Source organism: Amycolatopsis sp. NPDC000009 (assembly GCF_055563465.1).
Genome location: NZ_JBVHDI010000006.1, coordinates 228,029 through 283,233 on the forward strand (window position 1 = coordinate 228,029; position 55,205 = coordinate 283,233).

The window sequence follows — 55,205 nt, forward strand, 5'->3', positions numbered from 1 at the left end:
TGTTCGAGCACCGCCAGATCCCGCAGTTCTCCCGTGCCCTTGCCCGCGGGCCCCTCGATCTCGAACCGGAACGTCCACGAGCCCTGCGTCTGCAGGGCGCGGATGTCCAGCCCCCACACCTCCAGTTTCCGCGGATGCTTCGCGAGCGGTTGCGGACGGCCCAGCCGCCCGGTCTCCGGATTGACGAACGCGAGCGTCCCCGACTTCCCGGCGATCCCGTCGTCCGGGATGAACGTGAAGTCCAGCGATTGCATGGCGCGCAACGGCCAAGTGCTGAAGCCGACCGTCATCCCGTACGGGCCGGCCTGGACCCGTTCGGTGTGGACGATGTTCACCGGTTCGTAGGCGTTCGCCGCGGGCGTGGTCGCGAACAGCAGACCGATCGCCGCCGCCATGGCCAGCAGTGTCTTACGCATGCGCGTTGTCCCCCTTCGCCGGGGCCAGCAGCCCCAGCATCCCGCCGAAACGCCATCCGGCGAACCCGCCGAGCAGCCCGATCACCGCGCCGGCGGCGCCCGTCGCGAACACGACCGCCCACGGCATCCGGTCGGCGCCGTGGACGATCGCGTTCTGGATCGGCATGCTCGCGCCGACCAGGAGTCCGCCGATCCCGCCTGCCAGCACCGAAACCCGGCCCGCGGACCAGCCGCGCCGTGAAAGCAGGTAGACCGCTTCGAGCACGGCCGCGATGGGCAGCAGCGCCATCGGCATCATCGAAGGCATCGCGGGAACGCCGTCGATGTAATCGCGCATCGGCAGGCCGACGGCGCCCGCGTACGCCTCGGCGGCCCACGGCGAGAACCACCAGGTGATCGCCTGGATGACCGCCAGCGCCGCGGCGACCCGGACCGCTCCGCCCGGCCGCGCCCAGAACCCGGCGCCCGCCGAGACCAGCAGCACCGAAAGCAGCGCGATACCGACGGAGACGACGTCGAGCCCGTCGACGTCGATCTGCTGCAGCCCCAGCACGGTCACCGTGCTGAACGCGATCAGCACACCGAGGCTGCCGACCACGCCGACGGTGCCCCAGCGGTGTTCCCGCGCGGCCGCGAACACCATGACCGTGCCGATGATGCTCAGCGTGATCGACAGCAGCAGCCCGATGTGTGGCGGCGAGTCGATCACCGCGTCGAAGCCGTAGAGACCGTGCCACCATTGGTCCCACAGGCCGTACAGCAGGAACATCGCCGCGCCGGTGCCGGTCACCAGGTAGCCGGCCGGTGCGGCGAAGACCTTGCCGAAGACGTTGATCGCGCGGCCGCCGACGCGCGCGTCGACCGGCCGTCCCGCCCGGCGCGCGGCCGTGGTCATCAGCACGACCACGAGGCTCGCGAGCCCGGAGATCGCGCTGCCCGAATACAGGAACAGGTGCGGCATCGTGAAGAACGTGTCCGGGCCGACGTCGCCGTGCCATTGGATGTCCCAGGTCAGCCCGACCAGCGAGATCACCGATCCGGCCAGCACCGTGCCCGCCGGGACGAGACCGGTGCGTTCACTTCGTGCCACCGAGACGGTCCTCGCCCCTCCCGCGGTGAGATCCATACCCCCGACCTCCCTCTCTTTACTTGACCAGCAAAGGAAAAACGTGCTGCGTGGCGCCGGACGGCCCGCGCAGTGAAACGGTGATCTCCCATTGCCCCGACATCGGCAGCAGGACGTCGCCGGTGCGGAACTTCCCCGGCCCCTCCGCCATCGCGGGCGACGGAGCGAGCGCGTGCCCCATCTGCGGCATCACGGGTTCGAGGGTGACGACGTCCGGTGTGGCGCCGGTGACGGTCAGCGCGAAGACGTTCCCGCCCTGGTGCGGATCTTCGACCGACAGCTGCACCGTGTACGGGCCCTGTGTCGAGCGCTGGACCTGAGCGCCGCGGCTGCTCGGCCACACCAGCCAGGCCACGATCGCCACCGCGAGCACTGCGACCACTGAGATCAGCAGGACGGGCCTGCGTCTGTCCACTGTGGAACTCACTGCGGTGCCCTTTCCGCCGGGACCTCGATCTGCATGGGCACGGTCAGCACCGTGTACTCGCGTTCGGCCTGCAACCAGATCCGGTACTTGCCGGGCGCGGAGAAGGTGTAGGTGAACGGGACGACAGGGCCGTACGCGGCGACGGTCTCGTCCGGTTTCCCCGGCATCCCAGGGGATTGCGGGATCATCGAGTGCACATGGGCCCAGGTCGGCGCGGCAGCGGCATCCGCGCCGACCCGGCTGTCGTCGGTGATCGGGCCGACGACGATGAGGTGGCCGAGCATGCCCAGCCAGGGTTGCAGATCCGCCCGGGAGAATCGCGCGGTGATCGTGGTCGGCGTTCCCGGCTTGACCTCGACGTCGACCGGGTTCCCGTGCACGACTCGTTTTCCCGCTCCGGCGGGAACGGGTTCGGCGGGGGAGTCCGTTCCGGTCGCGACGCTCAGCGTGGTGCGGGCCAGTTGCACGCCGCCGCCTCGACGGGCGAGTTCCGCGGCGACGGCGTAGGTCCCGGCCTCGGGCGGGGTGAACTTCACCCGGTAGTCACCGGGGCCGACCCGCACCGGATGCAGATGCCACAGCCTGCCCGTCGGCGAGATGACGACGAGGTGGATCAAAGCGTTGTCGTGCACCAAAAGGTCGTCGACCGCACGGCCGGTCGCGCCGTCGGTGACGGCGATCCGGGCCTCGGCGAGACCGCCCGATCGCGCGTTGGGCGAATGCACGGCCAGATTCACCGGCGGCCGGGAAAAGTCCACAGTGGACATCTGCGCGTTCGCGTACGGATCCCGGATGTTGTCGATCGTCGGGTCCAGTTCCGCACCGGGGGCAGGCGGTGGCGGAGTGGATGCCGACAGCATCGCGCCGGTGGCCGCGACCGCGAGCGCGGCGACCATCCCGCCGGCGGGGATCAGCGCGAGCTGCGGCCGCCGGACGCGCATCGCGACGACGAGCCCGAGCACCAGGAACACGCCCGCGGCGACGAAACCGCCGAAGGTGGCCTTCTCCCACGGAGGGATGACCCTGGCCGGGACGATGAACGGGATCGACGCGGTGTCCGTCCCGTCGTCGAGGCCGAGTTCCCACGGCCCCGGCTGGTCCACCCGAAGCTGTGCCGCGTGGGCGCCGGGTTTCCCGTCCAGCTGGATCGTGGTTTCGGAAAACGTCGTCCCCGCGGTGGACGCGCGCACTTTCAGCGTGCCCGGCGCGCTTCCGGTGTGCGTGACGACGTCGATGTGCAGCGGCCCGGGCGCGATGTCGATCCGCCGCAGGATGACCGTGAGATCCCGGGTGCCGAGCGTCTGCGCGACTTGGACGTCCGCGCCGCTCGACACGCCGTCCGCCCGGGCAGAGCCGCCCAGCAGCAAGGACGCCAGCGCGCAGAGCACGAGTACGCGGGCGATGACCAACGGCGCCGTGCGCCGCCCCCTCGGTGAATTCCCCATCCCGGCCGAAGTTAACGACGTTGGTCCGGGAAAGCGTCACGGCGCGGGGTGAACCGGGGTCCCCCGTAAAGGGGACCGCGCCCCTTACCGCAGGTGGGGGTTTCAGCTGAGAAGAAACGGTTTCAGGTTTTCCAGCAGGGCGCGAGGACGTTCTTCGGCGAGGAAATGGCCGCATTCTTCGATCGCCGTACCGTCGACGTCGTTCGCGTAGTCCTTCCAGATCTCCAGTGTCGGCAGCGTTCCCAGCAGACCGCTCGCCCCCCAGAGTGCCAGCACGGGGAGTTCGAGCCGGCGACCCGCGTCGAAATCGGCATCGTCCGCTGCCGCGTCGTGCGGGAAGGACGCGCGGTAGTCGTCGAAGCCGGCTCGCAGGGCCCCCGGTGCGGAGAACGCGCGGACGTATTCGTCGACGGCCTCCCGGCTCAGACCCTGCCGCTGATGCGTCCAGCGTTCGAAGAAGTAGCCGAGGTAGGCGGCGATGTCCCGGCCGGCGAGCAGTTCCGGTAGATCCGGCTGGAGGTGGAACAGCCAGTGCCAGTAGGCGCGGCCCATCCCGGTATCGAGGCGTTTCCAGAGTTCCCTGGTGGGGATGATGTCGAGGACGGCGAGCCGGTCGACCTGATCGACCCGGTCGAGCGCCCAGCGGTGGGCGACCCGGCCGCCGCGGTCGTGCCCGACGACGGACACTCGCTCGAAACCCAGGTGCGTGGCGAGGGCGGCGACGTCCGCCGCCATCGTGCGTTTGTCGTAGCCGTCGCGGGGCTTGTCCGATTTGCCGTAGCCGCGCAGGTCGGGGGCGATGACGGTATGCGTTTCGGCCAGTTCGCCGATGATCTCGTGCCAGCAGAAGGACGTCTGCGGCCACCCGTGCAGGAGGAAGAGCGCGGGGCCCTCGCCGGCCCGCAGGTAGTGCAGGCGGATGCCGTTGACCGAAGCGGTCTCGCTTTCTAACCGGTTCATGGGGTTAGACGGTAGACCGAGGTCCTAACCGATGGCAAGGGTTAGAATCGTCGGATGGAGTGGGTCTTCGACGGCGGGCGGCCGTGCCTCGACCTCGTGAACACCGTGCGCGAGCGGCACGAGGACGGCCGGGAGCTGCTCACCGACCCTGCCGCTCTCGCGGAATGGCTGCGGCTCATGGGCTTCGCCGTCACTGGTGCGAGCGCGGGCGAACTGTCGGCCGCGCGGGCACTGCGGGAAGCCGTCGACAAAGTGCTGATGGGTGAGCCGCGGAGTGCGGATGTCCTTCTGGTGAACGAGATGGCGTCCGACGCGCCGTCACCGTGGCTGCGTTACGACGACGGCAAGCCGGTGAAGGAGCTGAGGCCGGTGTCGGTCGTCGCCGCTCTCGGCGCGCTCGCGGCCGACACGATCGACCTCGCGACCGAGGACGTCGCGGTCCGGATCTGTGCCGCCGACGACTGTGGCCTGCGGTTCTGCGACGCCTCGCCGAGGCGGTCGCGCCAGTGGTGCTCGATGGCGCGCTGTGGCAACCGGGCGAAGGCCCGCGCCCACTACGCCCGCACCCGAAAGCGCACTTAGAGGACTAATTGCCGCCGAGTAGGCGATACGCCCGGGGGTGGGCGCGGAACCAGACGTTGAGCCTGCCGATGCGGCGCACGAGCGAAGACCGCAACGTCACCGGCACCAGCCCGCCGAAGAACCGCACCACCCGGCGGAACCGGTCGAACCGGCGCTGGTCCCGATCCGTCCACTGTAGACCGAGGCGATCCCGCAGGGCGGGTGGCAGCGTGGCGCGGATGACGAACATCTGTCCCTGGTGTTGCCATCGCTGAAGCCGTGTCCAGCGTTTGTCGGGCAGCCATCGCCACGGTTTCTTCACCGTGCGGATCGTTTCGAACAACGTCGAGATCGTCTCGTTCGGGCCGAAACCGTCGATCGTCTCCGCGTAGTACCGCTCGAATTCCGGCCACGTCGGCGGCATGTCCTGTTCGCGCAGGCCGAGAAGCCGTCCGACGTCACGCATCTGCGCGTAGTACTCGTCCAATTCGGACGGTGTCATCGGAGTGTCGTAGAACCGTTGCGTGTCAACGGGAACCATGACGAGCGTGGCGTGCACCCAGGCGTAGGCGTGCGGGTTCAGCGCGCTGTACCGGCGGCCGCCGTCGATGCCGGTGAACGACCGGTGCAGTGCGCGCAGCCGGTCCGCCTCGTACCGCGCTCCCTCCGGGCCGCCGTAGATGTAGATGGACAGCGACGCGGCCGTCCGCATCAACCGGGTCCACGGATCTTCGATGTAGTCGGAATGATCCCGCACCCCGGCCGCGACCACCGGATGCGCGACCTGCAGCACCAGCACCTGGCCGGCCAGCAGCCCGGCCCGGAAGTCACCGAAGTACTTCCACGCCGCCGTCCCCTTGACGATCGGCGGACCGTTCACGACGCGCCGCGGACGAGCATCATCAGCGACTGCGCCACCCCGACGCCGTCGTCACCCGTGGCGAGTCTGCGCAACTGGAGTCCGGCGATCAGCGCGACGACGGGACCGGTCAGCCGTTCCGGGGAAGGCACGCCGAGCGTTTTCAGGATCACCAGCGCGAGCTCGTCGTAGGCGGCGAAACACCGGGCGGCCGCGTCCTGTAGCCCGGGGTCGCGCGCGGCTTGCAGGTACAGCTCGTGCGCGCCGAGTTCGTCGGTGCCGAACGGAAGCTGCTCGATGACCTGCTCCACCACCGACGCGGCCTGCTCGACGCTCAAGCCCTGCTCGCGGTACGCGTCGACGAATCCGGTCAGCTTGGTGGTCTCTTCCTCGACGAACAGCAGCATCGCCTCGCGCAGCAGCGCGGTCTGGCTGGGGAAGTGGTAGGTCAGCGTGCCGAGCGACACTCCGGCAGCGGTCGCGATCCGGCGGTTGGTCAGCCCGCCGACGCCCTGTTCCCCGACCACCTTGAGCGCGGCGTGGAGAATGGCTTCGCGGGTGTTCACCAAGCGGTCTCGGGTTTGCGGTCCTGCCACCGTTCGACCTCTTCCAGTTGCGCGGCCAGCGAGATCAGCCGTTCCTCGGCGTGCGAGGGGCCGAGCAGCTGCCCGCCGAGCGGCAGGCCGTCCGGGCTCGGTCCGGCGGGGACGTTGACCCCCGGCCAGCCCAGCACGTTCCACGGCCAAGCGTAGGGGCACGCGGCGATCATGGCCTGATCGGTCTGCCAGCCGGAAAGCGCGTCGAAACTGCCGATCCGCGGTGGTGGCGTGGCCGTGGTCGGCGTGAGGACGACGTCCACCCGGCCGAACACCGACCCGATCTGCCGTTGCAGCAACGGTTCCGCGGCCCTGGCGACGCGCAGCGCCGGTCCGGCCAGCGCAGAACCCTGCCGGGCGTTGGCGCGCGTGCGCGGGTCGAGCCGCGCCAGGTCCGGCACGCGACGGGACCAGTCACGCACGCCGACGAGCGAACGCGGCAGGAAGGTGAGGCCGATCAGCCGGTAGTCGGGTTCGATCTCGACGATCTCGTGGCCGAGTTCGGCGAACCGCTCCGCGAGCCGGACGACGGCCGCGTGTGCCTGCGGATCGAGGCGTGTTTTCGTCGCGGTGAAAGGGATCCTGGTGGACAGCCCGATCCGCATCCGGCCCGGTTCGCGGCGGGCGGCCGCCTGGAACACGGTGCCGGTCCCGGCGGCGACGTCGAGCAGCAGGGCCGCGTCGGCGACGGTGCGCGCGAGCGGGCCGACCACGGTCAGCCCGTGGAAGAGTTCGCGTTCGGTCGGGACACGGCCGCGCTGCGGTTTGATCCCGACCAGATCCGTCCACGCGGCCGGGATCCGGATCGACCCGGCCCCGTCTGAACCCAGCGCGGCGGCGATCACCCCCGACGCGATGGCCGCCGCCGCGCCGCCGGAGGAACCGCCAGGGGTGCGCTCGGTGTCCCACGGATTGCGGGTCGCGCCGAACGCCGGGCCTTCGGTGAACGGCCACTGACCGAGTTCCGGGGTGTTGGTCTTGCCGATGAGTACCGCGCCCGCCCGGCGCAGCGCGGCGACAGGCGGGGAATCCGCCGTCGCGACGGAGAAGTCGCCTTCGCAGCCGAACGCCGTCGGCAGGCCGGTGACGTCGAGGTCGTCCTTGATGGCTGTGGGGACGCCGAGCAGGGGAGCGGTCTCGCCGGCGGCGAGCCTCCGGTCGGCCTCCTCCGCTTCGCGAAGGGCTTCTTCTGCGCGAAGGCACTTGAAGGCGTTGAGAACGGGTTGGCTGGCCTCGGCCTTTTCGAGCGCCAGACGCGTGAGCTCGACCGACGTCGTCGCCCCGGTGGCGAGCAGCGAGGCCTGTTCGGCCAGGCCGGTGAACGCGAGGTCTGCCTTCGAGGTGGTCATGGGATCCCCCTGCACGTCTCGTTCGTTCAAACGAACGATACCACCGGGTAGCGTGACGCGCATGAACCTCGATCGCTTCCCCCGCGTCGACCTCGGCGGCTATCCCACGCCACTGCATCCGGCACCCCGGCTGGGTGAGGCCCTCGGCCTGCCGAATCTGCTGCTCAAACGGGACGACGTGCATCCGCTCGGGGTGGGTGGGAACAAACTGCGCAAACTCGAGTTCCTGCTCGGCGCGGCGATCGCGAACGGCGCCGACACGGTGATCACCTTCGGTGCGCTGCAGACCAACCACGGCCGCCAGACCGCCGCGGCCTGCGCGAAACTCGGACTGCGTTGCGAGCTCGTGCTGACGGCGAAGGTCCCCCGCGAAGGTGACGCGTACGAACGGTCCGGCAACGTGTCCCTCGACCACCTTTTCGGCGCGAACGTGCACGTCTGCCGCGACGGCGAGGAGACCGGCAGGACCTACGAGCGGCTGATCACCGAGGCCGCGGCCGAGGGCCGCGAGGTGGCCACGTTCCCGGTCGGCGGTTCCGACGGCGTCGGGGCGCTCGGGTACGTGGCGGCCGCGCGGGAGCTCGCCGGGCAGCTCGGCGAGCTGGGGATCACCAGGGCACGGCTGGTCGCCCCGCACGCCAGCGGCGGGACGTCCGCCGGGCTCGTCGTCGGGACCGCGGACCTCGACTGGCTGACGCTGGACATCGCCTGCGTCAGCCATCCGGTCGACGAAGCCCTCGACAGCCTGGCCGACCTCACCATCGCGGCGTCCGCGCTGCTCGGCAGCGAGCCGCCGTCACTCGACGGCCTGCGCATCGACGACCGCACGATCGGCCCCGGGTACGGGATCCCGACCGCCGGGACGTGGGACGCGGTACGGCTTTTCGGCCGCACGGAAGGGATCGCGCTCGATCCCGTGTACACCGGCAAAGTGGGCGCCGCGCTGATCGAGTGGGCCGCCGAAGGCCATTTCGCGGCCGACGAGCACGTTGTCTTCCTGCACACGGGCGGTCTGCCCGGCCTTTACGGCTACGCCCCCGAGTTCGCCGACGCGGTGCGCCGCTGACGCGACCTTCAGCATCCCGGCGATCAGGATCACGTGTGCCACCAGCGAAACCCGCTGCATGACGCCGACCGGCGCGATGTCGGTCAGCGTCATGAAGAACGGGATGTCGGACAGGCGCACGAAAACGAAGCTGAGCCCGAAGACGATCAACCCGGCGGCACTGCCCCAGGCCAGGCGGCCGACCAGCTTGGCCGCGGGCGTGCCGCGCAGGTTGTCGCGCAGGGTGAAACCGGCGGCGGGCAGGCTGAGGAACGCGACGAGGCAGGCGTACAGGTGGATCTCGCCGCTGACCGGATCCGGGAATTCGGGGTAGCTCGCCGGGAAGATCGCGGCCGCCGCCAGCCCGAGCGACCACAGCACGAACAGCAGTTTCGTGGTGCGGCTGAGCGGGATCCCGGCCGCGGCCAGCGCGCCGAGCGCGGTGAGCGAGCCGATGGAGAGGGACAGCACGCTGGCGCCGAGCATGCCCGTGCCGCGGTCGACGTAGGCGTAGCTGGACAGCGTGTCGAACACCGGATCGCGTGAGCTGATCAGGTGGAGCACGACCATGGTGAACAGTGCCCAGCCGATGGCCGCGGCCGACGCGATCAGCCAGGGCTTGGTCCGCGATCTCTCCCCAGGGAACGTCATGCGTCCAGCGTGCTCGCGCGGACGCGGATTTCCGATCCGGGAAGCCCCCGGTTTTACCCTGGGGCTACCCCGAAGTCGACCAGTACCAGTAGCTGGTCATCATGCCTTTTCGCGCGGGGCCAGCGCTCGCCGTCCGGGTCCTGTTTCTCCGCCGTGCGCACCGCGTCGAGGACGGCGTCCGGGCCACGCTCCCGGCTGATGGCGAGCACTTCGGGCCAGTCGAACAGGCCGTATTCGTCGACACCGATCGCGACGCCGTCCGTCGCCAGCAAGAGGGCGTCGACCTCCGAACGCGGCCAACTGCGGCGGACGGCTTCGGCGGCCGCCTTCGGTTCCGCCTCGGCGACCCAGAAGCCGCCCGGCGCGTTGCGTTTCGCGCGGACGTCGGCGCCGGTGCGGAGCTGGCCGCTTTCGCGCAGGGAGACCAGCCTGTCGTCAGTGAGCGGATCGGCGCCGGACGGACCGAAGGCGACGATCGGGCTGTCGGCGAGCACCAGTCCGTCGACGGTGTCTTCCGTCCAGCGCGCGATGGCGACCGTGCTCGAGGGCGATCGTCCCGGTTCGAGCCCTTCCCGGCGGGCGACGTCGGCGATCGACTCGGCCAGCAGCACCCCGAGATCCGCTTGGGGTTCCGCGGCCAGCGCCCGCGACAGGCTGTGCACGAGCAGGCTCGCGTACCAGCCGCCGGACGGCAGATCCGGCCGTGGCGCGGTCGCCCCGTCGAGCACCACCACGGCGTTGCCGAGCACGGCGACGTGGTCTTCGGTCGGGCGCGTCGCTCCGTCCGCGCCTACTCCGTCCCTTTCCGCCACTGAGATTTCGGCCATGACCCGACCCTAACTGTCAACCGAGGTTGACGTGGGCGGGATGTCAACGTAGGTTGACGTCATGACCGAAGCGACAGATCTGGCCGCGCGAGCCGGCGACCGCGATCCCCGGGTGGGATTGCGCGCCGTCGCCGCCTTGCGCCGGCTGTTGGAACAACTCGAGGCCGTGCAGGTCCGCAGCGCGCGGGTGCATGGCTGGTCCTGGCAGGAGATCGCGGCCGAGCTGGGGGTCAGCAGGCAAGCGGTGCACAAGAAGTACGGGAGGCATTGATGTTCGAGCGCTTCACCACCGAAGCCCGCGAAGTCGTCGTCGGGGCTCAGCGCGTCGCGTCGGACGAGGTGTCCGGGAACGTCGACCCCCTGCACCTGCTGACGTCCCTCTCCCGGCACACCGGCGTGCTCACCGCGCTGGGCTGCCCGGCGGACGAACTGGCCGACGACCTCCGGCGGGTGCGCCGCCGGGGCGGGATGAGCGACGCCGACGTCGAAGCCCTGAGCGGGTTCGGCATCGACGTCGAGCACATCGTCGAGCGGGTCGAGCAGACCCACGGTCCCGGCGCGCTGACCGGCGGACGGCGCGCCGGACGCGGTCATCGGCCGTTCACGCCCGAGGCGAAGAAGGTGCTCGAGAAGAGCCTTCGCGAAGCCATCGATGTCGGCAGCAAGCGCATCGAAGGCGTGCACCTGTTGCTCGCGCTGACCGCTGTCCCCGGTGTCGCGGCCGACGTGCTCGCGCAGCGGGGCATCGACTACCTCGCCGTCCGGCGGCTGCTGGAGCAGCGGGAGGCCGGCTGAGGGGGGAGGTGTGTCGCGAAAGCCACTTTCGGGACATCAGGCGTCGCGAAAGTGGCTTTCGCGACACCCGCCGACCTCGCCGTCCGGCGATAACGTGTCGCTGGCTGACATCGCGCTTCACGGAACTCGCGTGATCAGAGGCGTAACTCGCGTGCTTGAAAGCCGCACACGCGAGTTACGCCTCTGATCACGGGTGGGCCCGCTCCCGCCAGATGACGTAAGGCAGGAAGGCTTGCGTCAGCGGGCCGATCGCGAGCGCGTAGAGGACCGTGCCGACACCGACGGTGCCGCCGAGCAGCCAGCCGGCGGCCAGGACGGTGATCTCGATGAGCGTCCGGACGAGACGGATCGACTTGCCCGTCCGCGCCGAGAGGCCGGTCATCAGCCCGTCGCGCGGGCCGGGGCCGAGCCGCGCGCCGACGTAGATCGCGGCGCCGAGGCCGTTGAGCACCACGCCGGCGACCAGGTTGACGATCTGCCAGCCGAGCACGTCCTGGTCGGGCAGGAAGATCCGGACGAAGTCGACGGTGAGCGAGATGACCACGATGTTGGCGACGGTGCCGATCCCCGGCCGCTGCCGCAGCGGGATCCACAGCAGGAGCACCAGCACCGACGCGATCGCGGTGACCGTGCCGAACGAGAGGCCGGTGATCTTCATCAGCCCTTCGTGGAGCACGTCCCACGGGTCGAGGCCGAGCCCGGACCTGGTCAGCATGGCCATGCTGGCGCCGTAGAGGACGAGCCCGGCGACGAGCTGGACCGAACGGCGGGTGGTGTCCTGGGAGATGCCGACAGGCCGGAGATCGAGTTTGAGTGCCACGCATCCACCATCAGGGGTAAGTGGCTACCTTGACCATGGCCAATCTGGAACAATTGGTCTTATGGAACCGCTGATCCCGCTGACTGGACGCGTTTCGGGCGCAAAATTGGCCATTTTGCTGGGGAGCTGGCGGCAGAGTGGTTCTCGACACGGTGCCGCGGATCTCGCGGCGGCCGTCGAGCTGCTGGTCCTCGACGGCAGGCTCCCGCTCGGCACGAAGCTCCCGGCCGAACGCGAGCTCGCCGACGCGCTGGAGGTCAGCCGCACACTGATCGGTGCCGCGCTGGACAAGCTGCGGGCCGACGGCCTGGTCGCCAGCCGTCGTGGGGCGGGTTCGTGGATCGCGTCTCCCGGCGGCCGGGGCCGGGAGACGGTCCTGCCGACCGGCGAGGAACTCATCGACCTCGCCAAGGCTTGCCCGCCTGCCGTCGCGGGCCTGATCCCGGCCGTGGACGCCGCTCGTAAGGCGCTGGTCGACCATCTCGGCGAGAACGCCTACCAGGTACGCGGCCTGCGGATCCTGCGTGAGCGGATCGCCCGCCGCTACACCGAACGAGGGCTGCCGACCAACGCCGATCAGGTGATGGTCACCAACGGCGCACATCACGCGTTCGTGCTGGTCCTGCGGATGCTGGCCGGTCCGGGCGACCGGGTGCTGGTCGAGCAGCCGACGTATCCGAACTCGCTGGAGGCCATCGGCGCCGCGCACGCCATCCCGGTGCCCGTGCCGCTCGATCCGGCCACCGGCTGGGACGTCGTCGGGATCGAGGCGGCGCTGCGGCAATCCGCGCCGAAGCTCGCGTATTTCGTCGCGGACTTCCAGAACCCGACCGGCCTGCGCATGGACGCCGACACTCGTCAGCGCCTCGGGGCCGCGCTGAACCGCGCCCGCACCCCGGCGATCGTCGACGAGACACTGGTCGAGCTCGACCACGAAGGCGATCCGGCCGACGGTCCGCCGCCGCTGGGCGCGTACCTGGGTGATCTCGGCATCACGGTCGGCTCGTCGTCCAAATCGCATTGGGCGGGCCTGCGGCTCGGCTGGATCCGCGCCTCCGAAGACGTCATCGGCAGGCTGATCGCGGCCCGGTTCGCCGTCGACCTGGGATCGCCGGTCTTCGAGCAGCTCGTCCTCGCCGAACTGCTCGACGACGGCGGGGCCGCGTTGGCGCACCGCCGTCAGGAGACGCTGGCGCTGCGCGACGCGCTGACCGGGGCGCTGAACTGGTACTGCCCGGAGTGGACGTTCACCGTGCCGCCCGGCGGGCTTTCGGTGTGGTGCCGTCTGCCGGAGCCGATGAGCACGCGGCTGGCCATCGCGGCGGCGGGACACGGCGTGCAGGTGGCGCCGGGCTCGCGGTTCGGTGTCCACGGTGGACTGGAGCGCTGGCTGCGGCTGCCGTACGCGCTTCCGGCCGACCGGCTTTTCGAGGCCGTGCGGCGGCTGGGCGCGGCCGCCGCTTCGTTGGCCGCGACCCCCGCCGCGGCCGCCCCGGCCACCGTCCAGGTCACCTGACTCCCGACCCCCGCATTTCGTCCTCTGAATGCGGTACTTGCACGCGCAACTACCGCATCCAGAGGACGAAATGCGGGGCGGAAAACGGAAATAGCCGGTGCGCCGGCGGGGCGCTCGATGCTCCAGGGAGGGCATCGGCGCCGCGCGACCAGCGCACCGGCTATCCGGCCCGCCCGAGGTCGAGACCTCGGGACGGGCACCGCGGCGGTTACCCGGCACAGCCCCTCGACGTGCCGGGAACCGCCCGCGGTTCAGGCGGGCTTCGAGCTTGATCGGCTCCTGCTCGGCGCGGTGAGCAGAAGCCCCCGAAGTCCACCCGGTGCTGGTCCCGGCGCCGCAGGGGCAGCGCGGCGCCGGGGCCGGGATCCGAACCGGCCGGGCGCGGTCGGCCGTTCGGAAAGACAAGGGGATGCCTGAACGAAGGGGCAGGCGAAAGCGGCTTGTGCCGGAGGGATCAGCAGACGTCGAAACCCGAAGTTGATCTTGGTTTGGACGTGGTTCTCCCCGGCGACCCGGTCAGGTCAGTCGGGGGAGGTGGCGGGAAGCGCGGCTTCCCTGCCGGTGCGTTCGCCTTCGTGGTCGCAGCCGGTTCCGAGGAGTTTCAGCTGCGTGGCGGGCATTCCGGCGTCGAGCACGGCGAGCGGCCCGCGGCCGCCGCCGGTGTTGTCGTGACCCGGCTGGGCGCTCGTCGTGGGCGCGATCGGCGCCACCGGGGTGTTCGGCAGGCCACCGCCGCCGCCCGAGCCGCCGCCGTGCGGGGACGCGTGCGTGCCGGATACGGCGGGCGCGGCCGGAGCGGGCTGGGCGTCGGCCTTGACCCGGACGGGCAGCGTGACGCGGTGGTTCTGGCTCGCCGCCGCCGGAGCGGGGCTCTCGGCGGGGACGACCGGACGCGGTGCGGGCGCCGCGGGCGCGTTCTCCGTGACGGCCTTGGCCGGGACGGCGATGGTGACCGAGCCGCTCGCCGATTCGCCGGAGCCGCCGCCGAAGACGGGGTCGAGCATGTCGCCGGTGCCCGGCAGGAGCACCGGGGCGCCGGTGCCACAGCAAGGACCCGGCGTGATGATCGGCGCGACGACCTGGTCGCCGATTCCGCCGACGGTCTGGACGACGCCGCCGACCGTGCTCGTGACGACATTCAGCACGCCGCCGATGAGGCCGCCCAGCAAGCCATTGGACGCCTGGGGCTTCGCGGACTTCTTCGTGGCCGGCTCCGGAGAAGAACCCGCCTCTTCCTCCACAGTGGCCTCAGGCTCCTCGTGCACAACGGGAGCGGGCTCTTCTTGAGCGGATTCGGTGGGCTCAGCGGGTTTCGCGGTGGAGTCCGAAGTGGACTCCTCGGGGGGAGCCGTTTTCCCGGATCCGGATTCGTCCGCGGGCTGGACGACGGAGGTCTCCGGCGTCGCGGGTGGCTCTTCGTCGGCCGAAGCCGTCGTGCTCAGCACGGCGCCGAGGATCCAGCCGGTGAGCGCGAGTCCGCTCGCGAAAAGGATTCGCTTCGGGACGGTGAGGCCGCCACGGCGCACGACTGCCGTACCACTCACAGCAATCACCACCGTCCGCGCCTGAAACCCACGTTTCCCGCGTGAGTTCGATCTTGCTTGGGGTCTCTTCCGGCCAGGTCGCAGTTCCCCCGGGGCTGCACCAGTTTTAGCACCGGAGGGGAGTGTTTCACTTCAGCCGCCGCCGATCCAGCCCGTTAGGCGGAACGACGCAACCGGCTCCGGTGCCTGGAGTACCGGAGTTGATCACTCTCGGTGTGTGCCCAGCGGCCATCCGGGGAGGAGTGGAACTACTCAAATCGTCGGTGACCTGACCTTTTCGGGATCCCTGCTGCGGTGCGTGCCGTCGAAGTCGCGTTCGGTGATCGGCGCGGCGGACGCGAGCCGCCGGGAGGGAAGGTTCCGGGATGTGGGACGTGAACGCGCTGTCGGCGGCGGTACTCAGGACGCTGAAGGCGTATCGGCTGAGCGAAGCCGACGCCAAGGACGTCTGTCAGGACGCGTGGCTGGAACTGCTTCGCGCGCCCGGCGCACTACGCGACGAAGCGAAGCTCGGCGCTTGGCTGACGACCACCGCGCGGCGCCGCGCGCTCCGGATGATCACCAGGAACAGGCGCGAAACGCCGCGTCCGCTGCCCGATACGGAGCCGACCCCGGAGGCCGAGGTCGTCCGCGCCGAACGCGACCGCGCGCTCTGGGCGGCGGTCGATCGCCTGCCGGACGCGCATCGGCGGATGCTGCGGCTCCTCGCGTACCGGCCGGAGCTGTCCTACGCCCAGCTCGCGGGTGAGCTGGGCATCAGCCCGGCCAGCGTGGGCAGGTTGCGAAGACGGTGTCTGGATCGGCTCAGACGGACGCTCGAAAGGGGCGGCTGGGCGTGAACAGGGCCGTGAACATCGGACGAGTCACCGCAGTTTGCGCAATCGGGTGACCGCTTCGTCGATGACCTCGTTGCGTTTGCAGAACGCGAAACGCAGGAGGTGTTTCCACTCTTCCGGGTGATCGGTGAACACCTTAACGGGCACGGCCGCCACCCCCACCCGTTCGGGGAGCTCCCAGGCCAGTTCCGCGGCGTCGTCGAAGCCGAGCGGGCGGACGTCGACGCAGACGAAGTACGTCCCGGCGGTCGGCCGGACCGCGAACCCGGCCTCCGCGAGACCCGCCGCGAGCCGGTCCCGTTTGCCCTGAAGGCTCGTGCGCAGGTCCTCCACCCACGGCAGCTCGTGGTCCAGCGCGTGGGCGACAGCGGGCTGGAACGGGCCACCCGAGACGAAGGTGATGAACTGCTTCGCCGCCTTCACCGCCGCGACCAGTTCGGGGCTCGCGCAGACCCAGCCGATCTTCCAGCCGGTGCAGTTGAACGTCTTGCCCGCGCTGGAGATCGAGACGGTCCGCTCGCGCATACCGGGGAAGCTCGCCAGCGGCAGATGCTCGGCGTCGTCGAAGACCAGGTGTTCGTACACCTCGTCGGCGATCGCGATCAGGTCGTGCTCCACGCAGAGCGCCGCGAGGGCTTCCAGTTCGGCGCGTGTGAACACCGTGCCCGTCGGGTTGTGCGGCGAGTTGATCAGGATCGCCCTGGTCCGGCCGGTCACCGCGGCCCGCAGGCCCTCGATGTCCAGCGCGAACCGGCCGTCGCGTTCCACCAGGCCGACCACACGCCGCTCCGCGCCGGCCATGGCGACCGCGGCCGCGTACGAGTCGTAGTACGGCTCGACGACGATCACCTCGTCGCCCGCCTGGGTCAGCGCGATCAGGGACGCCGCGATGGCCTCGGTGGCACCGGCGGTGACCAGGATCTCCGTGTCGGGGTCGTACGCGGTGCCGTACCGCAGCCGGTGCCGCGCGATCGCCGCGCGCAGCTCGGGCCGCCCCGGACCCGGCGGATACTGGTTCGCACCCCCGAACAGCGCGTTCTTGGCGGCTTCGAGCATTCCGGCAGGCCCGTCGGTGTCGGGAAAACCCTGGCCGAGGTTGACCGCTTCGTGGCGGACGGCCAGTGCCGTCATCTCCGCGAAGATGGTCGACGTGAAGGGCTGGAGGCGGGGTACGAGGACAGGTTCGCGCACGATCAGCCATCCTCACGGACAATGGCGGTGTGGAGCAACTGACGCCCGCCAAGGTGACCCCAGCCGATCCGCCCGGTGGAACCGCCGCCGAAGAGGAGAAGCGCCGCGGCCTGCGCAAGATGAAGATGGTCGCGCTGTCGTTCCTGCTCGGCGCGACGGTGATCTTCCTGCTGACCAGCTGGGCCGAAGCCGCCGGCTGGCCGGCCTGGGTCGGCTACGTCCGCGCCGCCGCCGAAGCCGGGATGGTCGGCGCGCTCGCCGACTGGTTCGCGGTGACGGCGCTGTTCCGGCATCCGCTGCGGATCAAGATCCCGCACACCGCGATCATCCCGAACAAGAAGGACGCGCTGGGCAGCAGCCTCGGTGACTTCGTCGGCTCGAACTTCCTTTCCGAGAGCGTGATCCGCGAGAAACTGAGCCGGGTCGAGGTCTCGAAGCGGCTCGGCGGCTGGCTCGCGCAGCCCGCCAACGCCGAGCGGGTGACGTCGGAACTGGCCACCGTCGTACGGGCCGCGGTCAAGGTGCTCCGCGACGAAGACGTCCAGGCGATCATGGAACAGGCCGTCGTCAAGCGGATCGTGGACAAGCCGTGGGGTCCGCCGCTCGGCAAGATCCTCGAAGGCGTGTTCGCCGACGGCGCGCACCACAAGCTGGTGGACCTGATGTGCGACCGCGCCTACGAATGGGTGCGGGACAACCACACGACGATGCTGCGCGTGGTCTCGGACCGGGCGCCGAGCTGGTCGCCGAAATTCGTCGACGAGATGCTCGCGGACAAGGTCTACGGCGAGGTGCTGTCGTTCGTCTGGGCGGTGAAGACCGACGTCAATCACCCCATGCGGCTGGCGCTGGACAAGTTCCTCGGCGAGTTCGCCCAGGACCTCCAGACCGACCCCGAGGTGATGGCGCGCGCCGAGCAGGTCAAATCCCAGATGCTGGGGCACGACGAGGTGCAGAAGCTGATCGGCTCGGCGTGGGCGACGGCGAAGGAGATGCTGCTCAACGCCGCCGAGGACCCGTCGAGCGAGTTGCGGCGCCGCGTGCGCACCGGCCTCGAGGCTCTCGGGGAACGCCTGGTCTCCGACGACCACATCCGGTCCAAAGTGGACACCTGGGTGGAGGGCGCGGCGGCCTACGTGGTCACGCACTACTCCAAGGAGATCACCACGATCATCACCGAGACCGTGGAGCGCTGGGACGCCGAGGAGACCTCGCGCAAGATCGAGCTCCAGGTCGGCCGGGATCTCCAGTTCATCCGGATCAACGGCACGGTGGTCGGCGCGCTCGCCGGGCTGGTCATCTACACGGTCGCGCAGCTGCTCTTCTGATGTCTTTCGAGCGGTCGCGCCCTATACCACACTCCGGAGGTCCCGCCGGGAGTTGTCCACAGGAAGTGGAGTCATCCCCAGGGTTATCCACAGCTTTTCACGTTTTTGGCCTAACGGTGTGCACAACCCCTGGGGGTAACTCGGGGGTGGGTGACACCAGAAGTTGTGGTCGTTCGGGTGCCTCGGGTTCTCCGGGTGGGGCGGCGCCGGGGGTTGCGAAAGCCACTTTCGCAACGTTGAAGGTTGCGAAAGTGGCTTTCGCAACGTCGCCGTGGGCTCAGGTCGAGATGTCCGCCGTCCGTGCCCGCCAGGCCCGGGCCTTCTCCCGGTTCCCGCAGGCCCGCATCGAGCACCACGTCCTCGACCGGTTCCGCGATTCGTCGTAGAACGCCCACAGGCAGTCGTCCGCCGGGCAGATCTTGAGCCGGATCCATTCGCCGAGCACGGTCAGCCGCGTCGAAGCCGCCATCACCGCCTCGCAGACCGTTTCCGAGACCAGCAGCGGGCCTTCCGGGCCGAGGACGATCTCCGCCGGCGCGCGCAGGCCGGGCCGCCGCAGCCGAGGGTCGCCGATCGCGGCGCGCAGCGCGTCCCGGGTTTCGCGCGCGGCCGCGGGGGTATCCGCGCGAAGCCGATGATCCCGGGCCCAGTGCTGCCAGGACTCCAGATCGTCCAGGAGGTCGGTGCCGCGTTCGACGTTCACCGTGTTCAGAAACTCGACCACCAGGGACGCGTCGGTGTTCACCTCGCCCAGTGTACGGGCGAGACCGGTTGTCATCGGCTCCGATAACCCCCATACTGCTGTCACTGGTTACTCGATCATTCTGGAGGCTGAACCATGGGTGCGGTACCGACCTTCGGCGCGGTGGCCCTCGACTGCCCGGACCCGGTCGCGCTGGCGGAGTTCTACCGCGAGCTGCTCGACTGGAAGGCGGCCGAAGTCGCCGAAGACGGCCATTGGGTGACCCTGCGGAACCCGGAGGGCGGCGCGCGGTTCTCGTTCCAGCGCGTGCTGGACCACCGGCCGCCCGCGTGGCCGTCCGCCGAGAACCCGCAGCAGGCCCACGTCGACCTCGACGTCACCGACCTGGAGGCCGCCCACGAACGCGCGCTGACCATCGGCGCGAAGCTGCTCGACGACTCGCCGGAGACCTTCCGGGTGTACGCGGATCCGGCCGGGCACCCGTTTTGTCTGTGCGCCTGCTGACCTCGGACGGGAAAAATGCGTAATCTCTGATACGTGATTTGTCCGAAGTGCCAGAACGTCATGAAGACCGTCGACAAGAACGGCATCCACATCGACCAGTGCCAGGGGTGCCGCGGCATCTTCCTGGACCGGGGTGAGCTGGAAGCCATCGCCGGTGCCGAGAACTCGTACTACGGCGGTGGGCATCAGCCGCCCCCGCCGTACCAGGGAGGTGGACACGCGCCGGCTCCGCACTACGGACGACCGGACTCCCCGCGGCCGCATCGCGGCGGCTACGCGGATTCGCCGAAGGGGTACCGCGGCGGTTACGCGGATTCGCCGAAGGGGTACCGCGGCGGGTACGCGGACTCTCCGCGCGGATACGGGCACAAGCGTCGTAAGGGCGGCTTCCTCGAGGGCCTCTTCGACTGACCGTGGTCCTCGATCTCAAGATCTGCCCGGCTTGCGGTGATCGCGCCGAACGGCCACGAGTCGAGAGCGGGCTGCTGGTGTGCGCGGTATGCGCGCACCAGTGGCCGTTCCGGCGGCTCCCGCTGTTCGCGCTGACCGGGCCGAGCGGCGCCGGAAAGTCGACGGTCGGGCCGCGGCTCGCGGAACGCCTCGGCGACCTCGCGCTCGTGGTCGAGCAGGACGTGCTGTGGACCGGGGCGCTGCGTGACGACGTCCCCGGCCATCCCGCGTTCCGCTCGACCTGGCTGCGGATGGCGGCGATGCTGCACCAGAACGGGCGGCCGGTCGTGCTCTGCGGCACCGTCGCGCCGCCCGAGTTCGAGCGGTTGCCCGAGCGCGTCTTCTTCTCCGGCATCCACTACCTCGCGCTCGTCAGTGAGCCCGAAGCGCTGCGCAAGCGTTTGCTCGCGCGGCCCGCCTGGCGCGAGTGGGACGAGGAGCGGGTCGAGGAGATGCTGGAGTTCAACGAGTGGCTGCAAGCGGAAGCGCCCTCGATGGATCCACCGGTCGAGCTGTTCGACACCACCCACATCCCGGTGGACGACGCTGTCGACCACGTCGAGAAGTGGGTGCGGGGCCTGCTTTCAGGGACGCAACGGCCAAGTACGGCCGTCGGGTGAATCCAGCCAGATCACCTGGTCTTCGCCGTCGAGGCTGAGCCCGAACCGGTCCCGCCCCGGCTCGCCGAGGCCGAGCCAATCCTCGTGCGCCGCTTCGACGATCTCCCACAGCCGCCGCGGGCCTCCTTCGGCCACTTCGAACTCGCTGCCCCGCTGCCGATGCCGCATCCATGAGCCGTCCGGATGGATCAGCGTGGTGCTCTGGCCCGCCCGCGCGGCCGTCACGCCCGGAAGGTGGAGCCCGCCGAAGAACTCGAAGCGGCTGCGGACTTCGGTGAGCACCCCCATCGGCAGCCGGGTCGGCCGCCAGGAGACGTCGCCTTCGAGCGCCTTCGACGGCTTGAAGCGGTGTGCGCGCAGCGGCATGAAGCGGCCGTCGCGGGCGAGCACCCGCCCGTGCCCCGTCGCGCCTTCTCCCGCGACGATCCGGACGAGCCCGCCGCCGATGGGCCGGTTCAGCGTGGTGACGATCAGCCCGCCCGGCATCGTCTGCTCCAGCCACGCGGGCGGGATCGACGAAACCGAACAGGTGCACAGGACCCGGTCGTAGAGCACGCCCGCCGGGAAGCCATCGGCGCCGTCGGCCGCCACGCACGAGGGCGCGTACCCGATCGTCGCGAGCCGTTCGCGCGCGGCGTCGACCAGCTCCGGATCGATGTCCACTGTGTACACGAGCCCGGAGCCGAGCCGGTGGCACAGCAGGGCGGTGTTGTAGCCGGTGCCCGTGCCGATTTCGAGTACGCGATGCCCGTCGGCGACCCGGAGCTCTTCGAGCATGATCGCCATGATCGTCGGCTGGCTGGACGAACTCGTGGGCGTTCCCGGCTGGGCGCCGAGATAGCGCGCCCGCTCCCAGAGCCCGGAGTCGTCGTCGAGCTGGACGACCAGCACATCGGGGGAGTACACGCGCCGGAGCCACTCGTCGTCGCCGCTGTCGACCGCGGCCCAGCCGTTCGCCGCCGGGACGAAGAACCGCGGCAGGAAGACGTGTCTCGGCACGGAGCGGAACGCGGTCATCCAGTGCGCGTCGTGCAGCACGCCCTCGGCGAGCAGATGCTCGACGAGGCGCCGCCGCAGCCGCGTCGCGTTCGACATCCCTCCACGGTAGCGGGGTGAGCACCAACACACCCGATGGTTGCAAGCAGAGTGCTTGCAATTGCTAGCACCCGCGCGTAGCGTTGAAGACGTCGCGAGGAGGTGACCGATGTCAGACAACGACCGGGATCAGCCCGCATCGGGTGGGCCGATGGAGAAGGTCGCGGACATCGCTTCCGACATCGGCGAGTACATCCGCCAGCAGCGCAGCAACGCGAAGATCTCCTTGCGGCAGCTGTCGAAACTCGCCGGCGTGTCCAATCCGTACCTGAGCCAGATCGAGCGCGGGGTCCGCAAGCCCAGCGCGGAGATCCTGCAGCAGATCGCCAAGGGCCTGCGTATCTCGGCCGAGGCGCTCTACGTGCAAGCGGGAATCCTCGATCTGCCGACGGGCGGCCCGGTCGGCGACGCGATCCGCGCCGACACCGAGCTGACCGAACGGCAGAAGCAGGTCCTGCTCGACGTCTACGAATCGTTCCGCCGAGAGAACGCCGCCGCGAAGCCAGAGCCGGTGGCGTCAACCCCAGAACAAGCCGCCGAATCCAAGGAGTCAGCATGACCACCGCCACGAAGAACGACCGCAAGCACACCGCTCTCGACCAGGTCCGCACGCCGCTGCTGGCCGCGCTGGGCGCCGGCAACCTGGCGGGCCAGGCCGTCGTCGACGCCGTGGCCAAGGCCAAGGAGAAGGTCGTCGAGGGCAGCGAGAGCGCCCGCAAGAACATCGAGGAGCTCCCGCACGACGTCGAGGGTCTCCGCGAGAAGCTGGACCCGGCCGAGCTGCGCAAGGTCATCGACGAGTACACCGAAGCCGCGCTGAAGCTGTACAACAAGCTGGCCGAGTCCGGTGAGCAGGCGTGGGACAAGATCGCCGCGCAGCCGCAGGTCAAGAAGGCCATCGAGCAGCTCGAGGACGCGATCAGCACCGCGCAGGACCGCGTCGAGGGTGCGACCACCGACGCCCGCGAGCGCATCGACACCGTGCTCGGCAAGGTCACCAAGGGCACCCGCTCCGCCGGCGAGAAGACCGCCCGCAAGGTGACCGAGGTCGCCGGCGAGATCGCCGACGAGGTCGAGGAGATCGGCGACGACCTCGCGCACGAGACCCGCTCGGCTTCGCGCAAGGTCGCCAACAAGACCGCGCCGAAGACCACGGCCACCACCCGCCGCACCACCACCAGCCCGGCCGCCAAGAAGCCGGCCACCGCGCCGAAGACCACCGAGAAGTAAGGTCCGCGTGAACTCCGGGCCCCCGGCACCGCCTTCGGTGCCGGGGGCCCGGGTCATTCGCCCGGTTTGACGTAAGCTGAGCTCGTGTTCGTTGCCACCTGGATCCTCATCGCCATCCATTGGGGCGGCGCGCTGACGGGGCTGTTCGCTTTCGTGCATGCGCTGTTGCAGCGTGCGGACGCGTATTCGGCCGCCGATCGGAAAACCAAGCCCATCTGGATGCTCATCACCGGTGGATCCACCGTGGTGCTGACCTTCTTCCAGTTCTACGGCGGCGGCATGATCCTGTGGCTGCCCGCGCTGGTCGCGGTCCTGGTCTACCTCGTGGACGTCCGCCCCAAGCTCATCGAGGTGCAACGCGGCGGCCGCAACTGGTGACTATCGTGGCGCTGTGACCAACTGGACCATCGCCGGAAGCCTCACCGTCGTCCCCGCCCTCTCCCGCACGGACCTGCTCGCCGAGCCCGTCGCCAAGGCGCTCGCCGCCCTGCCCGATCCGGACGCCGTCGGCGTCGTCGAGATCGACGCCGAGCTGGCCGACACCGCCGCCTTCTGCGAGGCGTACGGCTCCCCTCTTTCCGCGTCCGCGAACTGCGTCGTCGTCGCCGGCAAACGCGCCGGTGAGGTCCGCTTCGCCGCCGCGATGATCCTCGCCACCACCCGAGCCGACGTGAACGGCGTGATCAAACGCCGTCTCGACGTGCGCAAGGCGTCCTTCGCCCCCATGGACGAGGCCGTCTCGCTCACCGGAATGGAGTACGGCGGCATCACGCCGGTCGGCCTGCCCGCGGAGTGGCCGATCCTGATCGACCAGCGCGTCGCCGACGAACCCGAACTGGTCGTCGGCAGCGGTGTCCGCGGCGGCAAGCTGCTGATCTCGGGTCCGATCCTCGCGTCCTTGCCGGGTGCCGAGGTGATCGACGGTCTCGCCCGTCCCGTCGAGTGAGACTGTCCACTAAGGACTTTTCGCCGGCCTCGGCCTTCGAGGCGGGCTTCCTGGAAATCGATCCCGCGCTGCTGGCGAGGCTCGGCGAGAACCGCGCCCGCGTCCTGGCCGCGCTGACCGAGCGCCCCGTCTACGGCGTGAACACCGGGATGGGGCGGCTCGCGGGGGTCGCCGCGCCCGCGTCGAGCGCCCACCAGCGGAACCTGCTGATCGGCCGTGCCGTCGGCGGTCCGCCCTGGCTCTCGGCCGAGGAAGTGCGCTGGCTGCTGCTGGTGCGCCTGCGGGATCTGCTCGCACCCGAGGCGGGCGCCAGTCCGGAGCTGGTGACGTTCCTCGTCGACCGGCTGAACGAAGGGTTCACCCCCGCCGTACCGCGGACGGGGCTGGGCAGCGCCGGCGAGATCATCCCGCTGGCGCACGCCTTCCAGACCTTCCTTGGCGTCGGGACCGTGCTGGTGGACGGCGTCGAAACGCCTGCGGCGGAGGTGCTCGCGGAGCCGTACGAGCCAGGCCTCAAGGAGGCCGCGACCCTCATCCAGGGCTCGCCACTGGCGGAGACGCTCGCCGCGTTCGCGCGGACCGAAGTCCAGCAGGTGGCGGACCTCCAGACGCTGGCCGCCGCGGTCGCGATCGACGTTCTCGGTGCGCCGCAAGCGGTCTATCGTCCCGCGTTGGCGGGAGACGATCAGGTGCTGCGTTCGGTCCTGTACGAGATCGGCGGCCTGCTCGACGGTGCCACGGAGCGCCTGGGAGTCGTCCAGGCGCCGGTTTCGGTGCGTGTCGCGCCGCGGGCGATCGCCCATCTGACGCGGGTGAACGGTGAGCTGGGCGAGGTCCTGCGGCGTTCGTCGCCGACGGACTCGCCCGCCTTCCTCGATGGCGAATTCGTGTCCACGACGGGATTTCACGCCGTCGAACTCGGGCTGCGGATGGACGCGGTGACGGCGGCGCTGGTGCATCTCGGCGAAGTGAGCGTGCAGCGGACGCACCGGTTGCTCGACGAACGGTTCAGCGGCCTGCCCGCGCAGCTCGCGGTGGAGCCGGGGCCGCAGGCGGGGCTGGTGCCGTTGCACAAACGCGCGGTGGGGGAGCTGCACGCGCTGCGGCGGCTGGCCACGCCCGCGACGTTGGGTTCCGTCGACACTTCCGGTGGACAGGAGGACGTGCAGGCGTTCGCCTGGGCGGCGGGGAATCAGCTCCGTGACGCCTGTGCGCGGATGTTCGCCATCACCGCCTGCGAACTGATCACGGGTTCGCAGGCGCGGTGGCTGGCGGCCGGTGACGGCTCGCCCCGGCTTCGTGCCGCTTACGAGTGGCTGCGTGGGCTGGTTCCACCGGTCACCGCGTACCGGCCGCTGGGGCCCGAGGTGACCGCGTTGATCGCCGTGCTGCGGGATTCGTACTTCAACGACCTGACGACCTTGGACTAGGTACGGGCATCCGCGCGGGATTGGATCGCCAGCCCGCGCGGGGTCACCCAACGCGTGACGAGCGCGAAAACGCCTTCACACACCAAAGCCAGTACGACGACCGCGATCCCGCCCGCCAGGATCTCGCCGTGGCCGGGATCGCCGAGGGCGAAACCGTCCACAATGTACCGTCCGAGCCCGCCGCCGTCGTTGACGATCGCGCCGATCGCTACCGTCGCCACCAGTTGCAGGAACGCGACGCGAGCGCCCGCCAGGATGACCGGCGACGCGAGCGGCAACTCCAGACGCAGCATGATCTGCCACTCGCGGTAGCCGGTCCCGCGCGCGGCGTCGACGGTTTCCTGCTCCAGCTGGATGACACCCGCGTAGGTGTTCGTGAACAACGGCGGCAGCGCCAAGGCCACCAGCGCGAGCATCAACGGCCAGAAGGTCGTGTCGGCTTCGAGCCGGGAAGCCAGGAACCAGAACAGGATCACGAGCCCGAAGCTGGGGACTGCGCGGCCGATGTTCACCGCGCTCGTGGCGAGGAACTGCGCGCGGCGATAGTGCGCCAGCCACAACGCGGGCGGAATCGTCAGCACGGCGGAGATCGCCAATGCCAGCAAGGAGAACTGGAGATGCTCGACGGTCCGGTACGGCACGCCCGCCGGATCCGTCCAGCTCCAGCGATTCGGTTCGCCGAACCACTCGATGGTCTGGTCGATGATGCTCATCGCGACGCCGCCTTCCGCGACCACGGCGCCAGCGCGCGCCCACCGAGCCACAGCAGCAGATCCACCACCACGGCCAGCACCACGGAAAGCCCGACGCCGACGATGATCGACGTCGGATTCGGCGTCGCGGTCTGGATCCCGTTGCGGATGAAGTACCCGAGACCGCCCTTGCCGAGCATGGAGGTCACCGTCACGAGCCCGATGGTGGTCACCGCCGCGACTCGCAGGCCCGCGATCACCACCGGCAGCGCGAGCGGGAGTTCGACCTGCCACAGCAACCGCGAACGCGTGAAACCCATGCCTATCGCGGCTTCGCGGACTTCCTTCGGCACTTGTTCGACGCCGGTGACGATGTTGCGGATGAGGATCAGCAACGTGTACGTGGCCAAGGGAATCACCGCGGTGGCGAAGGACGTCAGCCCGGTGAAGGGCACCAGCACGGCGAAGGCGCCGAGGCTCGGGATGACGTACAACGAACCCGCCGTGCCCAGCGCGATGACGTAGAACCACTTGCGACGCAGCGAAACCGCGGAAACACCGATCGACACCACCAGCCCGATGGCGAGTGCCGCCGCGGTCAGCGTGATGTGCTCGCCGAGCCGCTCGAAGATCTCGTCGAGGTGGCGGTCCACCCACCGCCACTCGAAGAGCGGCCGTCCGCCCTGGGCGGGAACGGGGAACACGGAGGATGCTCGCACTGGCCGACCTTACCCCGATCGGGCGGCCGGATTCCGCTGTCTGGGAGCAGAGGGGGCGCAACTCTCAAAATGTGGATTCTGTCGTGACCCGGGGATACGGTGCATTCCTCTGAACGAGTCATAGGAGTGTGCACGTGCGCTGGACACGGAATGTTCGAGTGGGCGCGGTGCTCGCCGCCGCCGTCCTCGGTTTGACCGCCTGTGGGGGCGGCGAAGACACGGCGGCCCCGGCCGCGCAGAGCAAGGGCGGGGCACCGATCGTGGTCGCCTCCTTCAACTTCACCGACAGCGTGATCCTCGCCGAGCTGTACGCGAACGCGTTGGAGGCCAAGGGTTATCCGATCACCCGCAAGCTGAACCTCGCTACCCGCGAGCTGACCTACCCGGCGCTGAAATCCGGTGAACTCCAGTTCATCCCGGAATACCAGGGCGCGGCCATCAGCACCGGGTACGGCAAGGAAGCCGCGAAGGACGCGCAGGCCGAACACGAGCAGCTCAAGAAGTTGTTCGAGCCCGACGGCATCGGTCTGCTGGACTACTCGCCGGCGGAGAACAAGAACACCTACATCGTGAAGGCCGACCTGGCCAAGGAGAAGGGCCTCGCGAAGATCAGCGACCTGTCCAAGGTCGACAACGTCATCGTCGCGGGCGGGCCGGAGTGCGCGGAGCGGCTTCCCTGCTTCAAGGGCTTCACGGAGGTCTACAAGTTGAAGGCCACGTTCCAGACCGTGCAGGAGGCGGGCCCGCGCGTCGAGCAGCTGCGGTCCGGCAAGGTCACCGTCATCCCGGTCGACTCGGTGAGCCCGCTCGTCGGCGACCCGCAGTTCGTGGCGCTGGAGGACGACCTCGGCATCGTGCCGACCGAGAACGTCGTGCCCGCGGTGAACAAGAAGGTCCTCGACGAACGCGGCGCCGACTTCGCGGCCGCCGTCAACGCCGTGAGCAAGGCCCTCGACACCGTGCAGCTGCGTGAGCTGAACAAACGCGTCGACTCGGACGGCGAGAAGCCGTCGGACGTCGCGAAGGACTGGCTGAAGGAGAAGTCCCTCATCTGAGGCTCTTCGCAAATGAGATGAAGGGGCCTTTCATGGCAAATTTTGCGATGAAAGGCCCCTTCCTTGCGTCGGGGGCGACTTCAGCGCAGGGTGGCTCCCGGGTGGCGGCCCCAAGGTTGCGAAAGCCACTTTCGCAACGTTGAAGGTTGCGAAAGTGGCTTTCGCAACACGGTGTCCCGCTCTGGACCGCCTTCGCTGCCGTACTCGCGCGAGGGGCCGCCCGCTCCCCCTGCGAGCACCGGTGGAATCGTGGACGCTGTCTCGCAACACGGGTGAAAGGGAGTGGGATGGGAAAGGTCACGGCCATCGCGGAGCGCACCATCGAGGCGCCGGCGGACAAGGTCAGGTCGCTCGTGGCGGACTACGCCGAAACCCGGCCGAAGCTGCTGACCGAGCACTACCGCGACTACGAGGTCACCGAAGGCGGGGTCGGCGCGGGCACGAAGGCGCGCTGGAAGCTGCAAGCCACGTCGAAGCGGGTGCGTGACGTCGCCGCGACGGTGACCGAGCCGTCCGAAGGCACCCTCGTCGAGACCGACGCGAACTCCAGCATGGTCACCACCTGGACCGTCCGCGAGGTGCCGGAGGGCAGCCTCGTCCGTATCGAGACCACCTGGGACGGCGCGGGCGGTATCGGCGGCTTCTTCGAGAAGACCTTCGCGCCCGGCGGCCTCAAGCGGATCTACGAGGGAGTGCTCGGCAAACTCGCCGAGGTCGTGTAGCGCTCGCCACAACCGGAATGGTCGCCCCGGTTCGCTCGTTGTACCCGACGTGAATACGGGGCGACCGCCCCGCTTGAGCGACAGACTTGGAGTTACCTCGTGAACGCAACCGAGATCCGGCTCGCCTCCCGTCCGCACGGCGTCCCCACGCTCGAGAACTTCGAGATCGCCGACGTCGAGATCCCGGTACCGGGCGAGGGGCAGATCCTGGTCCGCAACCAGGTGCTGAGTGTGGACCCGTACATGCGCGGCCGGATGAGCAGCGCGAAGTCCTACGCCGAACCGTACGAGGTCGGCAAGGTCATGCACGGCGGCGCCGTCGGTGAAGTGCTCGAGTCCACCGTGGACGATTTCAAGCCCGGCGACATCGTGTTGCACGGCCTCGGCTGGCGTTCGCACGCCGTCGTCGCCGCGAAGCACGCGGTGAAGGTCGACCCCGAAGCCGCGCCGGTCACCGCGTACCTCGGTGTCCTCGGGATGACCGGGCTCACCGCGTACGCCGGACTGCTCGACGTCGCGGAGTTCAAGGAGGGTGACACCGTCTTCGTGTCCGGCGCGGCGGGCGCCGTCGGGTCCGTCGTCGGCCAGCTCGCGAAGCTGAAGGGCGCGAAGCGGGTCATCGGCAGCGCGGGCACCGACGAAAAGGTCAAGTGGCTGACCGACGAACTGGGCTTCGACGCGGCGTTCAACTACAAGGACGCCCCGGTCGCCGAGCAGCTGCGCGCGGCGGCGCCCGAGGGTATCGACGTGTACTTCGACAACGTCGGCGGCGAGCACCTCGAAGCCGCGATCGACTTGATCAACCTGCACGGCCGGATGGCGATCTGCGGGATGATCTCGGTCTACAACAACACCGAACCGGCCGCGGCGCCGCGCAACCTCGCGTCGATCATCGCGAAGCGGTTCACCATGCGCGGCATGCTGGTCGGCGACCACTACGCGCTGCAGCCGCAGTTCGTCAAGGAGGTCGCGCCGCTGGTCGCCTCCGGCGAGCTCAAGTACTCGGAGACCATTGTGGACGGTATCCGCAACGCGCCGCAGGCCTTCCTTGACCTGCTGGGCGGGGCGAACACCGGCAAGATGCTGGTCCGCGTCTGACCCGGCGCTGAAGGACGCTTTCCCCGCGTCTCATGCGAGGAAAGCGTCCTTCAGCTCTCAGTACTGCGTCGTGAGCGCGCCTTCCGTCAGCGCGGCGTCCAGCGCCTCCGCCGACATGTCCAGCTTCATCTGGTCACGGAAGATCTGGCCGGCGGTCGGCAGGCTGGAGCGCTCCGGCCAGGTTTCCGGCTTCCACAGCGACGACCGCAGGAAAGCCTTGGCGCAGTGCATGTACAGCTCTTCGACCTCGACCATGATCGCCAGCGCGGGCCGTTTCCCCTTGACCACGAGGTCGTCGAAGAACGGCGCGTCCGCCACCAGTTTCGCGCGGCCGTTGATCCGCAGCGTCTCGTTCATCCCCGGGATCAGGAACAGCAGCCCGGCGTGCGGGTTCTCGAGGATGTTGGTCTGGCTGTCGAGCAGTTTGTTGCCCGGGCGGTCCGCCAGCACCAGCGTCTTGTCGTCGAGCACCTTCACCGAACCGGCCGGGTCGCCCCGCGGGGAGACGTCACAGGTCCCGTCGGACGACGCCGTCGCCAGCAGGTAGAACGGCGAGTGCTCGATCAGCGTGCGCGCGTGCGGATCGAGGAAGGGGATGATCTTCCCCTTGGTGCGCTCGGCCGGGTGGCCGAGGTGCTCACGCAGCGCTTCGCGCGTCTCGATCACTTTGATCTCTGAGGTCCCCATGACCCCAGTGAACCACTAGGCGCTGTCCTGTGGGTCTGTCCGCGGTCTTCGCGCCCAGGTGCTCCCTGACGGCACGGGCGGGCTCGGCCGAGTACGACCCGGTACGAGGCCGACCCGCCCGCACCGCCAGGAACCACCTGGATCACGAAGCCCATCGAACAGACCCACAGGACAGCGCCTAGAACACGACAGTCCGGTTCCCGTGCACCAGCACGCGGCCTTCGAGGTGCCACCGCAGCCCGCGCGCCAGCGTCACCTTCTCGATGTCGCGGCCCTTGCGGACCATGTCCTCGACGGAGTCGCCGTGGTCGACCCGGATGACGTCCTGGTCGACGATCGGCCCCGCGTCGAGGTCCGCGGTGACGTAGTGGCAGGTCGCGCCGATGAGCTTCACCCCGCGCGCGTGGGCCTGGTGGTACGGCCGCGCGCCGACGAACGACGGCAGGAAGCTGTGGTGGATGTTGAGCGCCCGCCCGGCCCACGCCTCGCAGAGTTCCGGCGGCAGGACCTGCATGAACCGGGCGAGGACGACGGCGTGCGGGTCGTGCTCGTCGACGAGTTTCCGCACTTCGGCGAACGCCGACGCCTTGGCGCCCGCGTCACCCGCGGGGAACGGGACGTGGTGGAACGGGATGCCGTGGGCGCGGGTGATGTCGCCCAGCGAAGCGTGGTTGCCGATGACGGCGGCGACGTCGACGTCCAGTTCGCCGGAGGCGACGCGGCCGAGGAGGTCGTAGAGGCAGTGCCCGGCCTTGGAGACGAGGATCACGGCGCGACGGCGCTCACCGGTGTCGCTGACCTGCCAGCTCGATTCGGCCGAAAGCGACTTCGCGACTTCGGCGAAGCGGGTGCGCAGTTCGGCGGCGTCGAACGGGAGCGAGTCGGCGCGCACGACCTGGCGGGTGAAGAACCAGCCGGTGTCGGGGTCCGTGTGGTACGCCGCTTCGACGATCCAACCGCCGTGTTCGGCGAGGAAGCCCGAGATGCGGGCGATGATGCCGGTGCGGTCAGGGCAGCCGAAGGAGATCACATAGCGACGTTCAGGGTTCGACACGGACTCCATTGTCGCTGGTCCCGGCCGCCGCGCGGCGCCGGGTCAGTATCCGGACACGGACCCGCCGCCCGACCTCGATCGCCGCGACCAGCAGCAGGCCGAGCGCGAAGGACAGCAGAAGGCCCTTCTCCGGCTCGTCCGCGAAGGCCGCTCCGCCGACGAGACCGATGAGGACGCTGTACACCGCCCAGATGCTCGCGCCGAGGGCGTCGAGCGGAACGAACTTCCGCGGCGGATAGCCGAGGCTGCCGTTGGCGAGCCCGCTCGCGACCCGGCCTCCCGGCAGGTAGCGGGCGGCGAGGATCAGCAGGACGGCGTTGCGCCGCACCTGGATCTTCGCCCATTCGTAGCGCCGGACCCCGTCCGGGCCGCGCTGCAGGCGGGCGAGTGCTCGCGGACCCGCGGCCGCGCCGACGGTGTAGCCGAGACAGTCGCCCAGCCAGGCTCCGAGCGCGGCGACCAGCGCGAGCAGCGCCAGCTGGGGGAAGTCCGTGCCGATCAGGACGGCGACGGTGATGACGGTGGTCTCGCTCGGCATGAACGGCAGGAGTGCGTCCAACCCGGACACCAGGAACACGATCACCCACAGCCAGGGCGATCCGAGCGTGCCCTCGAGCAGCCCGGTGACGTACTCCAGCAGTTCCACGGTTCCATGGTGATCACCGCAGGTCGCTTTGGGGTGACGGAGCGGGGTTCGACCGGTGAATTCCTAGTCCGGGGCCACCGAGGACCACGGCACGGTGAGTTCACCGAGCCGCCACCGCGACGGCCGGTTCAGCACCGGCCAGCCCCGGGCCGTGAGCAGATGGACGGCATGCGCCCAGCGGGCGCGGACGCCGAAGTTCTGGTGTGGCGCCGCCGTCGCCCAGCAGATGTCCAAAAGGGACAGTAGTTCGTGGACTCGTTCGCCGGGAACGTTGCGGTGGATGAGGATCTTGGGCAGGCGTTCGGCCACTGTGGACGGACGTTCCAGGCTGGCGAGATGAACGGACAGGGTCAGGCTGCGCGGCCCGCCGGAGCCGACCGCGACCCAGGTGCTGAGCCGCCCGATCTCGTCGCAGGTGCCTTCGACGAGCAGTCCGCCCGGCGCCATCGCGTCCAGCATCAGCGACCAGGCGCCCGGGACCTCGGCCTCGTCGTACTGGCGCAGCACGTTGAACGCGCGCACCAGCACCGGCCGCGTCCCGGCGAGTTCGAAACCGCCGCGCCGGAAGTCCAGCCACGGCCGGTCGACGGCGGTCTGCGCGACGGCGACCCGTTCGGCGTCCAGCTCCAGGCCCAGCACCCGGACGTCGCGCCGGACCGTGCGCAGCCGTCGTGCCATCTCGACCGTGGTCACCGGTGAGGCGCCGTAGCCGAGGTCCACCACGAGCGGTTCGTCCGCGCGGTGCAGCAGCCGGGTCACGTCAGGGTCGCTCGCGAGCCATCGGTCGACGCGGCGGAGCCGGTTGGGGTTGGTCGTGCCCCGTGTCGGTGCCCCGACCGGTTTCAGCGCTCGGCCAGCCACTTCGCGACGAATTCGGCCTCGCGTTCCAGCAGCTTGGTGACCTGTTCGGCGATCACGCCCTCCAGCTTCCCGCCGACGAACGGGATCCGCACCTTGACCTCGCCGCTGTTGACCAGCGTCGTCCGCTCGCCTTCGCCGGTCAGCGACGTCTTCGCGGTGATCTCACCCGGCACGCCCGACACCGACGCCGTCGCGGTGCCGGTGTAGCCGGACCCGGCGGTCTTCCAGGTCTGCTCTCGCTCGACGATCAGATCGCCCCGGTGCAGTGTCCGCACGGCCGACGGGAGCTTGTCCGAGCTGATGCCCTGGCGCAGCTTGTAGCGCACACCGTCCCCGGCCGGGGCGTACTCCAGCAGCTCCGCGTCGTCGCCGCCGATCTCCTCCAGCCTCGCCCGCAGCGCCGCCTCGCCGGCGACCGCGTCGAACGTGGTCGCGAGGTCTGCGGAGAACGTCGATCGGTGCTCGATACGGGAGGCCATGGCGCCAGACAGTACCGTTCACGGGCGTGAGCACTGCCGAAACTCCCACCCTCGCCGACCACACGACGTTGCGCCTCGGCGGCAAGGCCCGGTGTTTCGCCGAGGCGAAGACCGTGCGGGCCCTGGTCGACGCGGTCCGCGAGGCCGACGAAGCCGGTGAGCCGGTCCTGCTGCTCGGCGGCGGCTCGAACCTCGTCGTCTCCGACGAAGGCTTCGAGGGCACGGTGCTGAAGGTCGGCACCAGCGGCTGGACACGTGACGGGGATCTCGTCGAGGTCGCGGCGGGGGAGAACTGGGACGGTTTCGTCGAGGGTTTGGTCGCCGACGGCGCCGGCGGGCTCGAATGCCTGTCCGGGATCCCCGGTTCGGTCGGCGCGACGCCGATCCAGAACGTCGGCGCGTACGGCTGCGAGGTGGCCGAATCCCTGGTCTCGGTCGACCTCTACGACCGTGCCACCCGCGAGATCCGCACGCTGAGTGCCGAAGAGCTCGGCTTCGGCTACCGCACGTCGATCCTGAAGGGGACCGACGCGGGCGTCGTGCTCACCGTGCGCTTCAAGGTCACCGAAGACGGCCTCTCCGCGCCGATCCGCTACGCCGAACTCGCTCGCACGCTCGGCGTCGAGATCGGTGACCGGGTCCCGGCGGCCGAAGCCCGCGAAGCCGTCCTCGGGCTGCGTCGCGGCAAGGGCATGGTCCTGGACGCCGACGATCACGACACGTGGAGCGCGGGCTCGTTCTTCACCAACCCGATCATCGGGGAGACGCGGCTGGCGAAGGTGCTGGCGGGGATCGTGGAGGTCGTCGGCGAGGACGTGCGCGTGCCGCAGTACCCGGCGCCGGGCGGCACGAAGCTGTCCGCCGCGTGGCTGATCGAGCGGGCCGGGTTCGCGAAGGGGCACGAAGGGCCCGGCGGCAGGGTCTCGCTGTCGACGAAGCACACGCTCGCGCTCACGAACCGCGGCAAAGCCTCGACTGAGGACCTTCTCGCTCTGGCGCGCGAAGTGCGCGACGGCGTCGAGGCTCGCTTCGGCGTTTCGCTGCACCCGGAACCCTTGTTGATCAACTGCTCGCTCTGACCCCCTCCCGCATTTAGTCCTCTGAATGCGGTACTTGCACGCGCAAAGATCGCATTCAGAGGACTAAATGCGGGAGGTGAACAACCCCGCGCCGTCCCCGTGCGTCTATCCCCGTGAGGGGCGCGGGTGAGTTCCGTCGCCGCGGGTAACGTCGGAGAGGTTCCCAGCGCTGAGCGGGTAGGGGCTCGCGGGGATCTTCATGGGAGGTACTAGTGATCGAACGGCGCACGGTGTTCAAGGCCGCGCTCGCCGCGGGGGCGGCCATGCTGGCCGCTGCCTGCTCCAGCGGAGAAGACGGCAACGCCAAACCGGAAGGCAGCGGCGGCGCGGAGCAGAACGCCGCCCCGGTCGCCAAGATCACCGCCGAACCCGCCGCCGACGCCAAGGACGCCTCCGTGGTGACGCCCGTCGTGGTGAAGGTCGCCGACGGCAAGCTCACCGAGGTCAAGGTCACCGGGGACAACGGCAAGGAGGTCAAGGGTGAGCTTTCCCCCGATGGGCTCACCTGGACCAGTACCGAGGTCCTCGGCTACGGCAAGACGTACACCTACGCCGCGAAGGCCACCGGCAGCGACGACAAGCCGGCCGAGTTCAAGGGCTCGTTCAGCACGGTCAAACCCGCCAAGGAGATTCGCGCCACGCTGAACCCGACCGACGACGCCGAGGTCGGCGTCGCGATGCCGATCAGCGTGAAGTTCGCGTCCCCGGTCAAGGACAAGGCGGCCGCCGAGAAGGCGCTCAAGGTGAAGACCGACAAGGACGTCGAGGGCTCCTGGGGCTGGCTGTCGGACACGCAGGTCGACTGGCGGCCCAAGGAGTACTGGCCCGCCAACATCAAGGTCAACGTCGAGGCGAAGCTCTACGGCGTCGCGCTCGGCGGCGGCGCGTACGGCAAGGCCGACGTGACCACCGAGTTCAAGATCGGCCGCAACCAGGTGGTCAAGATCCACACCCCGGACCATGTGATGAAGGTCTACCGGGGCGGCGCGGAATCGGCGAGCTACCCGTGCTCGAACGGGCTCGACTCCGACGTCCAGCGCAACACCCCGAACGGCACGTTCATCGTGATGACGAAGGAGCCGACGGCGCGGTTCGACAACGCGCGCTACGGCTACACCAACGTCAACAAGAAGTGGGCCTGCCGGATCTCGAACAACGGCGAGTACATCCACGAGAACCAGGACAACGCGGCGAACATCGGCAAGGCCAACACCTCGCACGGCTGCGTGAACCTGCTCGAGGCGGACGCGAAGAAGTACTTCGACACGGCGATGATCGGCGACCCGGTCGAGATCACCGGGTCGAAACTGGGCAGTCCGACCAAATCGGACGTCAAGGACTGGTTCTACGACTGGAAGTCCTGGAAGGCACTCTCGGCGGTCAAGTAGCCGGTCGGCCTCGTGAGTGGCAAGGACGGTTCTAACCGTCCTTGCCACTCACGAGCCGCACGCATTCCGGAACCTCATAGGCTGACGCCCATGAAGACCGAGGTAGTCGGCTACGGCGGGACCCGGATCGGCTTGTGGGTCGAGGGCGCCGAGAACACCCGTCCGATCGTGTTCGTGCACGGCTGGGCCCAGTCCGCCAAGGCCTGGGCGCCGCAGCTGGCGGATCCCGCGCTCAGCGAGCGATTCCGCCTGGTCGCGATGGATCTGCGCGGTCACGGCGATTCCGAGGTGCCCTCCGCCGGCTACGACGATCCGCGGGTCTGGGCCGAAGACCTCGCCTCGGTCCTCGACTTCGCCGGTGAAGACGCGATCGTCGTCGGCTGGTCCTACGGCGGGCTGGTGATCACCGACTACCTCCGGGTACACGGCTCGTCGAGGCTCGGTGGCGTCGTCTTTGTGGGCGCCATCACAGAAATCGGCAAGGACCGGCCCGGCGGCAAGGTCGGGCCCGCCATGCGCGAGGCCATCCCGGCGGTGCTTTCGGACGATCCGGCGGTCGCGATTCCCGCGTTGGTGCAGTTCAGCGGGCGGATGACCGCCGCCCCGGTCTCCGGCACGCTCGCCCAGTCGTTGCTCGGCGCCTGTCTTTCCACCCCGCCCGCGGTGCGCTCCGCGCTGTTCCGGCGCGACATCGGGAGCGAGGACGTCCTTCGCGATCTGGACAAACCGGCACTTATCATCCATGGTCTCGCGGACGCTGTGATCGATCCGACGTCGGCGGAGTACGCGGCCGGGAAGATTCCGGGGGCCGTCGTGCGTTGGCTACCTGAGGTGGGGCATCTGCCGTTCGCCGAAGCGGCGGACGAGTTCGGTGATCTACTGCGCCGGTTCGCCGATCAGTAGGACTTCGGGAGTGTTGACCAGGTGACGATCCCCCTGCACGGGTTCGACGCCGCGCCCAGGCGCGTCGCGGTCCTGTCGTTGCACACCTCTCCGCTGGAACAGCCGGGTACCGGCGACGCCGGCGGCATGAACGTCTACGTGAGCCAGACGGCCACCGAGATGGCCCGTCGCGGCGTCGAGGTCGAGGTGTTCACGCGGGCGACCTCCTCGGATCAGCCCCCGGTCGCCGAGCTGGCGCCCGGCGTGCTGGTCCGGCACATCCCCGCCGGGCCGTTCGAGCCGCTGGGCCGCGACGAGCTGCCCGCGCAGCTGTGCGCGTTCACCGCCGGGGTGCTGCGGGCCGAGGCGTTCCACGAGCCGGGCTACTACGACCTCATCCATTCGCACTACTGGCTTTCCGGCCAGGCGGGCTGGCTCGCCCGCGACCGCTGGGGCGTGCCGCTGGTGCACACCGCGCACACCCTGGCCAAGGTCAAGAACGCCGCGCTCGCCGACGGCGACACCCCGGAGCCGCGCACCCGCGTGATCGGTGAGGAGCAGGTCGTCGAGGAGGCGGACTGCCTGGTGGCGAACACCCGCGTCGAGGCCCGCGAGCTGATCGAGCTGTACGACGCCGACCCGCATTCCGTGCACGCCATCCCGCCCGGTGTCGACCTCGACCGGTTCACCCCCGGATCCCGGCCCGCCGCGCGCCGGGCGCTGGGCCTGCCGCAGGACGCGATCGTGCTGGCCTTCGCGGGCCGCATCCAGCCGTTGAAGGCGCCGGACGTCCTCCTGCTCGCCGCGGCCGAAATGCTGCGCGAGCGGCCCGAGCTGGCGTCGCGGCTGGTGGTGCTGATCGTCGGCGGCCCGTCCGGGACCGGGCTGGAGCAGCCGCAGGCCCTGCGCGAGCTGGCCGTCTCCCTCGGGATCGAGGAACAGACCCGGTTCATGCCGCCGCAGCCCGGCCAGTCGCTGGTCGACGTCTACCGCGCGGCCGACATCGTCGCCGTGCCGAGCTACAACGAGTCGTTCGGGCTGGTCGCGCTCGAAGCGCAGGCCTGTGGGACACCGGTGATCGCGGCCGAGGTCGGCGGGCTGCCGGTCGCGGTGCCGCACGGGGTTTCCGGGCTGCTCGTGCCTTCGCACGACGCGAAGGACTGGGCCGATGCGCTCGCGAACGTCGCGCTGCGGCCCGGGCGGCGCGCCGAGCTTTCGGCCAACGCCGTCGTCCACGCGCGGCGCTTCTCCTGGCGTCGCACGACGGACCGGTTGCTCGACACGTACGCTCAGGCGACCGGCGCGTTCCGGCGTGCCCTCGAACAGCGCGCGGAGGTGGCGGTTTGACGCTCGACGAGACCTTGCGGTCCTCTTTGGACAATGCGGGCCTGGAATACGAAAGGCGTGGCGAGGGAAAGTACTTCGTCACCTTGCCCGGTACCAAGAAGTTGCAGACCAACTGCTGGCTGGTCGCCGGGGACCACGCCTTCGCCGTCGAAGCCTTCGTCTGCCGCCGTCCCGATGAGTCCCATGAGGACGTTTACCGGTTCCTGTTGCGCCGCAACGCGAAGCTGTACGGCGTGCACTACACCGTGGACGCGATGGGCGACATCTACCTGGTCGGCCGGTTCGGTCTGGACACGGTCACCGAGTCCGAGCTGGACAAGATCCTCGGGCAGGTGCTGGAAGCCGCCGACGGCGATTTCAACACGTTGCTGGAGCTCGGATTCGCGGAATCGATCAAACGCGAATGGGATTGGCGCGTTTCCCGCGGCGAGTCGCTCGCGAACCTGCAGGCGTTCAAACATCTCGTCGAACCTTCGAACGGACACGAACCCGGAGCCTTGACCGACTCGTGACCCGAACGGTGCAACGGCACCGGATCCGGATCCGTCTCTTTCCGCGACACTGGAGGGAGACGGTTTGATGCGCAAGCGAATGAGATGGGTCGCCGCCGCCGGCATCGTGCTGGCACTGGCGGGCTGTTCGGCGAACGATTCCGGCAGCAGTGAATCCGCCGCGATGCCGATGTCGGCCGACACCAAGCAGGCGGCGCCGAACCAGGGCGGGCCCAAGAAGGAAGCCACCGACAGCGCGGGATCGGGCAAGGCCCCGGCGCCGGCGGGGCAGCCGGGGATCGCCGACCGCAAGCTGGTGCGCACGGCGAGCCTGGAACTCACCGCGCCGAACGTCGCCGACGTGATCTCCCAGGTGCGCGTCATCACCCAGGGCGCCGCCGGCTACACGGGGCAGGAGAGCACCCAGGAGAAGCGGGCGTCGGTCAACGTCATCGTGCCCGCCGAGCGTCTCGACGGTGTGCTGGACCAGCTGGGGAAGCTCGGGAAGCAGATCAAACGCGAGGTCACCGCGACGGACGTGACCGAGCAGATGGTCGACGTCGATTCGCGGCTGGCCACCCAGCGGGCGAGCGTCGAGCGCATCCGCGCGCTGCTCGCGAGGGCGACGTCGGTCTCGGAGATCGCCTCGGTCGAGAGTGAGCTGACGAGCCGGGAGGCCGAGCTCGAGTCGCTCCAGAAGCGGCGTGAAAGCCTGGCCGGAAGCGTCGCCATGTCGACGATCTCCCTCCAGGTGAAGGCGGAGACCGTCGCGGCGGCGGAGGAATCCCGCAGCGGGTTCCTCGGCGGGCTGGGCGACGGCTGGGACGCGTTCCTGACCTTCGGTGGCGGCCTGCTGACCGTGCTCGGCGCGATGGCGCCGTTCCTGCTGGTCTTCGGGGTCCCCGCGGCCGCGCTGGTGTGGTGGCTGCGCAAGCGGCGCCGTCCGGCGGAGCCCGCGATGGCGACCGCTTCGGATCTGCCGTCCGCGCCCCCGCTGGACTGAGCCCCGACGAGCCCCCGAGGCGTAGTTCCGGCGACGTCAGGTGACTGAACGGACGACACGCGTGATCCGGCGGACGACACGCGTGACTGGATGGACGACACGATCGCGGCCGGAGTGTCGTCCGCTCAATCACGCGTGTCGTCCATCCCAGCACGCGTGTCGTCCGTTCGGTCACAAGGGCCCCGAAAATGAACAGGCGGGACGGCTCGAGGGAGGGGGGAGTCGCGATCTCGAGCCGCCCCGCTGAAGTTCCCGCCAAGGTGGACCCGGTGACGAGGGGGATGCCAACGGGGCCGGCGGGCGCCGCGACTCGGCAGGGGGGAGACGAGTCGCGGTCGTCACCCGCGTCGAACCGGGGAGTGCGTGGAATCCGGCCGCGCGGGACGTAGTCAACCTGTCAGATCTCCACCTGTAATCACAAGACTACCGGTTACTCCGTTCGAGTGAATTTGAAAAACGGGGATAACGGAGTGCAGCCTGATTTCCGGGGATCGGGACTTGTTGGCGGCCCGTCTTCTGGACGGGTGAAGGTGTTACTCGCGGGTAACGCACTCTCCGTAGAAGGAAGGCGAAGCGCGGCCCTCTGACCGGCGCTTCCGCTCACTCTGGCAGGCTGAACCCCATGGCTGAGCTTGGGACTCTGGTGCTGCTGCGTCACGGGCAGAGCACGTGGAACGCCGAAAACCTGTTCACCGGCTGGGTGGACGTGCCGCTGTCCGAGCAGGGCGAGCAGGAGGCGCGCAAGGGCGGGCAGCTCCTCGCGGAGTCCGGCCTGCTGCCGGACGTCGTCCACACGTCGCTGATGCGCCGCGCGATCTCGACCGCCAACCTGGCGCTCGACGCCGCCGACCGGCACTGGATCCCGGTGAAGCGCGACTGGCGCCTCAACGAGCGGCACTACGGCGCGCTGCAGGGCAAGAACAAGAAGCAGACCCTCGACGAGTTCGGCGAGGAGCAGTTCATGCTCTGGCGCCGTTCCTACGACACCCCGCCGCCCCCGATCGACCCGGCCGACGAGTTCAGCCAGGTGGGCGACGCGCGCTACGCCGACCTCGGCGACGCCGCCCCGCTGACCGAATGCCTCAAGGACGTCGTCGCGCGGCTGCTGCCGTACTGGGAGTCCGAGATCGTGCCGGATCTGCGCGCGGGCAAGACCGTGCTGGTCGCCGCGCACGGCAACTCGCTGCGCGCGCTGGTGAAGCACCTCGACGGTATCTCCGACGACGCGATCGCCGGGCTCAACATCCCGACCGGCATCCCGCTGCGCTACGACCTCACCGAGGACCTCGAGCCGGTCACCGCCGGCGGGACCTACCTGGACCCGGAGGCCGCCAAGGAAGCCGCGGCCGCCGTCGCCAACCAGGGCCGCTAGACCCACGCATTTCGTCCTCTGAATGCGGTAGTTCGCCCTCGAACCACCGCATTCAGAGGACGAATTGCGTCAGGGCAGGGGCTGGACCGACTCGACCCCCGCGGCCTTCCAGCCCTCGGGCAGCCGCTGGAGGCGCAGGACGATCGGCAGGTACCGCTTCGTCGCCTGCCCGGCCGCGTCCGTGACGTCCGTCGTCGCGCAGAGCAGCACGCTCGCCTTGTCGTCCACGACCTCCATGACCGCGGCCGCCGGATTCGGCGCCGGCGTCGCCTTCGTGCCGCCGGCTCGGATCTGGTTCAGCCGCCCGGCCTTGTCCTGCCGGAACTGGGTCAGCAACTGCCCGGTCGACACGGACTCGTAGCGGGCGTACGTGCCTTCGGGGTCGGCCGGATCCACGTTCAGCAGAGCTTCCGCGGCGCGGAGGGCGCCGTCGCGGGCGGAATCCCGCACCCTCGCGAACACCCGGTCGCCGGCGCCTGGTTCCTCCGCCGCGGGCGAGGGCGCGGACGGGTTCACTTCGACTTTGCCGATCCGCCAGCGGTCGCCTTCGCGCACGGTCGCGAGCAGCACCGACGCGATGCCCTTGCTGGTGGCGCCGGCCCTGGTGCTGCTCTGGTCGAGCACGGTCAGCACCCGCGCCTTGTCCGGCGTCTCGTCGACCGCGGCCGAGACGATCACCCGCGTCACGAGTTTGATCGGTTCCGCCGATTTCCGGACCTCGGCGAACAGCTTCGCCAGCTCGTCACGCGCGTCCGGCGTCAGGTTGTCGGCGATCGCCTTCTCGTACGCGGGCACGGCCGTGCTGTCGTAGGAGAACACCGCTTCGGTGGCCGTCTTCACCGCCGTGAGCACGGCGGCAGTCCGCGCCGGATCGACCAGCGCGAGGTTCGATGGCGGGGTTTCCGGCTCGGGCCGGGCGGTCCCGGAGACCGCGGTGGTGCAGCCCGCGAGCGCGAGCAGCGCGACGAGCCCCGCCCAGCGCCTCACAAGAGGCCGAGTTCCCGCGCCCGCGCGTCGACCTGGAGCCGCGACGTCACGCCGAGCGCGACCAGCAGTTCCGAGACGCGACGCTGATAGGTGCGAACGCCCATGCCGAGGCTCTTCGCGGCCTTCTCGTCCTTGCAGCCGGTGGTCAGGAACTCGAGGATCTGCGGTGCCTCCGTCCGGATGTCGGCGAACCGCGCGTCGAACGTCTCCAGGGTGGTGGACGCCAGCCAGGCGGTTTCGAACAGCGACAGGATGCCCTGCACCAGTTCGGGGCGCGAGATGACGCTGTAGGAGCGGACCGCCTTGCCCTCGTCGCCCGCCATGATCGCGACCCGCTCGTCGAGCAGGATCGTCTCGTTGATCTCCTCGGTGCCGATCCGGATCTGCGCGCCGAGTTCGGACAGGTGGTGCAGGTGCCGCGCGGTCTGCTCGTTCAGCAGGACGCCGGGGCGGTACAGCTTCCGGATCCGCTTGTCGCGGACGAGCCGTTCACCCTGCCGGGTGAGCGACGGCCGGGAAAGCGCCCAGGTGTAGAGGTCGTCGGCCGCGCACGCGATGTCGGTCGCCGCGACGAACAGATGAGCCGTCCGGTCGAACAGCTCTTCTTCTCCGCGAATCAGGGAGATGTCACTGACGAGTTCCACGGCGACAGTCTTCCAACATTCCCCGGCAGCCGTGACGGGAACGTCGCTATTCGCCGGTGAGTGGGCAGAACACGGTTCGGATAGTCACGACGAAAGTCGTGATCCGGGCACGAGCCGGTACCGATGTCCCCGGTTCGGGTGACCCGCCTCACCCAGGAGGTCTCGGCCACGTGAACGAGGTCTGACCTGCAGGCGAACAGGGTGTCCCCAGGTGTCATAGGCATCACGAGTACGCGGCCGGGACTAGGCCAAAAGACTACCCACGCGCTTACGATTCCCCTGTGACCACGCCTGTTGCACTCGCCCTGGCCGTCGGCGGACTGATCGTCGGTGTGGTTTTCGGCTTCCTGATCGCGAGGAGCCGCACCCGCCGCGAGGAGCGGAGGCCGGCCGGCCCCACCGTGGCCGAACTGCTCGAACGCCTCGTGCGGTCCAGCAACAACGGCGTCGTCGTCCTCAACAAGTTCGGGGACATGGTCCTGCACAATCCGCGTGCCTACGAACTCGGGCTGGTGAAGGTCAACCAGGCCGATCCGCGGGCCCGCAAGGCCGCCGAGCAGGTGGTCGAGACCGACGAACCGATGGAGATCGACCTCTCCCCGCTGGAGGCGAGGGGACGCCAGCCCGAGGCCGTCCTCGGCGAGGTCCGCCCGCTCGGCGACGGGTTCACCGTGGTGGAGGCCGTCGACCACTCCGAGGCGATCCGCCTCGAAGCCGTCCGGCGTGACTTCGTCGCGAACGTCAGCCACGAACTGAAGACGCCGGTCGGCGCGATCGCGCTGCTCACCGAGGCCGTCCTCGACGCCGCGGAGGACACCGAGGAGGTCCGCCGCTTCGGCGGCAAGATCCTCCGCGAATCGACGCGGCTCGGCCAGCTCGTCACCGAACTGATCGCGCTGTCGCGGCTCCAGGGCGCCGAACGGCTGCCCGATCTGAACGTCGTCGAGGTCGACGCCGTCGTCCGCGAGGCGCTCGGCAGGACGACGCTTTCGGCGGAATCCGCCGAGATCACCATCACCACCGACGCGGCCAGCGGGCTCCTCATCGAGGGCGACCGGACGCTGATGGTCACCGCGCTGTCGAACCTGCTGGAGAACGCCGTCGCGTACTCGCAGCCGGGCAGCCCGGTGTCGATCAGCAGGCGGCTGGTCGACGGGAAGGTCGAGATCGCGGTGACCGACCGCGGTATCGGTATCGCCGAGGACGAGCAGCAGCGCGTCTTCGAGCGGTTCTACCGCGCGGACAAGGCACGGTCGCGGGCGACCGGCGGCACCGGGCTGGGGCTGGCGATCGTCAAGCACGTGGCCGCCAACCACGGCGGTTCGGTCGGCCTGTGGAGCCGTCCCGGCACCGGGTCGACCTTCACCCTGCGGATCCCCGCGCACATCCCCGCCGAACCGGCCGCGCCCGCGAAACAGGCTCCGCCGGCGTCCCGGCCGGAGAAGACCCCCGAGCGGACACCCCGTCTCGTGGCAACAGGGCAAGAAAGCCCCGACCATGGAGGAAACCTGTGACGAGGGTTCTCATCGTCGAGGACGAAGAGTCGTTCGCCGATCCGCTCGCGTTCTTGCTCCGCAAAGAGGGCTTCACCGCCGCCGTCGCCGTGACGGGGCAGCAGGCACTCGAGGAGTTCGACCGCAACGGCGCCGACATCGTCCTGCTCGATCTCATGCTTCCCGGGATGAGCGGCACCGACGTCTGCAAGCAGCTCAGGCAGCGTTCCGCGGTACCGGTGATCATGGTGACCGCGCGCGACAGCGAGATCGACAAGGTCGTCGGCCTGGAACTCGGCGCCGACGACTACGTCACCAAGCCGTACTCGGCCCGCGAGCTCATCGCGCGGGTGCGGGCGGTGCTGCGCCGCGGTGGTGAGCCGGGCGCCGAAGGGGATCTGGCACCGCTGGTGCTGGCCGCCGGGCCGGTGCGGATGGACGTCGAGCGGCACGTGGTGACCGTCGACGGCCAGGAGGTCTCCTTGCCGCTGAAGGAGTTCGACCTGCTCGAGTACCTGCTGCGCAACGTGGGCCGGGTGCTCACCCGCGGGCAGCTGATCGACCGGGTGTGGGGCGCGGACTACGTCGGCGACACCAAGACGCTCGACGTCCACGTGAAGCGCCTGCGGTCGAAGATCGAACCGGACCCGGGCTCGCCCCGGCACCTGGTCACCGTCCGTGGCCTTGGCTACAAGTTCGAGACGTGACAGGTCCGGTACCCGCCTCCTGCGATACAGATCACGGTTACGGTTTCGTGACCTGACGTGGGGGCGGGTACCGTAGACGCTCGTGCGCCTAGGGGTACTCGACGTCGGTTCCAACACCGTCCACCTGCTCGTGGTCGACGCCCACCGTGGCGCCCACCCGACCCCGATGCATTCCGAAAAGGCCGTCCTCCGGCTCGCGGAGCAGATCACCCGCAACGGCGACCTGAGCCGCGCGGGCGCGGACAGCCTCGTGCGAGCGGTCGAATCGGCGAAGGCGGCCGCGGCCCGGCTCGGCTGCGAAGAGGTCATGGCGTTCGCCACTTCCGCGGTCCGCGAAGCCAAGAACGCCCCGAAGGTGCTGGCGAAGGTCCAGGAACAGACCGGCGTCGAACTCCAGGTGCTTTCCGGGATCGACGAATCCCGGCTCACCTTCCTCGCCGTCCGCCGCTGGTTCGGCTGGTCGGCGGGGAAGCTGCTGGTGCTCGACATCGGCGGTGGCTCCCTGGAGGTCGCGATGGGCCGCGACGAGGAGCCGGATCTGGCCGAATCACTGCCGTTGGGCGCGGGCCGGACCACCCGGACGCGGTTCCAGCACGATCCGCCCACCCGGTCGGAGCTGATCGCGACTTCGGCGTGGCTCGAAGAACAACTCACCCCGCTCGCGAAGAAGGTCGCCAAATTGGGTGAACCCGATCGTGTCGTGGCGACGTCGAAGACGTTCCGGTCGCTCGCCCGGCTGACCGGAGCGGCGCCGTCGGCCAGCGGGCCGCATGTGCGCCGTACCCTGACCGACACCGCGTTGCGCCAGCTCATCGCGTTCATCTCCCGGATGACCGCCCATGACCTGGCACAACTCGAAGGGGTCAGCGCGAGCAGGTCGCATCAGCTGGTGGCGGGCGCGCTCGTCGCACAAGCCACCATGCGGGCGCTTTCCCTGGAAGAACTGGAGATCTGTCCGTGGGCGCTGCGAGAAGGTGTCATCCTTCGACGGCTGGACCATTCGAACGGTGCGGACGAGACTGTGGGCGGCAGCGCCCGACTGGACTTAGTCGACGGAGAACGGGCACGGTGAAGAGGTGACGGAAATGCGGATGACGGTGGATAGCGCGCGCGACGCCGCCGATGCCCCGTCGCGTGCCGGTTCGCAACGGCTGGAGCGCGCATTGGACTGCACGGTATGACGGACGAGACAGAGAGCGGCCAGCCACAGAAGACCGTGGCGGAGCTGCTCGCGCAGCACGGAGCCCAGCCCGAGGGCGGGCGCCGCAGGCGACGCCGCGCGGCCGACGACGACGAGGCTCCCGAGCCCACTCGCGGGCGGCGCACGCCGTCGGTGAGCGACACGGCGCCGCAGGCGATCATCGACAGGGTGTCCGGCGACACCCCGCCGCCCGCCAACCGTCCGCCGCGCCGCTCGCGCCCGCAAGACTCCGGAGCGCGCCCGCTTCCGCAGCCGCAGCAGGACTCGGCGCCGCTGCCGGTGCCGCCGAACGTCGCGTCCACTCCGACCCGGCAGACGCCGCCGGTGCGCCCGCCGCAGGAGCAGAGCGGCTATCAACAGCGCCCGCCGCAGCAATCCGGGCAATTCGTACGGCCCACGCCTCCGCAGGAGCAGAGCGGTTACCAGCAGCGCCCGCCGCAGCAGTCGGGTCAGTTCGTGCGGCCGACTCCGCCGCAGGAGCAGTCCGGTTACCAGCAGCGCCCGCCGGACTCGGAGGGCCTGCCGCCGCGTGGCCGTCCCCGCCCGGAGGAGACCCGCGGCGCGGTGCCACCGGTCCGCCGTCGCCCCGAGCCGCCCGCCGGACCTCCGTCCTCCGGGCTGTCGGCGAGGCTCGACGGGGGCCTCGACACACCGGCCGAAGACGTCCAGGACCAGCCGGGCCCGATGGCGAGCGGCGCGTTCGCGGCGCCGCCGGCCCAGCCGGCGCGGCGCCGCCGTCCCGCGGCGCGCCCGCCTCAGCCGAAGGCCGAGCCGAGCACCGAACAGTTCGCCGCCGTCGGCGACGAGGCGCCGGTCGAACCCGAGGCACCCGCACCGGTGGAACCGCCGGCACCGCCCGCCGGCCTCGCCGGCTGGCGCAAGCGCAGGCAGAAGGTGCAGTCCGAGGACACCGAGATCGGCGGGATCCCGCCGGTTCCGCCCCCGGTCGCGCCCGTCGAACCGGACGCCGACCCCGAGCCGGACCCGTTCGACGCGGGCCCCCCGACCATGGGGCACCCCGCACCGATGCCCTTCGTGCCGCCGCATTCGCTCGACGACCGAGAACGGCAGGACAACCTCGACGAGTACGAGCGCGAGTTCGCCGACCCGGCCTATCCGGACGGCGGCCCGGACTTCGGCCGCGACGACTACGGCTACCGCGCCGACGACTACGAGGACGACTACGACGACAGCGTCGACGATGTCGTCGAGGACGACGAGCCCGCGGCGCCCGCCGAGAAGGTCTCGCCGGGCAAGCAGTGGCTGGCGCTGGCCGGTCAGCTCGCCCTCGGCGTCGTCGGCGGCGCCGGGGTCTGGCTGGGCTTCAACTGGCTGTGGGTGAACATCCCCGCCGCCGCGCTGGTCGCCGCGCTGCTGGTGATCGTCGCGCTGGTGTGGATCGTCCGGAAGATCCGCAAGGCGGAAGATCTCCAGACCCTGGTGCTCGCGGTACTGGTCGGACTGGTGGTGACGGTCTCACCGGCCGCACTCCTGCTGGTCGCGCGTTAGCGGCCTCGGGAAGGATGCCGGAATGGTTCAGCAGATTCCGGTAGGTCTCTCGACGGCGTCCGTCTGGCCGTTGCGGGCGGGCACGGCGTTCGAGCTGGCCGCCGACCTCGGCTACGACGGTGTCGAGGTGATGGTCTGGGCGGACCCGGTCAGCCAGGACGTCTCCGCGCTGCGCCGCTGGGCGCGCCGCACCGGCGTGCCGGTGCTGTCGATCCACTCGCCTTCGCTGCTGATCACCCAGCGTGTGTGGTCTCCGGATCCCGAGGTCCGCCTGCGGATGTCCGTGGACGCGGCCCAGGAGCTCGGCGCGCGCACGGTCGTGGTGCATCCGCCGTTCCGGTGGCAGCGCCGCTACGGCGACGCTTTCGGTGACCTCGTCGACGAGCTCGAAGAAGACAGCGGGATCGAGATCGCGGTCGAGAACATGTTCAAGGTCCGCCCGCCCGGCGGCTCGCGGACGTCCCGCGTGTCGGCGTTCCGGCCCTCGATCGACCCTACGGACGTAGGGTTTCGCCACTACACGCTCGACCTGTCCCATACAGCGGCAGCCGGGATGGACGCCCTCGCGCTCGCCGAACGGATGGGGTCCGGGCTCGCGCACGTCCATCTGGCGGACGGCACGGGCCTGCCGAAGGACGAGCACCTGGTGCCCGGCCGCGGGATCGAACCCTGCGCCGAACTGCTCGAAAAGCTCGTGAACAGCGACTTCTCCGGACAGGTCGTGCTGGAGATCAACACCCGGCGATCGCCGAGCGCGGCGAAGCGGTCACGGGACCTCGCGGAGTCACTCCTGTTCGCGAGGCTGCACCTCGGTCAGTGACAAAGATCGTCTCCGGGTGCGGAGATTCATTCCTCACTGCGCCCGAGGCGCTGGTACACGTAAAGTTCCGACCGTGAACCAGCTGCGCTTGTTGATCTCCCGCACCCCCATGGATCGGCTCGTGGCCTGGGTCAGTGCTCGGTGAGCGCGGCCGACGAAACGAGCACCTCCTTCGACGCGGCGTGCGCGACGAGATCGCTGGGTGACGGCACTTTCACGGCGGTCCTGCGGACCGAATGGTCGATCGGTGGACACCCCCACGGCGGCTTCCTGATGGCACTGATGGCACGGGCCGCCCTCACCTTCCTCCACGAACGCGGCGAGCCGCCGTCCGAGCCGCTCGCGATCAGCGCGGAGTTCCTGCATCCGCCCGCGGTGGGGCCGGTGCTGCTGCGCATGGACGTCCGGAAGGTCGGAAGGCGCGCCTCGGTCGTCGCGGTCACGCTGGAGCAGCGGGGCCGCAGTTGCGTCGAGGCCAGGGTGACCACCGGGCGGCTGCCGATGCGGCGCCCGGAGTGGACCGACGTCCCCGCCATGCCCGCGGAGCCGCCGCCCGGCGCGGTACCCATGACCGGTGAGACCTCCGAAGGCCTGTTCAACCTCGCGAAGGGCTGCGAGGTCCGGCTCGATCCCGCGAGCGTCGGCTACCTGCACGGCCGGATCGGGGACCCGCCGAGGATCCGGCTGTGGGTCCGGCCGAGGCACGGGCTCGCGGATCCGTTCTTCGCCCTGCTCGCGAGCGACGTGAACCCGCCGGTGGTCTACAACCTCGGCCGGGTCGGCTGGGCGCCGACCGTGCAGCTGACCGCGTTGCTGCGCACGCGGCCGGCGCCGGGCTGGCTGCGGGTGCTCGTCCAGAGCCAGTCGGTGCACGAGGCCTGGTTCGACTCGGACGCGCTCGTGGTCGACTCGCAGGGCAGGCTCGTCTGCCAGGCGCGGCAGCTGGCGCTCGCCCCGGCGCCCGGGGGCTGACGGCGGTTTGGCACGCTGAACGGCATGAGTGAGCCTGCGAGCGAATCATCAGCACAGTGCCCGCTCATGCGACGGAAAGTGACCCAGTACGGGAAGAAGAAGGCATGAGTGTGATCGCGGTTCTGGGTGCCGGGAAGATCGGGGAGGCCCTGCTCTCGGGCCTGCTGCACGGCGGGCACAGCCCCGGCGACCTGCTGTTCACCGAGCGGTATCCGGCGCGCGCGGCCGAGCTGACCGAGCGCTACGGCGTGCACGGGGTCACCGTCGCCGACGCCGCCCGCCGGGCCGACGTGCTGGTCGTCGCGGTCAAACCCCAGGACATCGAACCGGTGCTGGACGAGCTCGCGCCGCTGCTCGGCACGGAGTCGCTGGTGGTCTCGCTGTGCGCGGGCCTGCCGACCGCCCTGTACGAGCGCAGGCTGGCCGACGGCGTCCCGGTGGTGCGGGTCATGCCGAACACCCCGATGCTCGTCGGAGAGGCGATGAGCGCGGTCTCCGCGGGGGCGCACGCGACCGCCGAGCACATCGCGGTGGTGAAGGACCTGCTGTCGCACGTCGGGCAGGTCGTCGAGGTGCCCGAGTCGCAGCAGGACGCCGTCACGGCGCTGTCCGGCTCCGGGCCCGCGTACTTCTTCTACCTGGTCGAGGCCATGATCGACGCCGGTATCCTGCTCGGCCTGCCGCGCGCGCTCGCCGGGCAGCTGATCATCCAGTCGGCGGTCGGGGCGGCGAAGATGCTCGCCGAGTCCGACGAGCACCCGGTGCTGCTGCGCGAAGCCGTCACCTCGCCCGCCGGGACGACCATCAACGCCATCCGCGAGCTGGAGAAGCACGGCGTCCGCGCGGCGCTGCTGGCCGCCATCGAGGCCGCGAAGGACCGCTCGACCGAGCTGGGCGCCGCCCACGACCCCCGCATTTAGTCCTCTGGATGCGGTGGTTCGACGGCGAACCCCCGCATCCAGAGGACTAAATGCGTAGTCGGACGGGCCCATCTCGGTGACTCGCGTCGCTTTAGCCACACGTGTCCCGCTACTCTCAGGAGAGCACGTGCGTGTCGATACCACAGGTGGGGAAGCCTCGTGGCGCGACACGTGTCGAAGGACACGGTGAATCATGCCGCCGAACAAGAAGGATGACCTGCCTTCAGTGGGCCAGGTCCAGTTCCTGACGGTCGCCGAGGTGGCCACGCTGATGCGGGTCTCCAAGATGACCGTCTACCGCCTCGTTCACTCGGGCGAGTTGCCCGCGGTGCGCGTCGGGAAGTCGTTCAGAGTTCCCGAAAAGGCCGTTCACGAATATCTGCAGGGCGCGTACTTCGACGTGGGCTGAGGCTCGTTTCGCGGGGTACGACGTGCCCGCCCGAGGGCGTCTTCCGGGGCGCGAGTACCCTGGAAGACCGCTCGTGCCTGTGCGCTCCACCCGTTGGACGCTGCGCCGGGCAGCGTGACCGACGACGAAGGAAGGAGCGCTCACGATGGGCTCTGTGATCAAGAAGCGCCGTAAGCGCATGTCGAAGAAGAAGCACCGCAAGTTGCTGCGCCGGACGCGCGTTCAGCGTAGGAAGGCCGGCAAGTAAGACACAGCCGGTGAGTGGCCCGTCCAGTTTCTGGGCGGGCCATTCCCATTTCGTGGGCGGTTTCCGCCCATTCGAGTGAGACGTGCATCCCCTCTGCGAGCAGCGGGTTAATAGCATGTAAGCGCTGGCTCGACTACCCCTAATGAGCGGTAACATCTCAAGGGCAGCCGCGCGATGCTTCCAGTGAGTGCAGGTACGCGCACACTCGGTGGATCATTCGCGCTCAAGGTCATCAGGACCCCGTGATCGAAGTCCGAGAACCGCCCAAAAGCCGCAGGGAGTCCTATGCCGTCGAACATCGTGCTCGTGACCGGGGTCGGGGGAGACCTTGGCGGGAAGCTGCTCGCCAGACTCGGCAACAATCCGGAGTTCGAGCGGGTGATCGGCGTCGACACCACGCCCCCGCGGAAAGCGGTCCTGCAGCGGATGGGGCACGCCGAATACGTCCGTGCCGACATCCGCAACCCGCTGATCGCCAAGGTGATCAGCACGGCCAAGGTCGACACCGTGGTGCACGCGTCGTGCACCGCGCATCCGGCCGGTCCCGCCCGCCGGACGGCGATCAAAGAGGTCAACGTCATCGGCACGATGCGGCTGCTGGGGGCCTGCCAGCGCTCGCCGCTCGTGCGCAAGCTCGTGGTGAAGTCGACGGCGGCGGTGTATGGCGCCGGAGCGCGCTCCCAGGCCGTCTTCACCGAGGATTCCGAACTCATCCCCACCTCGACCAGCGGTTACGTGAAGGACGCCGTCGAGATGGAGGGATACGTCCGCGGACTCCTGCGCCGTCGTCCCGACATCACGACGACCCTGTTCCGGTTCGCCAACATCATCAGCCCGGAGATCGACACCGTGCTTTCGCGCTACTTCGCGCTGCCGGTCGTCCCCACCGTCTTCGGCTACGACGCGCGGATCCAGCTGCTGCACGCTTCGGACGCGCTGTCCGTGTTCGAGCAGGCGACGCTGAACGACAAACCCGGCGTGTTCAACGTCGGCTCCGAAGGGGTACTCACCCTGTCCCAGGCGATCCGGCGAGCGGGTCGCGTCGGGCTGCCGATGCCCAGCGGCGTCGTGCCGTCGGTCGGCAAGGTGCTGCGCGGAGCGAGGGTCGTCGACTTCTCCGCCGACCAGGTGCGGCTGCTGAACTTCGGCCGCGTCGTGGACATCACGAAGCTCAAGAACGACTTCGGCTACACCCCGCGCTGGACGACGCGGGAAGCGTTCGACGATTACATCACCGGCCGCGGGCTCCGGCCCGTGGTGGACGGCGGCAGGCTGGCCGGTTTCGCGGGCAAGGTGCTGGTGGCCGCGGCGACCGGACAGGCGACCCATCGATGAGCAGACCGCACGAGAACTCTCACGAAGGCGAGGCGGAAAACGTGAGCGGCGCTGAAGCGCAGGTCATCCCGTTGCACGGCCCCGGCAGAGAGAAGCCGGATCCGGCCGTCCAAGCGGACCGGGATCTTCGCGAGTCGGAAGAAGCGCAAGAACATCTGGAGCAGGAGCGCCGGGCGGACGCGCCCGTCGTCGAGTTCCCCGGGGCGGCGCGCGTCGCGCCGGCCACGACCCGTCCGGCCGACGCGGATCTCCTCCCGGCCTCGCTCAGGACGGCGCTGGGGTTCCTGCGTGACCGGTTGACCGGTGACTACACCGTCGACGAGTTCGGCTTCGACGCCGAGCTCACCGAGACCCTGCTGTTGCCGCCGTTGCGCGCGCTGTACGAGAAGTGGTTCCGCGTCGACACCTTCGGCGTCGAGAACCTGCCCGCCGACGGCGGCGCGCTGCTGGTGTCGAACCACTCCGGCACGTTGCCGCTCGACGCGCTGATGACCGCCGTCGCCGTGCACGACCACGCCCCCGGCGGCAGGCATCTGCGCGGCCTCGGCGCGGATCTGGTGTTCCAGGTGCCGCTGGTGGGCTCCTTCGCCCGCAAGTCCGGGCAGACACTCGCCTGCAACGCCGACGCGGAACGCTTGCTGCGCAAGGGAGAACTCGTCGGCGTCTGGCCGGAGGGGTTCAAGGGGATCGGGAAACCGTTCTCGTCACGGTACAAACTGCAGCGGTTCGGCCGCGGTGGGTTCGTTTCGGCCGCGTTGCGGACGGGCGTGCCGATCATCCCCGTGTCGGTCATCGGCGCGGAGGAGACGTACCCGAAGATCGGGGACATCAAGCTTCTCGCGCGCGTGCTCGGCCTGCCGTACTTCCCGGTGACGCCGTTCTTCCCGCTGCTCGGCCCGCTCGGCGCGATCCCGCTGCCGACGAAGTGGAGCATCGAGTTCGGCGAGCCGATCCGCACGGACACCTACGACGCGGACGCCGTCGACGACCCGATGCTGGTCTTCACGCTGACCGACCAGGTGCGGGAATCGATCCAGCAGTCGCTGTACAAACGCCTTTCGCAGCGGAAGAGCGTTTTCAAGGGCTAGAACCGCGTCACTCGCGTGATCAGGCCCGTCATTCGCGTGATTGGGGCCGTAACTCACGAGTTACGGCCCCAATCACGCGAGTTACGGCTCCAAGCACGCGTGTGACGGGTCGGCGCTTCGCGTTGGGCAAGGTGGCAGGTTGCGAAAGCCACTTTCGCAACCTTCAACGTTGCGAAAGTGGCTTTCGCAACGTCGTCGAAGGCCCGGACCGCATCCAGAGGACTAATGCTTGGGTCAGCGCTTCCGGTACGCCATGCCCGCCGCGACGGCACCGGCCACGGCACCGACGCCGAGCACCGAAGGCACGCCGATCTTCGCCGCCTTGCGCCCGGTCCGGAAGTCGCGGATCTCCCAGCCGCGCGCCCGCGCGACGTCGCGAAGACCACCGTCCGGGTTCACCGCGACCGCGGTCCCGACGACCGACAGCATCGGGACGTCGTTCTGCGAATCCGAATACGCCGTGCAGCGCTTGAGATTCAGCCCTTCGCGTGACGCCAGCGCCCGGACGGCGTGGGCCTTCGCCCGGCCGTGCAGCAGGTCGCCGACGAGACGGCCGGTGTAGACGCCGTCCTTGGTCTCCGCGACGGTGCCCAGCGCGCCGGTGAGGCCGAGGCGCCGCGAGATGATGGCCGCGAGCTCGATCGGGGTCGCGGTGACGAGCCAGACGCGCTGGCCGGCGTCGAGGTGCATCTGCGCGAGCGCCCTGGTGCCGGACCAGATCTTGTCCGCCATCAGCTCGTCGTAGATCTCTTCGCTGATGTCGGTCAGTTCCTGCACGGTGCGGCCGGCCACAAAGGACAGTGCGCGCTCGCGGTGGGTCTTGATGTCCTCTTTGTTCTCCCGGCCGCCGAGCCGGAATTTCACCTGCTGCCAGACGAATCCGGCCAGATCGGCGGAGGTGAAGAACTTGCGCGCGGCCAGGCCGCGGGCGAAGTAGAAGATCGACGCGCCCATCATCATGGTGTTGTCGACGTCGAAGAACGCGGCCGCGGTCAGGTCCGGCGGCGCGGGCGGCGCGGGCGGTTCGAGTGCTTCGGCGGACGCGGTCGCCATGGCGGCCTCGGCCGACGCCTCGCCCGCCAGCTCGGCCAGTCGTTCGAGCTCTTGACTCTTATCCTTGCCCCGCCAAACTGACACGCACACCGCCTCCGGAATCCCAGGTGCCTGTGCACAGCGTAGCGAGCGGCCGAGCGCGCTGTCCCGGGTGTGGTGCCTGCCTCACGTGACACCGAGTCAGCCGATGGTTATCGGCGGTAATCCCGGAATGAGCGGCGGAATCGAAATCAGCGGCGGCTTCGGCGTGGTGGTGGTCGTCGGCAGCGGCGGCAGGTTCGTGGGGCCGGGGACGGGCACGACGGGCGGCGGGGTGCCTCCGGTCGGCGGCGCGATCGGTCCGGTCGGGACCGCGGTGTCCACGGCGGACGACGGCGGTACCGAGGACACCGGTGCCGGTGACCCGGTCGGTGCCGACGACGGCGGGGGAGACGTCACCGGCGGCAGGACCGCGTCGGGGGAATCGGGGTCGCGGACGCAGTCACCGGCGGCCGGGACCGCGCCCAGTTCGTCGGAAGAGCCCGTGGTGATCGTGTAGCAGACCAGCCGCGAGCCGAGATCCGTCGTTCGCTCCTGGACCTTGTCGAGCAGGGCACGGGCCGCGGTGAACTTGTCCCGGGCCTCGGCGGGCGCGTGCTCGACCTGGAGACCGAGCCGGTCGGACTGGTTCCGTGCCCAGGTGCGGAGTTCGGCGAGCCGGGTCTGGCCACCCTGATCGGTGACGAGCGCGGTCAGCCGCGAGACACCGGCGCGCAGATCCGTCTCGAAATCGGTGAGGCCGGTGAAGTAGGCGTCGGTGGGCGCGCTCTGCCTGGTCAGTTCGTCGAGCTCGCCGACGCGGTTCGCGGCGAACTCCAGATGCTTCTTGGCCTTGCCCTGCTCGTCGAAGGTGAGCCCGAGCGCGGCCGATTCACCCGCTCGTTTGATGCCGTACAGCGGATCGCCCGGCAGCGCGTCCTTGGACAGCAGCAGGGT

General features: G+C 69.6%; 60 protein-coding genes and 2 pseudogenes (2 of these 62 running past the window's edge). 36 read left to right on the top strand and 26 right to left on the bottom strand.

Translation table 11 applies throughout. From position 1 onward, the window contains the following. From ACZ3HL_RS19085 to ACZ3HL_RS19105, 5 genes are all read right to left on the bottom strand, one after another. Positions 1-416, bottom strand: partial view of a hypothetical protein gene (locus ACZ3HL_RS19085; protein WP_465415774.1) — the 5' portion only. The gene continues 124 nt to the left of window position 1, outside the view; the window shows 416 of its 540 coding nt (coding positions 1-416); its start codon is at positions 414-416; the stop codon falls past the left edge of the window. After that, entirely contained in the window at positions 409-1,542 is a 1,134-nt protein-coding gene (locus ACZ3HL_RS19090; protein ID WP_465415772.1) for a hypothetical protein, read from the bottom strand. The genes ACZ3HL_RS19085 and ACZ3HL_RS19090 overlap by 8 nt, the downstream gene beginning before the upstream one ends. A gap of 19 nt (positions 1,543-1,561) precedes the next feature. Continuing rightward, positions 1,562-1,969: a FixH family protein gene (locus ACZ3HL_RS19095; RefSeq protein WP_465415769.1), complete on the bottom strand. Its 408-nt coding sequence runs from the start codon at positions 1,967-1,969 to the stop codon at positions 1,562-1,564. Then, positions 1,966-3,414 carry a hypothetical protein gene (locus ACZ3HL_RS19100; RefSeq protein WP_465532564.1) on the bottom strand — a complete coding sequence of 483 codons (1,449 nt, stop codon included), beginning with the start codon at positions 3,412-3,414 and terminating at the stop codon, positions 1,966-1,968. The genes ACZ3HL_RS19095 and ACZ3HL_RS19100 overlap by 4 nt, the downstream gene beginning before the upstream one ends. Positions 3,415-3,516: 102 nt before the next feature. Further along, positions 3,517-4,374 (bottom strand): alpha/beta fold hydrolase, encoded by an 858-nt coding sequence (locus tag ACZ3HL_RS19105; RefSeq protein WP_465532566.1) that lies wholly within the window; start codon positions 4,372-4,374, stop codon positions 3,517-3,519. 54 nt (positions 4,375-4,428) lie between these two features. Between ACZ3HL_RS19105 and ACZ3HL_RS19110 the strand changes: the two genes are divergently transcribed. Then, complete coding sequence (locus ACZ3HL_RS19110) at positions 4,429-4,956, top strand: CGNR zinc finger domain-containing protein (RefSeq protein ID WP_465532568.1); 528 nt, start codon at positions 4,429-4,431, stop codon at positions 4,954-4,956. Positions 4,957-4,960: 4 nt separating this feature from the next. Here ACZ3HL_RS19110 and ACZ3HL_RS19115 read toward each other — a convergent pair whose 3' ends face one another. From ACZ3HL_RS19115 to ACZ3HL_RS19125, 3 genes are read right to left on the bottom strand one after another with little or no spacing between them, the layout of a single operon-like run. Then, entirely contained in the window at positions 4,961-5,815 is an 855-nt protein-coding gene (locus ACZ3HL_RS19115) for an oxygenase MpaB family protein (RefSeq protein WP_465532570.1), read from the bottom strand. After that, entirely contained in the window at positions 5,812-6,360 is a 549-nt protein-coding gene (locus ACZ3HL_RS19120; protein ID WP_465532787.1) for a TetR/AcrR family transcriptional regulator, read from the bottom strand. Before ACZ3HL_RS19120 ends, ACZ3HL_RS19115 begins: the two co-directional genes overlap by 4 nt. Beyond that, positions 6,357-7,739: an amidase gene (locus tag ACZ3HL_RS19125; protein WP_465532572.1), complete on the bottom strand. Its 1,383-nt coding sequence runs from the start codon at positions 7,737-7,739 to the stop codon at positions 6,357-6,359. The genes ACZ3HL_RS19120 and ACZ3HL_RS19125 overlap by 4 nt, the downstream gene beginning before the upstream one ends. 61 nt (positions 7,740-7,800) lie before the next feature. Here ACZ3HL_RS19125 and ACZ3HL_RS19130 point away from each other — a divergent pair, with 61 nt between their 5' ends. Further along, positions 7,801-8,805: a D-cysteine desulfhydrase family protein gene (locus ACZ3HL_RS19130; protein ID WP_465532574.1), complete on the top strand. Its 1,005-nt coding sequence runs from the start codon at positions 7,801-7,803 to the stop codon at positions 8,803-8,805. Positions 8,806-8,883: 78 nt separating this feature from the next. Here the strand turns inward: ACZ3HL_RS19130 and ACZ3HL_RS19135 are convergent. Both ACZ3HL_RS19135 and ACZ3HL_RS19140 read right to left on the bottom strand, forming a co-directional pair. After that, positions 8,884-9,435: pseudogene (locus tag ACZ3HL_RS19135) on the bottom strand (DUF998 domain-containing protein); the annotation flags it as partial. A 53-nt stretch (positions 9,436-9,488) separates the two neighbouring features. Next, positions 9,489-10,262 carry a hypothetical protein gene (locus ACZ3HL_RS19140; protein ID WP_465415753.1) on the bottom strand — a complete coding sequence of 258 codons (774 nt, stop codon included), beginning with the start codon at positions 10,260-10,262 and terminating at the stop codon, positions 9,489-9,491. A gap of 61 nt (positions 10,263-10,323) precedes the next feature. Here ACZ3HL_RS19140 and ACZ3HL_RS19145 point away from each other — a divergent pair, with 61 nt between their 5' ends. Then, the gene (locus ACZ3HL_RS19145) at positions 10,324-10,533 is read left to right on the top strand and encodes a sigma factor-like helix-turn-helix DNA-binding protein (protein ID WP_004559389.1); all 210 of its coding nucleotides are present in this window, start codon (positions 10,324-10,326) and stop codon (positions 10,531-10,533) included. After that, positions 10,533-11,057 (top strand): Clp protease N-terminal domain-containing protein, encoded by a 525-nt coding sequence (locus tag ACZ3HL_RS19150; protein WP_465532576.1) that lies wholly within the window; start codon positions 10,533-10,535, stop codon positions 11,055-11,057. Before ACZ3HL_RS19145 ends, ACZ3HL_RS19150 begins: the two co-directional genes overlap by 1 nt. 187 nt (positions 11,058-11,244) lie before the next feature. Here ACZ3HL_RS19150 and yczE read toward each other — a convergent pair whose 3' ends face one another. Next, positions 11,245-11,877 carry a membrane protein YczE gene (gene yczE, locus ACZ3HL_RS19155; RefSeq protein ID WP_465532578.1) on the bottom strand — a complete coding sequence of 211 codons (633 nt, stop codon included), beginning with the start codon at positions 11,875-11,877 and terminating at the stop codon, positions 11,245-11,247. A gap of 61 nt (positions 11,878-11,938) precedes the next feature. Between yczE and yczR the strand changes: the two genes are divergently transcribed. Then, positions 11,939-13,393 (top strand): MocR-like transcription factor YczR, encoded by a 1,455-nt coding sequence (gene yczR / locus ACZ3HL_RS19160; RefSeq protein ID WP_465532580.1) that lies wholly within the window; start codon positions 11,939-11,941, stop codon positions 13,391-13,393. A gap of 521 nt (positions 13,394-13,914) precedes the next feature. Here the strand turns inward: yczR and ACZ3HL_RS19165 are convergent. Further along, positions 13,915-14,937, bottom strand: a complete 1,023-nt coding sequence (locus ACZ3HL_RS19165) for a hypothetical protein (protein ID WP_465532582.1) — start codon at positions 14,935-14,937, stop codon at positions 13,915-13,917. Between the two features lie 365 nt (positions 14,938-15,302). Between ACZ3HL_RS19165 and ACZ3HL_RS19170 the strand changes: the two genes are divergently transcribed. Then, positions 15,303-15,776, top strand: coding sequence for an RNA polymerase sigma factor (locus ACZ3HL_RS19170; RefSeq protein ID WP_465532584.1), 474 nt, complete (start codon positions 15,303-15,305; stop codon positions 15,774-15,776). A 24-nt stretch (positions 15,777-15,800) separates the two neighbouring features. Here ACZ3HL_RS19170 and ACZ3HL_RS19175 read toward each other — a convergent pair whose 3' ends face one another. Next, on the bottom strand, positions 15,801-16,964 hold the full coding sequence (locus tag ACZ3HL_RS19175; protein WP_465532586.1) for a pyridoxal phosphate-dependent aminotransferase: 1,164 nt from the start codon (positions 16,962-16,964) through the stop codon (positions 15,801-15,803). Positions 16,965-16,993: 29 nt separating this feature from the next. Here ACZ3HL_RS19175 and ACZ3HL_RS19180 point away from each other — a divergent pair, with 29 nt between their 5' ends. Continuing rightward, entirely contained in the window at positions 16,994-18,292 is a 1,299-nt protein-coding gene (locus tag ACZ3HL_RS19180) for a DUF445 domain-containing protein (protein ID WP_465415739.1), read from the top strand. A 277-nt stretch (positions 18,293-18,569) separates the two neighbouring features. Here ACZ3HL_RS19180 and ACZ3HL_RS19185 read toward each other — a convergent pair whose 3' ends face one another. Then, positions 18,570-19,037, bottom strand: a complete 468-nt coding sequence (locus ACZ3HL_RS19185; RefSeq protein ID WP_465415737.1) for a CGNR zinc finger domain-containing protein — start codon at positions 19,035-19,037, stop codon at positions 18,570-18,572. 93 nt (positions 19,038-19,130) lie between these two features. On the opposite strand from ACZ3HL_RS19185, the gene ACZ3HL_RS19190 reads away from it, so the two are divergent. The 3 genes from ACZ3HL_RS19190 to ACZ3HL_RS19200 are packed head-to-tail and all read left to right on the top strand — an operon-like array spanning position 19,131 to position 20,569. Continuing rightward, positions 19,131-19,499, top strand: a complete 369-nt coding sequence (locus tag ACZ3HL_RS19190; RefSeq protein WP_465532588.1) for a VOC family protein — start codon at positions 19,131-19,133, stop codon at positions 19,497-19,499. Positions 19,500-19,532: 33 nt separating this feature from the next. After that, positions 19,533-19,910 carry a TFIIB-type zinc ribbon-containing protein gene (locus tag ACZ3HL_RS19195; RefSeq protein WP_465415733.1) on the top strand — a complete coding sequence of 126 codons (378 nt, stop codon included), beginning with the start codon at positions 19,533-19,535 and terminating at the stop codon, positions 19,908-19,910. A gap of 2 nt (positions 19,911-19,912) precedes the next feature. Beyond that, a complete protein-coding gene (locus ACZ3HL_RS19200) occupies positions 19,913-20,569 on the top strand; it encodes a P-loop nucleotide/nucleoside kinase family protein (protein ID WP_465532590.1) in 657 nt (218 codons plus the stop codon). Here the strand turns inward: ACZ3HL_RS19200 and ACZ3HL_RS19205 are convergent. Next, a complete protein-coding gene (locus tag ACZ3HL_RS19205; protein WP_465532592.1) occupies positions 20,534-21,664 on the bottom strand; it encodes a methyltransferase domain-containing protein in 1,131 nt (376 codons plus the stop codon). The genes ACZ3HL_RS19200 and ACZ3HL_RS19205 overlap by 36 nt on opposite strands. 151 nt (positions 21,665-21,815) lie before the next feature. Between ACZ3HL_RS19205 and ACZ3HL_RS19210 the strand changes: the two genes are divergently transcribed. From ACZ3HL_RS19210 to ACZ3HL_RS19230, 5 genes and pseudogenes are all read left to right on the top strand, one after another. Beyond that, a complete protein-coding gene (locus ACZ3HL_RS19210) occupies positions 21,816-22,223 on the top strand; it encodes a helix-turn-helix domain-containing protein (protein WP_465415915.1) in 408 nt (135 codons plus the stop codon). Then, positions 22,220-22,894, top strand: coding sequence for a hypothetical protein (locus ACZ3HL_RS19215; protein ID WP_465415727.1), 675 nt, complete (start codon positions 22,220-22,222; stop codon positions 22,892-22,894). The genes ACZ3HL_RS19210 and ACZ3HL_RS19215 overlap by 4 nt, the downstream gene beginning before the upstream one ends. Before the next feature lie 84 nt (positions 22,895-22,978). After that, a complete protein-coding gene (locus ACZ3HL_RS19220; protein ID WP_034310520.1) occupies positions 22,979-23,272 on the top strand; it encodes a DUF2516 family protein in 294 nt (97 codons plus the stop codon). A 13-nt stretch (positions 23,273-23,285) separates the two neighbouring features. Further along, positions 23,286-23,840: a YbaK/EbsC family protein gene (locus ACZ3HL_RS19225; protein ID WP_465532594.1), complete on the top strand. Its 555-nt coding sequence runs from the start codon at positions 23,286-23,288 to the stop codon at positions 23,838-23,840. Next, positions 23,837-25,264 (top strand): annotated as a pseudogene (locus tag ACZ3HL_RS19230) (aromatic amino acid lyase); the annotation flags it as partial. The gene ACZ3HL_RS19225 and the pseudogene ACZ3HL_RS19230, both read left to right, overlap by 4 nt. Positions 25,265-25,266: 2 nt before the next feature. Here ACZ3HL_RS19230 and ACZ3HL_RS19235 read toward each other — a convergent pair. Both ACZ3HL_RS19235 and ACZ3HL_RS19240 read right to left on the bottom strand, forming a co-directional pair. Then, complete coding sequence (locus ACZ3HL_RS19235; RefSeq protein WP_465532596.1) at positions 25,267-25,983, bottom strand: ABC transporter permease; 717 nt, start codon at positions 25,981-25,983, stop codon at positions 25,267-25,269. Then, positions 25,980-26,666, bottom strand: coding sequence for an ABC transporter permease (locus ACZ3HL_RS19240; RefSeq protein ID WP_465415913.1), 687 nt, complete (start codon positions 26,664-26,666; stop codon positions 25,980-25,982). The genes ACZ3HL_RS19235 and ACZ3HL_RS19240 overlap by 4 nt, the downstream gene beginning before the upstream one ends. Before the next feature lie 149 nt (positions 26,667-26,815). Here ACZ3HL_RS19240 and ACZ3HL_RS19245 point away from each other — a divergent pair, with 149 nt between their 5' ends. The 3 genes from ACZ3HL_RS19245 to ACZ3HL_RS19255 all read left to right on the top strand — a co-directional run bounded on the left by ACZ3HL_RS19245 (position 26,816) and on the right by ACZ3HL_RS19255 (position 29,556). Next, positions 26,816-27,736 carry an ABC transporter substrate-binding protein gene (locus tag ACZ3HL_RS19245; RefSeq protein WP_465415720.1) on the top strand — a complete coding sequence of 307 codons (921 nt, stop codon included), beginning with the start codon at positions 26,816-26,818 and terminating at the stop codon, positions 27,734-27,736. 287 nt (positions 27,737-28,023) lie between these two features. Then, positions 28,024-28,458, top strand: a complete 435-nt coding sequence (locus ACZ3HL_RS19250; protein ID WP_465415718.1) for an SRPBCC family protein — start codon at positions 28,024-28,026, stop codon at positions 28,456-28,458. A 99-nt stretch (positions 28,459-28,557) separates the two neighbouring features. Next, a complete protein-coding gene (locus ACZ3HL_RS19255; RefSeq protein ID WP_465532598.1) occupies positions 28,558-29,556 on the top strand; it encodes an NADP-dependent oxidoreductase in 999 nt (332 codons plus the stop codon). Between the two features lie 57 nt (positions 29,557-29,613). On the opposite strand, the gene ACZ3HL_RS19260 is transcribed toward ACZ3HL_RS19255, so the two are convergent. From ACZ3HL_RS19260 to ACZ3HL_RS19280, 5 genes are all read right to left on the bottom strand, one after another. Then, positions 29,614-30,243, bottom strand: coding sequence for a pyridoxamine 5'-phosphate oxidase family protein (locus ACZ3HL_RS19260; protein WP_034310533.1), 630 nt, complete (start codon positions 30,241-30,243; stop codon positions 29,614-29,616). Between the two features lie 178 nt (positions 30,244-30,421). After that, positions 30,422-31,306, bottom strand: a complete 885-nt coding sequence (gene purU, locus ACZ3HL_RS19265; protein WP_465532600.1) for a formyltetrahydrofolate deformylase — start codon at positions 31,304-31,306, stop codon at positions 30,422-30,424. Beyond that, complete coding sequence (locus ACZ3HL_RS19270) at positions 31,284-31,943, bottom strand: DedA family protein (RefSeq protein WP_465415709.1); 660 nt, start codon at positions 31,941-31,943, stop codon at positions 31,284-31,286. The genes purU and ACZ3HL_RS19270 overlap by 23 nt, the downstream gene beginning before the upstream one ends. A 63-nt stretch (positions 31,944-32,006) precedes the next feature. After that, a complete protein-coding gene (locus ACZ3HL_RS19275; RefSeq protein ID WP_465415707.1) occupies positions 32,007-32,804 on the bottom strand; it encodes a class I SAM-dependent methyltransferase in 798 nt (265 codons plus the stop codon). Beyond that, complete coding sequence (locus ACZ3HL_RS19280; protein WP_465415705.1) at positions 32,786-33,283, bottom strand: DUF2505 domain-containing protein; 498 nt, start codon at positions 33,281-33,283, stop codon at positions 32,786-32,788. The genes ACZ3HL_RS19275 and ACZ3HL_RS19280 overlap by 19 nt, the downstream gene beginning before the upstream one ends. A 26-nt stretch (positions 33,284-33,309) precedes the next feature. Between ACZ3HL_RS19280 and ACZ3HL_RS19285 the strand changes: the two genes are divergently transcribed. The 7 genes from ACZ3HL_RS19285 to ACZ3HL_RS19315 all read left to right on the top strand — a co-directional run bounded on the left by ACZ3HL_RS19285 (position 33,310) and on the right by ACZ3HL_RS19315 (position 40,845). Beyond that, a complete protein-coding gene (locus ACZ3HL_RS19285; RefSeq protein WP_465532602.1) occupies positions 33,310-34,362 on the top strand; it encodes a UDP-N-acetylmuramate dehydrogenase in 1,053 nt (350 codons plus the stop codon). Positions 34,363-34,574: 212 nt separating this feature from the next. Further along, positions 34,575-35,750: a L,D-transpeptidase gene (locus tag ACZ3HL_RS19290; protein ID WP_465415701.1), complete on the top strand. Its 1,176-nt coding sequence runs from the start codon at positions 34,575-34,577 to the stop codon at positions 35,748-35,750. A gap of 90 nt (positions 35,751-35,840) precedes the next feature. Then, positions 35,841-36,653: an alpha/beta fold hydrolase gene (locus ACZ3HL_RS19295; protein ID WP_465532604.1), complete on the top strand. Its 813-nt coding sequence runs from the start codon at positions 35,841-35,843 to the stop codon at positions 36,651-36,653. 21 nt (positions 36,654-36,674) lie between these two features. Next, positions 36,675-37,979 (top strand): D-inositol-3-phosphate glycosyltransferase, encoded by a 1,305-nt coding sequence (mshA, locus tag ACZ3HL_RS19300; RefSeq protein ID WP_465415697.1) that lies wholly within the window; start codon positions 36,675-36,677, stop codon positions 37,977-37,979. After that, entirely contained in the window at positions 37,976-38,491 is a 516-nt protein-coding gene (locus ACZ3HL_RS19305) for a type III secretion system chaperone family protein (protein ID WP_034310547.1), read from the top strand. The genes mshA and ACZ3HL_RS19305 overlap by 4 nt, the downstream gene beginning before the upstream one ends. Positions 38,492-38,558: 67 nt before the next feature. Then, positions 38,559-39,473, top strand: a complete 915-nt coding sequence (locus ACZ3HL_RS19310; RefSeq protein WP_465532606.1) for a DUF4349 domain-containing protein — start codon at positions 38,559-38,561, stop codon at positions 39,471-39,473. Between the two features lie 622 nt (positions 39,474-40,095). Beyond that, positions 40,096-40,845, top strand: a complete 750-nt coding sequence (locus ACZ3HL_RS19315; protein WP_465415691.1) for a phosphoglyceromutase — start codon at positions 40,096-40,098, stop codon at positions 40,843-40,845. 69 nt (positions 40,846-40,914) lie between these two features. Here the strand turns inward: ACZ3HL_RS19315 and ACZ3HL_RS19320 are convergent, their stop codons facing one another. Both ACZ3HL_RS19320 and ACZ3HL_RS19325 read right to left on the bottom strand, forming a co-directional pair. After that, positions 40,915-41,832, bottom strand: a complete 918-nt coding sequence (locus ACZ3HL_RS19320) for a hypothetical protein (protein ID WP_465532608.1) — start codon at positions 41,830-41,832, stop codon at positions 40,915-40,917. Next, entirely contained in the window at positions 41,829-42,476 is a 648-nt protein-coding gene (locus ACZ3HL_RS19325; RefSeq protein WP_465415687.1) for a DNA-binding response regulator, read from the bottom strand. The genes ACZ3HL_RS19320 and ACZ3HL_RS19325 overlap by 4 nt, the downstream gene beginning before the upstream one ends. Positions 42,477-42,757: 281 nt before the next feature. Here ACZ3HL_RS19325 and ACZ3HL_RS19330 point away from each other — a divergent pair, with 281 nt between their 5' ends. The 11 genes from ACZ3HL_RS19330 (at position 42,758) to ACZ3HL_RS19380 (ending at position 53,177) form a co-directional block, all read left to right on the top strand. After that, positions 42,758-43,990: a sensor histidine kinase gene (locus ACZ3HL_RS19330; RefSeq protein WP_465415685.1), complete on the top strand. Its 1,233-nt coding sequence runs from the start codon at positions 42,758-42,760 to the stop codon at positions 43,988-43,990. Then, entirely contained in the window at positions 43,987-44,676 is a 690-nt protein-coding gene (locus ACZ3HL_RS19335; protein ID WP_465532610.1) for a response regulator, read from the top strand. The genes ACZ3HL_RS19330 and ACZ3HL_RS19335 overlap by 4 nt, the downstream gene beginning before the upstream one ends. Positions 44,677-44,758: 82 nt before the next feature. Then, positions 44,759-45,748 (top strand): Ppx/GppA family phosphatase, encoded by a 990-nt coding sequence (locus ACZ3HL_RS19340; protein WP_465415681.1) that lies wholly within the window; start codon positions 44,759-44,761, stop codon positions 45,746-45,748. Positions 45,749-45,853: 105 nt separating this feature from the next. Continuing rightward, on the top strand, positions 45,854-47,386 hold the full coding sequence (locus ACZ3HL_RS19345; protein WP_465532612.1) for a hypothetical protein: 1,533 nt from the start codon (positions 45,854-45,856) through the stop codon (positions 47,384-47,386). A 22-nt stretch (positions 47,387-47,408) separates the two neighbouring features. Next, positions 47,409-48,206, top strand: coding sequence for a sugar phosphate isomerase/epimerase family protein (locus tag ACZ3HL_RS19350; RefSeq protein WP_465532614.1), 798 nt, complete (start codon positions 47,409-47,411; stop codon positions 48,204-48,206). Between the two features lie 141 nt (positions 48,207-48,347). Further along, positions 48,348-49,178: a thioesterase family protein gene (locus ACZ3HL_RS19355; protein ID WP_340684904.1), complete on the top strand. Its 831-nt coding sequence runs from the start codon at positions 48,348-48,350 to the stop codon at positions 49,176-49,178. 104 nt (positions 49,179-49,282) lie between these two features. Then, positions 49,283-50,098 carry a pyrroline-5-carboxylate reductase gene (gene proC, locus ACZ3HL_RS19360; RefSeq protein ID WP_465532616.1) on the top strand — a complete coding sequence of 272 codons (816 nt, stop codon included), beginning with the start codon at positions 49,283-49,285 and terminating at the stop codon, positions 50,096-50,098. 193 nt (positions 50,099-50,291) lie between these two features. Continuing rightward, positions 50,292-50,507: a helix-turn-helix domain-containing protein gene (locus ACZ3HL_RS19365; protein WP_016330918.1), complete on the top strand. Its 216-nt coding sequence runs from the start codon at positions 50,292-50,294 to the stop codon at positions 50,505-50,507. Between the two features lie 145 nt (positions 50,508-50,652). Continuing rightward, a complete protein-coding gene (locus ACZ3HL_RS19370; protein WP_007030867.1) occupies positions 50,653-50,754 on the top strand; it encodes a 30S ribosomal protein bS22 in 102 nt (33 codons plus the stop codon). Positions 50,755-51,039: 285 nt separating this feature from the next. After that, entirely contained in the window at positions 51,040-52,089 is a 1,050-nt protein-coding gene (locus tag ACZ3HL_RS19375) for an NAD-dependent epimerase/dehydratase family protein (protein WP_465532618.1), read from the top strand. Further along, the gene (locus ACZ3HL_RS19380; RefSeq protein WP_465415670.1) at positions 52,086-53,177 is read left to right on the top strand and encodes a lysophospholipid acyltransferase family protein; all 1,092 of its coding nucleotides are present in this window, start codon (positions 52,086-52,088) and stop codon (positions 53,175-53,177) included. The genes ACZ3HL_RS19375 and ACZ3HL_RS19380 overlap by 4 nt, the downstream gene beginning before the upstream one ends. A gap of 234 nt (positions 53,178-53,411) precedes the next feature. On the opposite strand, the gene ACZ3HL_RS19385 is transcribed toward ACZ3HL_RS19380, so the two are convergent. Together ACZ3HL_RS19385 and ACZ3HL_RS19390 are read right to left on the bottom strand one after the other, a co-directional pair. Next, the gene (locus ACZ3HL_RS19385; protein ID WP_192747707.1) at positions 53,412-54,314 is read right to left on the bottom strand and encodes an HAD family hydrolase; all 903 of its coding nucleotides are present in this window, start codon (positions 54,312-54,314) and stop codon (positions 53,412-53,414) included. Between the two features lie 96 nt (positions 54,315-54,410). Next, positions 54,411-55,205 carry the 3' portion of a DUF5667 domain-containing protein gene (locus ACZ3HL_RS19390; RefSeq protein WP_465415667.1) on the bottom strand. It continues 294 nt past the right edge of the window, so the window shows 795 of its 1,089 coding nt (coding positions 295-1,089); the start codon falls outside the window, past its right edge — the gene reads right to left on this strand; its stop codon occupies positions 54,411-54,413.

What these genes read in the sequence shown, in the direction of transcription:
- yczR (WP_465532580.1), top strand. Translation starts at nt 11,939, where the DNA reads ATGGAACCGCTGATCCCGCTGACTGGACGCGTTTCGGGCGCAAAATTG.
- ACZ3HL_RS19145 (WP_004559389.1), top strand. Translation starts at nt 10,324, where the DNA reads ATGACCGAAGCGACAGATCTGGCCGCGCGAGCCGGCGACCGCGATCCC.
- ACZ3HL_RS19090 (WP_465415772.1), bottom strand. Translation starts at nt 1,542, where the DNA reads ATGGATCTCACCGCGGGAGGGGCGAGGACCGTCTCGGTGGCACGAAGT.
- ACZ3HL_RS19310 (WP_465532606.1), top strand. Translation starts at nt 38,559, where the DNA reads ATGCGCAAGCGAATGAGATGGGTCGCCGCCGCCGGCATCGTGCTGGCA.
- ACZ3HL_RS19260 (WP_034310533.1), bottom strand. Translation starts at nt 30,243, where the DNA reads ATGGGGACCTCAGAGATCAAAGTGATCGAGACGCGCGAAGCGCTGCGT.
- ACZ3HL_RS19110 (WP_465532568.1), top strand. Translation starts at nt 4,429, where the DNA reads ATGGAGTGGGTCTTCGACGGCGGGCGGCCGTGCCTCGACCTCGTGAAC.
- ACZ3HL_RS19210 (WP_465415915.1), top strand. Translation starts at nt 21,816, where the DNA reads ATGGAGAAGGTCGCGGACATCGCTTCCGACATCGGCGAGTACATCCGC.
- ACZ3HL_RS19280 (WP_465415705.1), bottom strand. Translation starts at nt 33,283, where the DNA reads ATGGCCTCCCGTATCGAGCACCGATCGACGTTCTCCGCAGACCTCGCG.
- ACZ3HL_RS19150 (WP_465532576.1), top strand. Translation starts at nt 10,533, where the DNA reads ATGTTCGAGCGCTTCACCACCGAAGCCCGCGAAGTCGTCGTCGGGGCT.
- ACZ3HL_RS19380 (WP_465415670.1), top strand. Translation starts at nt 52,086, where the DNA reads ATGAGCAGACCGCACGAGAACTCTCACGAAGGCGAGGCGGAAAACGTG.
- ACZ3HL_RS19130 (WP_465532574.1), top strand. Translation starts at nt 7,801, where the DNA reads ATGAACCTCGATCGCTTCCCCCGCGTCGACCTCGGCGGCTATCCCACG.
- ACZ3HL_RS19235 (WP_465532596.1), bottom strand. Translation starts at nt 25,983, where the DNA reads ATGAGCATCATCGACCAGACCATCGAGTGGTTCGGCGAACCGAATCGC.
- ACZ3HL_RS19205 (WP_465532592.1), bottom strand. Translation starts at nt 21,664, where the DNA reads ATGTCGAACGCGACGCGGCTGCGGCGGCGCCTCGTCGAGCATCTGCTC.
- ACZ3HL_RS19170 (WP_465532584.1), top strand. Translation starts at nt 15,303, where the DNA reads ATGTGGGACGTGAACGCGCTGTCGGCGGCGGTACTCAGGACGCTGAAG.
- ACZ3HL_RS19365 (WP_016330918.1), top strand. Translation starts at nt 50,292, where the DNA reads ATGCCGCCGAACAAGAAGGATGACCTGCCTTCAGTGGGCCAGGTCCAG.
- ACZ3HL_RS19190 (WP_465532588.1), top strand. Translation starts at nt 19,131, where the DNA reads ATGGGTGCGGTACCGACCTTCGGCGCGGTGGCCCTCGACTGCCCGGAC.
- ACZ3HL_RS19295 (WP_465532604.1), top strand. Translation starts at nt 35,841, where the DNA reads ATGAAGACCGAGGTAGTCGGCTACGGCGGGACCCGGATCGGCTTGTGG.
- ACZ3HL_RS19250 (WP_465415718.1), top strand. Translation starts at nt 28,024, where the DNA reads ATGGGAAAGGTCACGGCCATCGCGGAGCGCACCATCGAGGCGCCGGCG.
- ACZ3HL_RS19350 (WP_465532614.1), top strand. Translation starts at nt 47,409, where the DNA reads ATGGTTCAGCAGATTCCGGTAGGTCTCTCGACGGCGTCCGTCTGGCCG.
- ACZ3HL_RS19140 (WP_465415753.1), bottom strand. Translation starts at nt 10,262, where the DNA reads ATGGCCGAAATCTCAGTGGCGGAAAGGGACGGAGTAGGCGCGGACGGA.
- ACZ3HL_RS19125 (WP_465532572.1), bottom strand. Translation starts at nt 7,739, where the DNA reads ATGACCACCTCGAAGGCAGACCTCGCGTTCACCGGCCTGGCCGAACAG.
- ACZ3HL_RS19375 (WP_465532618.1), top strand. Translation starts at nt 51,040, where the DNA reads ATGCCGTCGAACATCGTGCTCGTGACCGGGGTCGGGGGAGACCTTGGC.
- proC (WP_465532616.1), top strand. Translation starts at nt 49,283, where the DNA reads ATGAGTGTGATCGCGGTTCTGGGTGCCGGGAAGATCGGGGAGGCCCTG.
- purU (WP_465532600.1), bottom strand. Translation starts at nt 31,306, where the DNA reads ATGGAGTCCGTGTCGAACCCTGAACGTCGCTATGTGATCTCCTTCGGC.
- ACZ3HL_RS19315 (WP_465415691.1), top strand. Translation starts at nt 40,096, where the DNA reads ATGGCTGAGCTTGGGACTCTGGTGCTGCTGCGTCACGGGCAGAGCACG.
- ACZ3HL_RS19215 (WP_465415727.1), top strand. Translation starts at nt 22,220, where the DNA reads ATGACCACCGCCACGAAGAACGACCGCAAGCACACCGCTCTCGACCAG.
- ACZ3HL_RS19105 (WP_465532566.1), bottom strand. Translation starts at nt 4,374, where the DNA reads ATGAACCGGTTAGAAAGCGAGACCGCTTCGGTCAACGGCATCCGCCTG.
- ACZ3HL_RS19370 (WP_007030867.1), top strand. Translation starts at nt 50,653, where the DNA reads ATGGGCTCTGTGATCAAGAAGCGCCGTAAGCGCATGTCGAAGAAGAAG.
- ACZ3HL_RS19345 (WP_465532612.1), top strand. Translation starts at nt 45,854, where the DNA reads ATGACGGACGAGACAGAGAGCGGCCAGCCACAGAAGACCGTGGCGGAG.
- ACZ3HL_RS19100 (WP_465532564.1), bottom strand. Translation starts at nt 3,414, where the DNA reads ATGGGGAATTCACCGAGGGGGCGGCGCACGGCGCCGTTGGTCATCGCC.